Source organism: Cryobacterium sp. CAN_C2 (genome assembly GCF_015751745.1).
GTDB lineage: Bacteria > Actinomycetota > Actinomycetes > Actinomycetales > Microbacteriaceae > Cryobacterium.
In genome coordinates this window covers 1-54,506 of record NZ_JADOUX010000020.1, presented here as the reverse complement: position 1 = coordinate 54,506, position 54,506 = coordinate 1, and the positions used below count along the sequence as shown (strand labels likewise).

At 65.4% G+C, this 54,506-nt stretch carries 49 protein-coding genes; 5 read left to right on the top strand and 44 right to left on the bottom strand.

Translation table 11 applies throughout. The features are described 5' to 3' along the window. Positions 1-515: 515 nt before the first annotated feature. Positions 516-1,052, bottom strand: a complete 537-nt coding sequence (locus IWX77_RS14375) for a GNAT family N-acetyltransferase (protein WP_297413524.1) — start codon at positions 1,050-1,052, stop codon at positions 516-518. Between the two features lie 121 nt (positions 1,053-1,173). Further along, a complete protein-coding gene (gene tyrS, locus IWX77_RS14370; protein WP_196845207.1) occupies positions 1,174-2,475 on the bottom strand; it encodes a tyrosine--tRNA ligase in 1,302 nt (433 codons plus the stop codon). A 145-nt stretch (positions 2,476-2,620) separates the two neighbouring features. On the opposite strand from tyrS, the gene IWX77_RS14365 reads away from it, so the two are divergent. Continuing rightward, the gene (locus IWX77_RS14365) at positions 2,621-3,253 is read left to right on the top strand and encodes a DNA-binding protein (RefSeq protein ID WP_196845206.1); all 633 of its coding nucleotides are present in this window, start codon (positions 2,621-2,623) and stop codon (positions 3,251-3,253) included. After that, on the top strand, positions 3,250-3,849 hold the full coding sequence (locus IWX77_RS14360; protein WP_196845205.1) for a hypothetical protein: 600 nt from the start codon (positions 3,250-3,252) through the stop codon (positions 3,847-3,849). Before IWX77_RS14365 ends, IWX77_RS14360 begins: the two co-directional genes overlap by 4 nt. Before the next feature lie 12 nt (positions 3,850-3,861). On the opposite strand, the gene IWX77_RS14355 is transcribed toward IWX77_RS14360, so the two are convergent. From IWX77_RS14355 to infC, 18 genes are all read right to left on the bottom strand, one after another. Further along, positions 3,862-4,455 carry a DNA-3-methyladenine glycosylase gene (locus IWX77_RS14355; RefSeq protein ID WP_196845204.1) on the bottom strand — a complete coding sequence of 198 codons (594 nt, stop codon included), beginning with the start codon at positions 4,453-4,455 and terminating at the stop codon, positions 3,862-3,864. 3 nt (positions 4,456-4,458) lie between these two features. After that, entirely contained in the window at positions 4,459-5,913 is a 1,455-nt protein-coding gene (gene argH / locus IWX77_RS14350; protein WP_196845203.1) for an argininosuccinate lyase, read from the bottom strand. A 5-nt stretch (positions 5,914-5,918) separates the two neighbouring features. Then, positions 5,919-7,118: an argininosuccinate synthase gene (locus IWX77_RS14345; protein WP_196845202.1), complete on the bottom strand. Its 1,200-nt coding sequence runs from the start codon at positions 7,116-7,118 to the stop codon at positions 5,919-5,921. 122 nt (positions 7,119-7,240) lie between these two features. Beyond that, on the bottom strand, positions 7,241-8,170 hold the full coding sequence (argF, locus tag IWX77_RS14340; RefSeq protein WP_196845201.1) for an ornithine carbamoyltransferase: 930 nt from the start codon (positions 8,168-8,170) through the stop codon (positions 7,241-7,243). A 126-nt stretch (positions 8,171-8,296) separates the two neighbouring features. Continuing rightward, positions 8,297-9,496 (bottom strand): acetylornithine transaminase, encoded by a 1,200-nt coding sequence (locus tag IWX77_RS14335; RefSeq protein WP_196845200.1) that lies wholly within the window; start codon positions 9,494-9,496, stop codon positions 8,297-8,299. Further along, entirely contained in the window at positions 9,493-10,437 is a 945-nt protein-coding gene (argB, locus tag IWX77_RS14330; RefSeq protein ID WP_196845198.1) for an acetylglutamate kinase, read from the bottom strand. The genes IWX77_RS14335 and argB overlap by 4 nt, the downstream gene beginning before the upstream one ends. 2 nt (positions 10,438-10,439) lie before the next feature. After that, complete coding sequence (argJ, locus tag IWX77_RS14325; RefSeq protein WP_196845197.1) at positions 10,440-11,621, bottom strand: bifunctional glutamate N-acetyltransferase/amino-acid acetyltransferase ArgJ; 1,182 nt, start codon at positions 11,619-11,621, stop codon at positions 10,440-10,442. Then, complete coding sequence (gene argC, locus IWX77_RS14320) at positions 11,618-12,676, bottom strand: N-acetyl-gamma-glutamyl-phosphate reductase (protein ID WP_196845195.1); 1,059 nt, start codon at positions 12,674-12,676, stop codon at positions 11,618-11,620. Before argC ends, argJ begins: the two co-directional genes overlap by 4 nt. A 105-nt stretch (positions 12,677-12,781) precedes the next feature. After that, a complete protein-coding gene (gene pheT, locus IWX77_RS14315) occupies positions 12,782-15,439 on the bottom strand; it encodes a phenylalanine--tRNA ligase subunit beta (protein ID WP_196845194.1) in 2,658 nt (885 codons plus the stop codon). Then, positions 15,439-16,464, bottom strand: a complete 1,026-nt coding sequence (pheS, locus tag IWX77_RS14310; protein ID WP_297413536.1) for a phenylalanine--tRNA ligase subunit alpha — start codon at positions 16,462-16,464, stop codon at positions 15,439-15,441. Before pheS ends, pheT begins: the two co-directional genes overlap by 1 nt. 184 nt (positions 16,465-16,648) lie before the next feature. Continuing rightward, complete coding sequence (locus IWX77_RS14305; RefSeq protein ID WP_196845192.1) at positions 16,649-17,500, bottom strand: amino acid ABC transporter permease; 852 nt, start codon at positions 17,498-17,500, stop codon at positions 16,649-16,651. Next, on the bottom strand, positions 17,497-18,144 hold the full coding sequence (locus IWX77_RS14300) for an amino acid ABC transporter permease (RefSeq protein ID WP_196845191.1): 648 nt from the start codon (positions 18,142-18,144) through the stop codon (positions 17,497-17,499). Before IWX77_RS14300 ends, IWX77_RS14305 begins: the two co-directional genes overlap by 4 nt. A 91-nt stretch (positions 18,145-18,235) precedes the next feature. Continuing rightward, a complete protein-coding gene (locus IWX77_RS14295; protein ID WP_196845189.1) occupies positions 18,236-19,129 on the bottom strand; it encodes a glutamate ABC transporter substrate-binding protein in 894 nt (297 codons plus the stop codon). 91 nt (positions 19,130-19,220) lie between these two features. Next, complete coding sequence (locus IWX77_RS14290) at positions 19,221-20,009, bottom strand: amino acid ABC transporter ATP-binding protein (protein WP_196845187.1); 789 nt, start codon at positions 20,007-20,009, stop codon at positions 19,221-19,223. Positions 20,010-20,486: 477 nt separating this feature from the next. Continuing rightward, complete coding sequence (locus IWX77_RS14285) at positions 20,487-21,287, bottom strand: TrmH family RNA methyltransferase (RefSeq protein ID WP_196845186.1); 801 nt, start codon at positions 21,285-21,287, stop codon at positions 20,487-20,489. A 161-nt stretch (positions 21,288-21,448) separates the two neighbouring features. Then, the gene (gene rplT / locus IWX77_RS14280; RefSeq protein ID WP_196845184.1) at positions 21,449-21,841 is read right to left on the bottom strand and encodes a 50S ribosomal protein L20; all 393 of its coding nucleotides are present in this window, start codon (positions 21,839-21,841) and stop codon (positions 21,449-21,451) included. Positions 21,842-21,891: 50 nt separating this feature from the next. Beyond that, entirely contained in the window at positions 21,892-22,086 is a 195-nt protein-coding gene (gene rpmI / locus IWX77_RS14275; protein WP_092111710.1) for a 50S ribosomal protein L35, read from the bottom strand. Then, the gene (infC, locus tag IWX77_RS14270; protein WP_442784481.1) at positions 22,079-22,807 is read right to left on the bottom strand and encodes a translation initiation factor IF-3; all 729 of its coding nucleotides are present in this window, start codon (positions 22,805-22,807) and stop codon (positions 22,079-22,081) included. The genes rpmI and infC overlap by 8 nt, the downstream gene beginning before the upstream one ends. A 187-nt stretch (positions 22,808-22,994) precedes the next feature. Between infC and IWX77_RS14265 the strand changes: the two genes are divergently transcribed. Continuing rightward, positions 22,995-23,342 (top strand): DUF1844 domain-containing protein, encoded by a 348-nt coding sequence (locus tag IWX77_RS14265; RefSeq protein WP_196845183.1) that lies wholly within the window; start codon positions 22,995-22,997, stop codon positions 23,340-23,342. A gap of 40 nt (positions 23,343-23,382) precedes the next feature. Here IWX77_RS14265 and IWX77_RS14260 read toward each other — a convergent pair whose 3' ends face one another. From IWX77_RS14260 to IWX77_RS14225, 8 genes are all read right to left on the bottom strand, one after another. Continuing rightward, positions 23,383-24,171 carry an Fpg/Nei family DNA glycosylase gene (locus IWX77_RS14260; RefSeq protein WP_196845181.1) on the bottom strand — a complete coding sequence of 263 codons (789 nt, stop codon included), beginning with the start codon at positions 24,169-24,171 and terminating at the stop codon, positions 23,383-23,385. After that, a complete protein-coding gene (locus tag IWX77_RS14255) occupies positions 24,164-28,822 on the bottom strand; it encodes an ATP-dependent helicase (protein ID WP_196845180.1) in 4,659 nt (1,552 codons plus the stop codon). The genes IWX77_RS14260 and IWX77_RS14255 overlap by 8 nt, the downstream gene beginning before the upstream one ends. Positions 28,823-28,877: 55 nt before the next feature. Beyond that, positions 28,878-29,729: an SseB family protein gene (locus IWX77_RS14250; RefSeq protein ID WP_196845179.1), complete on the bottom strand. Its 852-nt coding sequence runs from the start codon at positions 29,727-29,729 to the stop codon at positions 28,878-28,880. Further along, the gene (gene priA, locus IWX77_RS14245) at positions 29,729-30,475 is read right to left on the bottom strand and encodes a bifunctional 1-(5-phosphoribosyl)-5-((5-phosphoribosylamino)methylideneamino)imidazole-4-carboxamide isomerase/phosphoribosylanthranilate isomerase PriA (RefSeq protein ID WP_196845177.1); all 747 of its coding nucleotides are present in this window, start codon (positions 30,473-30,475) and stop codon (positions 29,729-29,731) included. The genes IWX77_RS14250 and priA overlap by 1 nt, the downstream gene beginning before the upstream one ends. Positions 30,476-30,557: 82 nt before the next feature. Next, entirely contained in the window at positions 30,558-31,190 is a 633-nt protein-coding gene (gene hisH, locus IWX77_RS14240; RefSeq protein WP_196845175.1) for an imidazole glycerol phosphate synthase subunit HisH, read from the bottom strand. Next, positions 31,187-31,810, bottom strand: coding sequence for an imidazoleglycerol-phosphate dehydratase HisB (hisB, locus tag IWX77_RS14235; RefSeq protein ID WP_196845174.1), 624 nt, complete (start codon positions 31,808-31,810; stop codon positions 31,187-31,189). Before hisB ends, hisH begins: the two co-directional genes overlap by 4 nt. Before the next feature lie 9 nt (positions 31,811-31,819). Then, the gene (locus IWX77_RS14230; protein ID WP_196845172.1) at positions 31,820-32,944 is read right to left on the bottom strand and encodes a histidinol-phosphate transaminase; all 1,125 of its coding nucleotides are present in this window, start codon (positions 32,942-32,944) and stop codon (positions 31,820-31,822) included. A 72-nt stretch (positions 32,945-33,016) separates the two neighbouring features. Then, on the bottom strand, positions 33,017-33,430 hold the full coding sequence (locus IWX77_RS14225; protein WP_196845171.1) for a LysM peptidoglycan-binding domain-containing protein: 414 nt from the start codon (positions 33,428-33,430) through the stop codon (positions 33,017-33,019). A 291-nt stretch (positions 33,431-33,721) separates the two neighbouring features. Between IWX77_RS14225 and lexA the strand changes: the two genes are divergently transcribed. Further along, positions 33,722-34,426 (top strand): transcriptional repressor LexA, encoded by a 705-nt coding sequence (gene lexA, locus IWX77_RS14220; protein ID WP_092341044.1) that lies wholly within the window; start codon positions 33,722-33,724, stop codon positions 34,424-34,426. Positions 34,427-34,519: 93 nt separating this feature from the next. On the opposite strand, the gene metE is transcribed toward lexA, so the two are convergent. The 3 genes from metE to hflX all read right to left on the bottom strand — a co-directional run bounded on the left by metE (position 34,520) and on the right by hflX (position 39,788). Beyond that, entirely contained in the window at positions 34,520-36,880 is a 2,361-nt protein-coding gene (metE, locus tag IWX77_RS14215) for a 5-methyltetrahydropteroyltriglutamate--homocysteine S-methyltransferase (RefSeq protein ID WP_196845169.1), read from the bottom strand. A gap of 76 nt (positions 36,881-36,956) precedes the next feature. Further along, positions 36,957-37,922, bottom strand: a complete 966-nt coding sequence (locus IWX77_RS14210) for a methylenetetrahydrofolate reductase (RefSeq protein WP_196845167.1) — start codon at positions 37,920-37,922, stop codon at positions 36,957-36,959. Positions 37,923-38,207: 285 nt separating this feature from the next. Beyond that, positions 38,208-39,788: a GTPase HflX gene (gene hflX, locus IWX77_RS14205; RefSeq protein ID WP_196845166.1), complete on the bottom strand. Its 1,581-nt coding sequence runs from the start codon at positions 39,786-39,788 to the stop codon at positions 38,208-38,210. 41 nt (positions 39,789-39,829) lie between these two features. On the opposite strand from hflX, the gene IWX77_RS14200 reads away from it, so the two are divergent. Beyond that, entirely contained in the window at positions 39,830-40,438 is a 609-nt protein-coding gene (locus tag IWX77_RS14200) for a class I SAM-dependent methyltransferase (RefSeq protein ID WP_196845165.1), read from the top strand. Here IWX77_RS14200 and dapF read toward each other — a convergent pair. The 13 genes from dapF to IWX77_RS14135 form a co-directional block, all read right to left on the bottom strand. Next, positions 40,435-41,316 (bottom strand): diaminopimelate epimerase, encoded by an 882-nt coding sequence (gene dapF, locus IWX77_RS14195; RefSeq protein WP_196845164.1) that lies wholly within the window; start codon positions 41,314-41,316, stop codon positions 40,435-40,437. The genes IWX77_RS14200 and dapF overlap by 4 nt on opposite strands. A 9-nt stretch (positions 41,317-41,325) precedes the next feature. After that, the gene (gene miaA / locus IWX77_RS14190) at positions 41,326-42,345 is read right to left on the bottom strand and encodes a tRNA (adenosine(37)-N6)-dimethylallyltransferase MiaA (protein ID WP_297412754.1); all 1,020 of its coding nucleotides are present in this window, start codon (positions 42,343-42,345) and stop codon (positions 41,326-41,328) included. A gap of 5 nt (positions 42,346-42,350) precedes the next feature. Further along, a complete protein-coding gene (miaB, locus tag IWX77_RS14185) occupies positions 42,351-43,952 on the bottom strand; it encodes a tRNA (N6-isopentenyl adenosine(37)-C2)-methylthiotransferase MiaB (protein WP_196845163.1) in 1,602 nt (533 codons plus the stop codon). Between the two features lie 53 nt (positions 43,953-44,005). Next, positions 44,006-44,755, bottom strand: a complete 750-nt coding sequence (locus IWX77_RS14180; protein WP_196845162.1) for a regulatory protein RecX — start codon at positions 44,753-44,755, stop codon at positions 44,006-44,008. A 92-nt stretch (positions 44,756-44,847) separates the two neighbouring features. Beyond that, positions 44,848-45,996, bottom strand: a complete 1,149-nt coding sequence (recA, locus tag IWX77_RS14175; protein WP_327012221.1) for a recombinase RecA — start codon at positions 45,994-45,996, stop codon at positions 44,848-44,850. A 312-nt stretch (positions 45,997-46,308) separates the two neighbouring features. Beyond that, positions 46,309-46,533: a DUF3046 domain-containing protein gene (locus tag IWX77_RS14170; RefSeq protein WP_196845161.1), complete on the bottom strand. Its 225-nt coding sequence runs from the start codon at positions 46,531-46,533 to the stop codon at positions 46,309-46,311. 116 nt (positions 46,534-46,649) lie between these two features. Then, a complete protein-coding gene (locus tag IWX77_RS14165; protein WP_196845160.1) occupies positions 46,650-46,958 on the bottom strand; it encodes a helix-turn-helix domain-containing protein in 309 nt (102 codons plus the stop codon). A 157-nt stretch (positions 46,959-47,115) separates the two neighbouring features. Further along, positions 47,116-47,724, bottom strand: a complete 609-nt coding sequence (locus IWX77_RS14160) for a CinA family protein (protein WP_327012222.1) — start codon at positions 47,722-47,724, stop codon at positions 47,116-47,118. After that, positions 47,717-48,310: a CDP-diacylglycerol--glycerol-3-phosphate 3-phosphatidyltransferase gene (gene pgsA / locus IWX77_RS14155; RefSeq protein ID WP_196845159.1), complete on the bottom strand. Its 594-nt coding sequence runs from the start codon at positions 48,308-48,310 to the stop codon at positions 47,717-47,719. Before pgsA ends, IWX77_RS14160 begins: the two co-directional genes overlap by 8 nt. A gap of 3 nt (positions 48,311-48,313) precedes the next feature. Next, positions 48,314-51,214 (bottom strand): FtsK/SpoIIIE family DNA translocase, encoded by a 2,901-nt coding sequence (locus IWX77_RS14150; RefSeq protein ID WP_196845158.1) that lies wholly within the window; start codon positions 51,212-51,214, stop codon positions 48,314-48,316. A 70-nt stretch (positions 51,215-51,284) separates the two neighbouring features. Beyond that, positions 51,285-52,511, bottom strand: coding sequence for an ABC transporter permease (locus IWX77_RS14145; protein ID WP_196845157.1), 1,227 nt, complete (start codon positions 52,509-52,511; stop codon positions 51,285-51,287). After that, a complete protein-coding gene (locus IWX77_RS14140; RefSeq protein WP_196845156.1) occupies positions 52,508-53,203 on the bottom strand; it encodes an ABC transporter ATP-binding protein in 696 nt (231 codons plus the stop codon). Before IWX77_RS14140 ends, IWX77_RS14145 begins: the two co-directional genes overlap by 4 nt. Beyond that, the gene (locus IWX77_RS14135; RefSeq protein WP_196845155.1) at positions 53,200-54,264 is read right to left on the bottom strand and encodes an efflux RND transporter periplasmic adaptor subunit; all 1,065 of its coding nucleotides are present in this window, start codon (positions 54,262-54,264) and stop codon (positions 53,200-53,202) included. Before IWX77_RS14135 ends, IWX77_RS14140 begins: the two co-directional genes overlap by 4 nt. Positions 54,265-54,506 lie beyond the last annotated feature (242 nt).

The following is a 54,506-nucleotide window of genomic DNA, read 5'->3' as shown; positions in this document are numbered from 1 at the left end:
ATCTCATCAGCTGCAGCCGGCTAGAAACCGACCAACAACCACGAGGTTTTTGGCATTTGACATTGTGCACGCTGTTGAGTTCTCAAGGATCGGACACACCCAGCCGCCGGCCATGAAGACCATTGCACTGGAGTACTTCTCTTATATTTTGTCGCCCAGCACGAAACCGCGTAGTTAGAAAGCTGCTACGCCGAATTCATGTGAACTTCATCAAGCCACTGTAACGCGAAATGATCCGGGTTATTGTGACTTGGGATTGGTCCCGCGTGAGGCCGGAAGCACTTGGCTTATTCCGAACCTGTGGGGTGACTTAGATGACATTACGGTGAATCCTGATACCCCGCAACTCCCTGTTGCATCCCGGGCGTGTCGAGAGAGGACATCCACTCGAAACCGATCGGAAACGCCATTCCGGCGGCCATCTGGGGGTCGGGCCCACCTTATCTACATGGGCCCACGATAGAGCAGGAACCCACCCACCGGGCCCGGGCCCGGGCCCGGGCCCGGAAAGTAAATTAGGCGGGGGTCTCGGCGACGAAGAGTTCGCTCACGGAGTTGTAGTACTGGTCGGTTCTGCCCTTGTGCGTCATTCCGATGCGCAGGCAGACCCGCTGCGATGGGCGGTTACTCGAAGTGGTGACGGCCACGACCCGGTCGAGTCCGGTCTTCCAGCCTTCGGCCAAAACAGCGGATGCCGCTTCGGTCGCGTAGCCGTGGTGCCAGGCGCTTGGGTGAAAGTGCCAGCCGATCTCGGTGTCCCCCGACGGCTCCAGCGGCGCCACCGGGCTCGACGCCGGAATGGACTTGAGCAGCAGATTGCCAAAGATCTCGCCCGTGTCGACATCGGTAACCGCCCGGATGGCATGAATGGGGTGCTCCATTCCCTGCCAGCGTTTGATCACGGCGATCGCCTCGGCGCGGTCGATCATGACCCGGGGGTGTAATCCGATGTGTTGTTGCACCGCCCACAAGGAGTACAGCCCGAAAACAAAGTCGGTGTCGTCGAGGGTCCAGGGTCGCAGCAGCAGGCGTTCGGTTCGAAGAGTTTCCACGACGACATCTTGCCACCCGCACCTGCCGACCCCCTGCACCAGAGCCGCCAGGCCGCCACGCCTGCCGGAGCGCGACGCCGCCATACCCCGCGACCGCCCGGCAGAACACCGGCCCGAGCAGTTACTCGACGAAGATACCCGCGAGCGTCTTCTTGCCGCGACGCAGCACGGCAACTCCCCCGGGCAGCACCGATCCTTCGATGGTCAGGTCGACACTCGTGACCTTTTCGTTGTTCAGGTAGACCCCTCCCTGTTGCACCGCACGACGGGCGTCACCGAGGCTCTTTGACAGTTCGGTGTCGACGAGCAGCTGCAGCACGGTCGCGTGCGGCGCTGTCGTGGTGTGCGGAAGTTCGCGCAGTGCGGCTTCGAGGGTGTCGGGGTCGAGTTCGGCGAGGTCGCCCTGGCCGAAGAGGGCCTCGGCGGCGCGGATGGCAGCATCCGTTGCCGAGTGGCCGTGCACGAGGCTGGTCACCTCGAGGGCGAGTCGCCGCTGCGCTTCGCGGCGGAACGGTTCGTTTTCGACCAGCTCGGCGAACCGCTCGATCTCACCGCGCGAGAGAAACGTGAAGACCTTGAGCCGAAAGACCACGTCGGCATCGTCGGTGTTGAGCCAGAACTGGTAAAAGGCATACGGGCTTGTGAGGTTCGGATCGAGCCACACCGCATTGCCCTCGCTTTTGCCGAACTTGGTCCCGTCGCTGTTGGTGATGAGTGGGGTGCCGATGGCGTGCACGGTGCCACCGTCGGCGCGACGGATAAGGTCGATCCCGCTCGTGAGGTTGCCCCACTGATCGCTGCCGCCGGTTTGCAGAACACAGCCGTAGCTGCGGAACAGCTCAAGGTAGTCGAGGCCTTGCAGAATTTGGTAGCTGAACTCGGTGTAGCTGATGCCGGCATCGGAATTCAGGCGCGCGCTGACGGCATCCTTCTTGAGCATGGTGCCCACGCGGTAGTACTTGCCGATTTCGCGCAAGAAGTCGATGGCGGAAAGCGGTGCGGTCCAGTCGAGGTTGTTCACGAGCGTGACGGCGTTGTCCCCCTCGGAGCTGAGGAACCGCGAAACCTGCGCCTGCAGGTAGCCGACCCATTCCGTGACGGTGTCGGTGGGGGTCAGCGTGCGCTCGGCGGTCGGGCGCGGGTCGCCGATGAGTCCGGTGGAGCCGCCGACCAGTCCAAGCGGATGGTGCCCGGCCAGTTGCAGACGCCGCATCAGCAACAGCTGCACCAGATTGCCGAGGTGCAGGCTCGGCGCGGTCGGGTCGAATCCGCAGTAATAGGTGATCGGGCCACCATCAAGCAGCGCTTTGAGCTCGGTCTCGTCGGTGGAGACGTGCACGAGGCCACGCCAGTTGATCTCCTCCCACACGGAATTGAAGGACGGGTCATTGGTCTGCTGGGCAAGGATGGTGGGGTCTGACACGCGTTCAGATTACCAGCCGGGGCCGACGCGTCGAAGTGCCGGCCGCATCCGTTCCACTCGCACGATAATTCAGCCTAGAGGCTATACTGCGCTTGATTTAGCTTGAGGGCTAAATTACAATGAATGCAGGACGGAGCCTCAGACCATGTTTGTCATCACCGCTGACCAGATCGACAGCCGCAACGATCACGATCGGGCGCGCGAGATGATCGCGCAACTCGTGGCGCAGAGCCCGAACGCGTTCAGCCTGCCGCCCGACCAGACCGCCGGCGACGAGATCCAGCTGCTCGTGTCGGCCGCCGATCGCACGCTCGACGCGATACTCGCTCTGCACCGGTCCGGCCACTGGAGCGTCGGGCTCGGCGTGGGCACCGTGCGCACCCCCCTGCCGGCATCGACCCGGCAGGCCACCGGCGGCGCGTTCATCGCGGCGCGTGACGCCGTACTGCGAGCAAAGAGAACCGAGGCGCACTTTGCGCTCGAGGTCAGCCAAACGGATGCCGCCGCCCCCGGCATAGAGGCACTCCTGACCATGCTCCTGCTGCTGCGTCAACGGCGCACCCCCCACGGCTGGCAGGCCGGCGATCTGTTCGAAAGCGGACTGGCCCAGACCGATATCGCCGCGTCGCTCGGCATCACCACCGGGGCCGTGAGCCAGCGGCTGAAGGCGGCACAGTACCGGGTCGAGCAGGCGGCGCGGCCGGCGTTGGTTAGGCTGCTAGAGCAGCTCGATCATGGCCCGAACCATGGCCCGAACGAAACGGACACCACCGCATGACCTTCACCGTTCTCACGTTTCTTTACTGGGTCGCCTTGCTCCTGGTCACACTCGCCGCTCTCACCTGCGCCGCGTTAGCCTTCAAATTGCACCGCCAGTTCTACGCGATCGTCGCCATGGCCGGTCTTGCCGTTGCCCTCGTGCTCGCCGCGGTGCCCGTGGGCCCCGGCCCGAGCACCTTCGGCATCGTGCTCGGCATGCTCGCGCTGGCCCTCGCCGTGATCGGCGGCGGCCCGGTCGCGGTGCTCGCCCTCGATCTCGCCACCAATAGCTCAGTGCCACCCGGCCAGCACGGCGGCATCATGGTGCTCAACGCTGGCAAACCGGCCCCGACCATGGCCGGGGTCAGCGACCCAGAGACCCACGAGGTTCTGCGCGGCGGGGTGACCATCGGGATCCTGGAACGTCTCGCCGTGGCCGGCGCGATTCTGGCCGGTTTTCCGGAGGCCATCGCCGTGGTCATCGCCATCAAGGGTGTCGGCCGTTTCACCGAACTGGCCGCCGCCGAATCGCGCGAGCGGTTCATCATTGGAACCCTGGCGAGCCTCATCTGGGCGTGCGCCTGCGCCGCCCTCGTGCCGATGGCTCTGGTCTGACCCGGCGCGCGATCAGGACCCACGACCGGCGTGCCGTCGATACGGAGAGACGGATGCCTCCCCCGGCACCCAAAACCGCCACGGGTACCGGGCTCCCCCGCCGACCCCGCTCACCCCGGTACGTGGCCCGGTCGCGAAGTCTGAGCTGTGCGTCGGCAGTTCCAAGTCGAACGGTGCGCAGCTCACATCGGCGCCGTCATCGCCGAGCACGATGCCGAGGGCCTTGGTCAGCCGGGCCGGGCCGCGCGCGAGGTCGGCGTCTCTGTGCGAGGTGGGGCGGCGCCATCGGGCCTCGTCGACTCCGGCGATGATCTCGCCGGCCCGCAGCAGCACCGCCGAGGCCTCACCCTCGGGCGAGCAGACAACGTTGGCGCAGACGTGCATGCCGTAGCTGAAATAGGCGTAGAGGTGACCGGACGGGCCGAACATCGTCTCGGTGCGGGGCGTGCGCCCGCGAAAGGCGTGTGAGCCCGGGTCGATCTCGCCGAGGTAGGCCTCGACCTCGGTGATGCGCACCGCGACCGGCCCGCGGGTGAGCACCGCACCGAGCAGCAGTGGGGCGACCTCGAGTGCGGGTCGCGCCAGCAGGCCCGGCGTGAACGGCATGCTCTACCGGCTGAGCGCGGCCGTCAGGGCCCGCACGCGGTTGACGAGGTGCGCGCGCTGCTCGGCGACGCGCACCGGCGCGGTTCCGCCGGCGCCGTCGCGACTCTCGACCGATCCGCGGATGGTGAGCACCTCGCGCACGTCGGGAACGAGGTGCACCGACAGGGTCTGCAGATCTTGGTCGCTGACCTCGTGCAGGTCGAGATTGTGGGTTTCAGCGAACTTCACGAGCGAACCGGTGATTTCATGCGCATCGCGGAACGAGACGTGGCGTTTGACCAGCCACTCCGCGACGTCCGTTGCGAGAGAGAAACCCTGCGGAGCCAGCTCTGCCATGCGCTCGGTGTGGAAGGTGAGGGTGGCGACCATGCCGGTGAACGCGGGCAGCAGCACTTCAAGGGTCGTGATCGAGTCGAAGACCGGCTCTTTGTCTTCTTGCAGGTCACGGTTGTAGGCGAGCGGCAGACCCTTGAGCGTGGTGAGCAGCCCGGTGAGGTTACCGATCAGGCGACCGGATTTGCCGCGTGCGAGCTCGGCGATGTCGGGATTCTTCTTCTGCGGCATGATCGACGAACCGGTGGAATAGGCGTCGTCGAGGGTGACGAACCCGAATTCACGGGTGTTCCAGAGAATGATCTCTTCGGCCAGCCGCGACATGTCGATTCCGATTTGCGCGGTGATATAGGCGAATTCGGCGACCAGGTCGCGGCTCGCGGTTCCGTCGATGGAGTTCTCGACGACGGCGGCGAAGCCCAGGTCGGCGGCGACGAGGTGCGCGTCGAGACCGAGGGTATTGCCGGCGAGGGCGCCGGAACCGTAGGGGGATGCATCCGCTCGCCGACCCCAGTCAGCGAAACGATCGAGGTCGCGCACGAGCGGCCAGCAGTGCGCGAGCAGGTGGTGCGCGAGCAGCACCGGTTGGGCGTGCTGCAGGTGGGTGCGGCCGGGCATGATGGCCCCGGAGTGCGCTTCGGCCTGCGCGGCGAGGGCGTCGATCAGTTCGATGACGAGTGACGCAAGAATGGCGGCGTGGTCACGCAGCCACATGCGCACGAGCGTGGCGACCTGATCATTGCGGCTGCGACCAGCACGGAGCCTGCCGCCCAGCTCGACACCGATGATGCCGATCAGGCCCCGCTCGAGGGCCGAGTGCACGTCTTCGTCGGCCTCAGCCGGCAGAAATTCGCCGGCGGTGACGGCGCGCTCGAGTTCTTCGAGCGCACCGACCATCTGGGTCAATTCAGTGTCGGTGAGATATCCCGCGGCGGCGAGGGCCCGGGCGTGAGCGCGGCTGCCCTGCAGGTCGTATTCGGCCAGCATCCAGTCGAACTGGGTCGACTTGCTCAGCCGCGCCAGTTCCGGCGACGGTCCCCCGGCGAAACGGCCACCCCAGAGGGCGCCCGCCGTGCCGGCACGGTTGCTCGTCGCGCCGTTAGTGGTTCCCTGCTCAACCGACACGTGGGCTACTTCGCGGCGGCGTCGCGGCGTGCGGCGACCTTGCTCGGCAGCGACCACAGCTCGATGAACCCCTTGGCCATGGTCTGGTCGAATGAGTCTCCGGTGTCGTAGGTGGCGAGGTTGAAGTCGTAGAGGCTCGTCGTGCTCGAGCGGCCCGTAACGACGGCGGTACCGGCGCGCATCTTCAAGCGAATGTCGCCCGTCACGTACTTCTGCGTGTCCTCGATGAACACGTCCAGGCTCTTCTTGAGCCCGGAGAACCAGAGTCCGTCGTAGACGAGTTCGGCCCACTTCGACTCGACGCCGCGCTTGTAGCGGGCAACATCGCGTTCAAGGGTCATGTTTTCGAGCTCCTCATGGGCGGCGATGAGCGCCATGCCGGCGGGAGCTTCGTAGATCTCACGGCTCTTGATGCCGACCAGACGGTCCTCAACGATGTCGATACGGCCGACACCCTGGTCACCGGCGAGACGGTTCATGAGCTGGATCATCTGCAGCGGGGTGACCTTCTTGCCGTCGATGGCGACGGGCACACCCTGCTCGAAGCTGATGACGACCTCGGTGGGGGCGCGGGTGACCGACGGGTCCTGCGTGTAGGTGTAGAGGTCTTCGATCGGCGCGTTCCACGGGTCTTCGAGGAATCCGGTTTCGACGGCGCGACCCCAGACGTTCTGGTCGACCGAGTACGGACTCTTCTTGGACTGCGCGATGGGAAGGTCGTGTTTGGCGGCGTACTCGATGGCTTTGTCACGGGTCAGCGCGAAGTCGCGCACCGGGGCGAGCGAGGTCAGGTCGGGGGCGAGGGCTGCGACGGCCGCTTCGAACCGGACCTGGTCGTTACCCTTGCCGGTGCAACCGTGGGCGACGCTGTCGGCGCCCAGTTCCTTGGCGGTGGAGGCGAGGTACTTGGCGATCAACGGACGGCTGATGGCCGAGACCAGCGGGTAGCGTTTCTGGTACAGGGCGTTCGCCTTGAGTGTCGGCACGATGTAGTCGTTCGCGAACTCGTCCTTGGCATCGATGACGAGGGATTCGACGGCGCCGCAGTCGAGAGCGCGCTGACGGATCACGTCCATGTCTTCGCCCTCCTGCCCAACGTCGACGGCGAGGGCTACGACCTCTTTGCCGGTGGCATTCTTGAGCCAGCCGATGCCGACCGAGGTATCCAGTCCACCCGAGTATGCGAGTACAACGCGTTCCGCCATGGTTCTCCTTAAATCTTGATCTGTCTTGAGTTTACGTGCTGGGGCCCGGGCCCCCCGTCGCCCGCCCGAGCGCCTGACCCCCACCACTGTCCGGGCCCGGGCCCGGACACAAAAAAATCAGGTCAGGATTGGTCTTGCGAGAGCAGCCAGACCAGTAGGGCCTTCTGGGCGTGCAGGCGGTTCTCCGCCTCGTCCCAGATGATGCTCTGCGGTCCGTCGATGACCTCGGCGGTCACCTCGTAGCCGCGGTCGGCTGGCAGGCAGTGCATGAAGTGCGCGTCAGGTTTGGCCAGGCTCATCAGCTCAGCGTCGACCCGGTACTGACCGAGGTCGCCGAGCCGCTTGGCCTTCTCTTCTTCCTTGCCCATCGACACCCAGGTGTCGGTGACGACCACATCGACGCCGGTGACGGCTTCGCGCGGGTCGATGAACAGCGCGACCGAGCCGCCGGTGCGGGCGGCGATGGCCGTCGCATCCGCTACCACCTGCTCGGTTGGCGTGTACCCGACCGGCGAGGCGATGCGCACGTGCATGCCGGCGGTCGCGCCGGCGAGCAGGTAGGACTGGCCCATGTTGCAGGCGCCGTCGCCGAGAAAGGCGAGGGTCTGGCCGGCGAGGTCGCCGCGGTTTTCGCGAATGGTGAGCAGGTCGGCGAGCAGCTGGCAGGGATGAAAGTCGTCGCTGAGTGCATTGACGACGGGCACGGTCGTGCCGAGCGCCATTTCTTCGAGTCCGGCCTGGCCGTAGGTGCGCCAGACGATCGCGGCCACCTGCCGTTCGAGTACGCGGGCGGTGTCGGAGGCGGTTTCCTTGCCCCCGAGCTGGCTGTTCGCGGTGCTGATGATGAGCGGGCTACCACCGAGGTCGGCGATGCCGACCGCGAATGACACCCGGGTGCGGGTCGAGGACTTGTCGAAAATGACCGCGACGGTCTGCGGACCGGCGAGCGGGCGTACCGCGAATCGGTCTCGCTTCAGCTCCAGGGCCAGATCGAGAATCTCGGCCTGTTCGGCCGGGGAGATGTCGTCGTCGCGCAGGAAATGGCGGGTCACGGTGTCACTTTCGATTGAGTTGGGACGTTCGGGGCGGTGAGCAGATTCCCTACAGCGGATGCCGCCCACCCGGCCAGACTTCCCGCCGTGCCGGCCGAAGCCCGCGCAAAGTGGGATTCGTCCAGCCTAGAGGCTGGCCAGGGCGTGCCCGAACCGCTCCTGAAAATCAGCGAGTTCGGCGTCGCCAACGATCAGCGGCGGGGCGATGCGAATGCTCGTCTCGTTGGCGGCGTTGACGATGAGGCCGTGGGCGAGCGCGGCCGCAGCCAGTTTCAACGCAACCGGTTCGGCCAGGCCGACACCGAGCAGTAGGCCGCGTCCTCGTACCTCCTCGATCAGCGTTGAGTGGAAGCCGAGAATGATCTCGCGGAGCTGCTGTCCGCGGCGGGCGGCGTTGGCGGCGAGGTTGTCGCGTTCGATCACGCCGAGCACGGCGTTGGCTGTCGCGGTGACGAGCGGGTTGCCGGCGAAGGTCGAGCCGTGCTGTCCGCGCTGGAACAGATCAGAGGCCCAGCCGAACGTAACGAGCGCGCCAATGGGGACACCGCCGCCCATCCCTTTGGCGATCGTGACGGCATCCGGAAGAATCTGAGCATGGTGATAGGCAAACCAGGCGCCGGTGCGGGCGATACCGGTCTGAATTTCGTCGATCACCAGTAGAACGCCGTGCTCGGTGCACAGCTCGCGGGCACGTTTCAGGTAGCCGTCGGGCAGGTCGATGACGCCCGCCTCGCCCTTGACCGGTTCCAGAAACAGGGCGGCGACGGTGTTATCGATGGTCGCTTCGAGCGCCTTGATCGTGCTGTCGATGTGTTCGACGCCGCCCGGCACGGGTTCGAAAGCCTCGCGCATGTGCGGCTTGCCCGAGAGTGCGAGTGCACCCATCGTGCGACCGTGAAAGGAATCGTGAAGCGAAATAATGCGGCTGCGATGCCCACCCTTCACGTTAAGCCGGGCCAGCTTGAACGCGGCCTCGTTGGCCTCGGCACCGGAGTTGCAGAAGTAGACGCGGCCCGCGTCGCCGGCGCCGGTCAGGCGCTTGAGGCGTTCAGCCAATTCGATCTGCGGCGGCGTGGCGAAATAGTTGGAGACGTGACTGATCGTGCCGATCTGCTTCGTGACGGCAGCGACGACCTCGGGATGGGCGTGGCCGAGCGAATTCACTGCGATGCCGGCGAGAAAGTCGAGGTACTTCGTGCCGGTGTCGTCCCAGACGTAGCAGCCCTCACCGCGCACGAGCATGGCCAGCGGCGGGCTGAACGTGCGCATCATCGAATCGGCGAACCGAGTCTGCCAGGGTAATTCACTCGCTCGGGGCGTGCTCATGCCGGTACTACCTCCGTGCCAATGCCGCTTCCAGTGAAAATTTCGAGCAGGATCGAGTGCGGCACTCGCCCGTCAATGATCGCGGCCTTGGCGACACCCCCGTCGACAGCGTCGAGGCAGGCCGTCATCTTGGGAATCATGCCCGATTCCAGCTCGGGCAGCAGCCCGCGCAGCTCAATGACGTCGATGATCGACACGAGCGAATCCCGGTTTGGCCAGTCGCGGTAGAGTCCGGCGACGTCGGTGAGAATCACAAGCTTGGCCGCGCCGAGCGCGATGGCGAGTGCTGCAGCAGCAGCGTCGGCGTTGACGTTGAGGGACTGTCCCGGAACATCGGTGTCGGGGGCGATCGACGAGACCACCGGAATGCGGCCGGCCGCGAGCTGGGCGAGCACCGCTTCGGGGTCGACGCCGATGACGTCGCCGACGAGTCCGAGGTCGACCTCTTCGCCGTCGATGATCACGCCCCGTCGGCGCCCACGGAACAGGCCGGCGTCTTCGCCGGACAGTCCGGCGGCGAGTGGGCCGTGCTGGTTGATGTGGCTGACCAGTTCGCGGTTGATTTGGCCGGTGAGCACCATACGCACCACGTCCATCGCTTCGGGTGTGGTCACCCGGTAGCCGCCACGAAACTCGCTCTCGATTCCGAGGCGTTTCAGCATGGCCGAGATCTGCGGGCCGCCGCCGTGCACGACGACCGGACGGATGCCCGCGTAGCGCAGGTAGACCATGTCCTCAGCGAACGCGCGCTGCAGTTCTTCGCTCACCATGGCGTTGCCGCCGAACTTCACGACGATGATGTGGTCGTGAAAGCGTTTGAGCCAGGGCAGCGCTTCGATCAGCGTCGCCGCTTTAACGGATGCTTCGGCCTGGCTGGTCTCGTCGGCGTTCGTTTTGGTTTTGGTTTTGGTTTTGGTTTTGGGAGTATCGATGTCGGTCATGATCAGCTTGAGTACGCGCTGTTCTCTTCGACGTAGTCGTGGGTGAGGTCGTTGGTCCAGAGGGTGCCCGTTGCGTTGCCCGCGTGCAGGTCGATCAGCACGGTGACGGCCCGTTTGGTCAGATCGACGAGCTCGCGCGGCTGATCGGGCTCACCCGCGGTACACACCTGCACGCCGTTGATGGCGACATCAATGCCGTAGGGGTCGAAGGCGGCGTCTGTGACCGGCACTGTTCCAACGGCCGCGAGCACTCGGCCCCAGTTCGGGTCGTTGCCGAAGATGGCCGACTTAAACAGGTTGCTGCGCGAGACGGCGCGGGCCACGGTGACGGCCTCGTCTTCGGAGACTGCGTTGGTGACCGTGATGGCCACGTCGTGCGCGGAGCCCTCGGCGTCGCCCTGCAGCTGCAGGGTGAGATCGCGGCAGATCTCGACGAGCGCGGCGGTGAATTCGGCCAGGTCGGCGGCGACCCCGCTTGCGCCGGAGCAGAGCAGGCTCACGGTGTCGTTGGTCGACATACAGCCGTCGGAGTCGAGGCGGTCGAAGGTGACCCGGGTCGCCGCGTGCAGGGCCATGTCAAGCTCGGCCGAGTCGAGTACAGCGTCGGTCGTGATGACCACGAGCATCGTGGCGAGGCCGGGTGCGAGCATGCCTGCACCCTTGGCCATGGCGCCGATACTCCAACCGGCGGCGGCCGTGTGCGCGGCCTGCTTCGGGCGGGTATCGGTGGTCATGATGGCCTGCGCGGCCAGAAGGCCGGCGGCGGGCGTGGTGGCGGCATCCGTTTTGATGGCGAGGGTGGCGTCCCAGACACCGGCGGTAACGAGGTCGAGGTTGAGTTGTTCACCGATCAGGCCGGTGGAGCAGACCAAAACGTCGCCGGAGGAGATGTCGAGGCGGGTCGCGACGGCCTCGGCGGTGGCATGCGTGGTCTGAAACCCGATGGTGCCGGTGTAGCAGTTGGCGCCGCCGGAGTTGAGCACGATCGCGCTGACCCGGCCGTCACTCATGACCTGGGTGCTCCAGATGACCGGGTTGGCCTGGCAGCGGTTGCTCGTGAACACGGTTGCGGCGCTCTGCAGCGGGCCGAGGTTCTGCACGAGGGCCAGGTCGAGCCCGCCGGACTTTTTCAGGCCGGCGGTGACGCCGGCAGCGGCAAAACCGGACGGGACGGTGACACTCACGGAGCAACTCCATTCATGGTCAGACCGAGCGTTTCGATCAGGCCGAGGGCAATATTGGCGGATTGGATGGCGGCGCCGGCGGTGCCCTTGACAAGATTGTCGATGGCCGTGATGGTGACAACCCGGCCGGCTGCTTCGTCGACGGCCAGTCCGATCAGCGCGGTGTTGGCGCCGAGTACGTCGGCCGTGCGCGGAAAGTGCCCGTCGGGCAGCAGGTGCACGAATGGTTCGTCGGCGTAGGCGCTCTCCCAGGCGGCGCGCACGGCGGCGGCGCTCGTGCCGGGTACGAGCCGGGCGGTCGCCGTCGAGAGGATGCCGCGCGACATCGGCACGATCACCGGGGTGAACGAGATGGTCGCGTCGGTCGCGCTTCCGGCCCAGCGCAGCGACTGCAGGATCTCCGGAATATGCCGGTGCGTGCCGCCGACCGCATAGGGGTTGGCCGAGCCGAGGATCTCAGCCGCGAGGTTGGGCATTTTGAGACTCTTGCCGGCGCCGCTCGGGCCGACGGCGAGCACGGCGACGAGGTCCTGCGCTTCGATCACACCGGCGTTGATGCCGGGGGCGAGGGCGAGGGCGACCGCGCTGGCATTGCAGCCAGGAGCGGCGATGCGGCGGGCGCCGATGAGTCGGCTGCGCTGCTTGCCGGCACCAGTGCCGGTGCCGATGGGCAGCTCGGGCACGCCGTACGCCCACGCGCCGAAGTAGTCGCCGCCGTAGAACGCGGCCCAGTCGTCGCAACTCTCGAGGCGATGGTCGGCGCCGCAGTCCACCACGAGGGTCTCGGCCGGCAGGTGCGCGGTGAGCTCGCCGGATTTTCCGTGCGGCAGGGCCACGAGCACAACGTCGTGGCCGCTGAGATTCTCCGGCGTCGTATCGACGAGGGTCAGGTGGGCGAGGGACCGCAACTGCGGTTGCACGTCGACGAGACGCTGCCCGGCGTTGCTGTGCGCGGTGACCGTGCGCACATCGAATTCGGGGTGTCCGGCGAGCAGCCGAAGCAGTTCGCCGCCCGCATACCCGCTCGCGCCCGCAACTGCTACCGAAAAAACCATGTGTTAAACCTAGCGCGGCCCCGGCGGCCCCGCTTCCGCAGCCGCCGGGGCCCCACCAGAGCGCAGCGTCACTATTCGCGCAGCAGCACTACTCGCGCAGCACCACTACTCGCGCAGCGCCGCTCCGAAGCGTTCGGCGGCGACCGCAACCCCGGCGAGGCGGGCGGCACTCGCCTCGGCGGCGGTCAGCGTGCGTTCCGTGCCACGAAAGCGCAGCGCCAAGGTGAGCGACTTCTGCCCGGGCTCGACGCCGGCACCGCGGTAGTCGTCGACCAGCTCGATGCTCTCGAGCAGGTCGCCGGCACCCTCGGCGACGGCCGCGCGCAGTGCTGCGGCCGCCACGGAAGCCGAGACGACGAGTGAGACGTCCTGCGTGGCGGCGGGCATCGTGCGAATCGGCGTGACCGTGAGGTCGCCGTCAGCCTGCGCGAAGACGAGCCCGAGGTTGATCTCCGCGACGGCGACGACAGCGGGCAGGTCGTAGTCGTCGGCGACCGCAGGAAGCAGTTCGCCGGCGAATCCGACCGACACCGTTCCAGCGCTGGCGGTCGCGGCGCCCGGTACAGCAACGAACAGCTCGGCGGTGCGGCCCGGGTGCATCGCCGGGTGCACGCCCTGGCGTACCGCGATGCGCGCGCCGGTGGCCAACGCCACCTGCTGCACGGCGGCCAGAGCAGACTGCCAGCCGGCGGCAACGGCAGGCAGTCCCGGCTGGTGCCGCACGTCGTTGCCGACGAGTACCACGCCGACCAGGAGCGGTTGCGGCACAATTCCCGCGTTCAACGCCGCCTCAGCCTCGGCGCTCGGCCGCGCAGCTCCGGCGGGGAGCACGGCCGTGCCGTAGGTCACCCCGACCTCGGGCCGAAAGACCAGTCCCTGCTCGTAAATGGCGACATCCACCAGGCCGCGTGAGCGGTTGCGGTGCGCGATCTGCAACAGGCCTGGCAGCATTGAGGTGCGCAGGAAGGGCGCCTCGCCGTCGAGCGCGTTGGCGACCTTCATCTGCGGCACCGCAACCGGCACAGCAACCGGCACAGCGGATGCCGCCCCCGCGTCGGCGACACTGACGCCAGCATCCGCTGCGCCGGCTGAAACTGCGCCGGCTGAAACTGCGCCGGCCGTTGCAACGGCCACGCCGAACAGATTGTTCGCCTGCTCGGAAACGAACGGGTAGGTCAGCACCTCGGTGTGACCGGTGGCCGCGAGGGTCTGCGCGACCGTGCGACGCAGCGTCTGCGCGCGGGTCAGGCCACGGCCTGGCGGCGCGACGGGCAGCACCGAGGGAATGCGGTCGTACCCGACGATGCGGGCGACCTCCTCGGCGAGCGTCCACTTGTCGGTGAGGTCGGGGCGCCAGCTCGGCGGGGTGACCTGCAGGTCACCATCGACCTCAACGAGCGATGTACCGATCTGAACGAGGGCATCGCGCACCTCGTCGCCGGCGTAGTTGAGGCCGATGAGGCCCGACACGAACCCGGTCGGCAACAGAATCGGCTGCGGGGCCGGAGCCTTGTCGTAGACCGAACCGAGGTCGTCGGCGACTCCCCCGGCGAGGTCGACAAGCAGCTGCACCACGCGCGCGGCGGCAACCGCGGCCACGTGCGGGTCGACGCCGCGTTCGAAACGCTTGCTCGCCTCACTCGGTAGTTTGTGCCGGCGTGCCGAGCGCGCGATCGACACCGGGTCGAAGTTGGCTGCCTCGACGAGCACGTTGACGGTCCCCGAGCTGATCTCGGTGTTCGCCCCGCCCATCACGCCGGCCAGTCCGATCGGCCCGGATTCGTCGGTGATCAGCAGATCCTCAACGTTCAGCGTGCGAGTGACCGCGTCGAGCGTGGTAAATTTCTCGCCCGCGGTCGCGCGCCGCACAATGATACCGCCGACCAGCCTGTCGAGGTCGTAACCGTGCAACGGCTGGCCGAGCTCGAACATCACATAATTGGTCACGTCGACGACGAGCGAGATCGAGCGGATGCCGACCAGCCCCAGGCGCGCGATCATCCAGGCCGGGGTCGGCCGGGTCGGGTCGACCCCGCGTACGACACGCGTCACAAACACGGTCGCGCCGGTACGCTCCCGAATCGGAGCCCGGTCGTCAATCGTCACCGGGAACCGAGTGACCGGGGCCACGACCGTTAGCGCAAGCGCGGGGTCGCGAAACGGTACACCGGTCGCGTGCGAGTATTCACGGGCGACACCGCGAATGGAGAACGCATAGCCACGGTCGGGGGTGACGTTGATCTCGACGGCGCTGTCATCCAGGCCGAGCAGGGCAATCGCATCCGTTCCCACCGGGGCGTCGATTCCGAGGTTCTTCAACAGCAGAATTCCGTCGTGCTCCTCGCCGAGGCCGAGCTCACGGGCTGAGGCGATCATGCCGTCGGAGACGTGGCCGTAGGTTTTGCGGGCCTTGATCGGAAAGGGGCCGGGCAGCGACGCGCCGGGCAGGGTCACAACGACCTTGTCGCCGACGGCGAAGTTGTGCGCGCCGCAGATGATGCCGTGGATGGCCGGGCCGCCGTCAGCGGCGACGTCGTCGCCCGGTGCAACCCGCACCTGGCACCAGTTGATTGTTTTGCCGTTGGTCTGTGCTTCGCCGACGAACTCGAGTACTTCACCGACCACGATCGGCCCGGAGACCTCGAACCGGTGAATGTCTTCCTCTTCGAGGCCGACGCTCACGAGGGCGGCGTGGACGTCTTCCGGCGTGGTGCCGGGCGCGAGGTCGACGAATTCACCGAGCCAGCTCAGTGGAACCCGCATTAGACCGTCATCCCATACTGCTGGCTGAACCGAATATCGCCCTCGACCATGTCGTGCATGTCCTTTACGTCATTTCTAAACATCACTGCTCGTTCCACGCCCACACCGAACGCGAACCCGGAATACACCTCGGGGTCGATTCCGGCGGAACGCAGCACATTGGCGTGCACCATGCCGCAGCCGCCCCACTCGATCCAGCGCGGGCCGTCTTTGAAGGTGGGGTGCCACACATCGAGTTCCGCGCTCGGCTCGGTGAAGGGAAAGTAGTTCGGGCGCAGTCGCACCTTGGCTTCGGGACCGAACAGGGCCTGCACGAAGTGGTCGAGCGTTCCGCGCAGGTGCGCCATGGTGAGGCCCTTGTCGATGGCGATGCCTTCAATCTGGTGGAACACCGGTGTGTGTGTCGCGTCGAGTTCGTCGGTTCGAAAAACTCGCCCGGGTGCCACGACATACACCGGCAGTTCGCGGGAGAGCAACGCACGCAGCTGCACGGGCGAGGTCTGCGTGCGCAAGACGAGGTGGGCATCTGTCGGTTCCACGAAGAAGGTGTCCTGCATGGCGCGGGCGGGATGGTCCTCATCGAAGTTGAGCCCGTCGAAGTTGAACCATTCGCTTTCGAGCTCTGGCCCCTCGGCGATTTCCCAGCCCATCGCCACGAACACGTCGGCGGCCCGTTCGGTGAGCAGCGAAATCGGATGCCGCGCTCCGGGCTTCCACACTGACGCTGCGGCGGTCACGTCGACCGTTTCGGCGAGCAGCCGGGCGGCCGCTTCCGCCGTGCCGATCTCGTCTTCGCGAGCGGTCAACGCCTTGGTGACGGCGCCGCGGGCCTGGCCGACGAGCTTACCGGCGGTGGCCTTTTGGTTTCCGGGCACGCTGCGCATGAGCGCGTTGAGCTTTGACACCGGCGATGACTCCCCCGCGTGCTCGCTGCGCACGAGTTTGAGGGCGGCGGTCGTTTCGGCGGCCGCGATGGCAGCCAGTGCGGCGTCAACCGCGGCGTTGACCGCGGCTTCGGAAATCAACGGCTCGGCAGGAGCCGATGCGACGGCGTCAGTTGCCGCTGGATCGGCTGCAGGCGGGTCGGATGGTGTGATGGGCTCTGGGGGAACGCTGGGAACTGACACAAGGCCCAAGTTTAGTGCGTACCGTGCCCGTGCCCGCCCGAGGAGGCTTCGAAGGCTCAAGCCGGGCGGGACGACCGCCGGCTCAGGCAGCTTCGTTGACCAGTTCCTGCACCCTGGCGGCCTTGGCAGGGACGCGCTTGGTGCGTATCTCGATAAACTTCGCGACCCCGGCCAGCAGCAGGCAGAGGGAGATGTAGATGGCCGCGACGACGATGGTCGAGGGAATAATTGGTGAACCGTAGTTTCCCTGCGTTCCGTAGGACTTCGCAAGGAACAACAACTCCTGGTACGTGACGATGAAGCCCAGTGCGGTGTCCTTGAGCACGACGACGAGCTGCGACACGATCACGGGTGCCATTGCACGAATCGCCTGCGGCACCAGAATCATGCGCATGACCTGGGTCTTGGTCATGCCGATCGCGTAGGCGGCCTCGGCCTGGCCCTTCGGCAGCGATTCGATACCCGCCCGAAAGACCTCGGAGAGCACGGAGCCGTTGTACAGGGTGAGGCTCGTGACCACCGCGATAAAGGGAGTCACAAAGGTAAAGCCGAGCGGCGGGAGACCGTAGTACATGATCATCATGAGGATGAGCAGCGGTATGGCACGGAACAGTTCGACGAACACGTAGGTCGGTGCACTGATCCACTTGTGTCTGGAGACCCGCCCGACCATGAGCAGGAGACCGAGCACGATGCTCAGAGCAGCGGCGACGGCGAAGGCTTGCAACGTCGCCAGCGTGGCTTCGAGGATCTTGCCGTGTACGTAGGGAATCGTGAACAGTTCCCACTTCTGCGCCGTGAACTGGTTCGTTTCAACGAAGCGATACACGATGAAGGCGAAAATTCCCACGACGGCGAGCAGGGTGACGGCACCGATGTAGCGGTGCCGCACGAGGGCGCGCGGACCCGGAGCGTCGAACAGAACGTTACTCATTGCAGCACCTTCAAGCGGTTTTCCAGCTTGCGTTGGACAAAGGAAAGTATCGCGACGAGCAGAACAAAGATCAGCGCTACCCAGAGCAGTACGACGATCGCCGGCTCACCACGCTCCGAGAGCGTGGCGCGAATCGCGCCCGCCTCGGCCACCGCGAAACCGGCGGCGACAGTGGTGTTCTTCAGCAGGGCGATGAACACGCTCATCATGGGGGGAATCACCGCGCGAAATGCCTGCGGCAGAAGGATGTTTGTCATGCTCTGGCCGAAGGTGAGCCCGATGGCGCGGGAAGCCTCGGCCTGACCGATGGGAACCGTGTTGATGCCGGCTCGCAGGGTCTCGGCCACATACGTCGCCGTGTAGAGGCTCAACGCGAAAATAGCCAGTGTTTGAAAGCCAACCTGCGGCAGGTCAAGTTTGGGGTAGCCGAAGGCGAAAAAGAACATGATCAGGGTCAACGGAGTGTTGCGCACGAAGTTGACGTAACCCGTGCCAACCCACCGCATCGGGGCAACCGGTGAAACGCGCATGGCACCGACGACGGTGCCGAGAATCAGAGCGAAGAGGGCGGACCAGAGGAACACCTGCAGCGTGATGACGAATCCGTCGACGAAGACGTCGAGGTTATTGAGCAGTGTGTTCATGGTCCAAACCTCTCCTTTCGTTTTTGATGGTGCAAAGCGGTGGTGAGGGTCGGTGGCGACAGGTATCGCCACCGACCCTTACTCGTGGTACCTAGTACGCGTCGACGGCGGGCTGCTCGACAACGGTGCCCGAGAGACCGAGGGTCTCGTCGTAGATGGCCTGCCAGCTGTCATTGCCGTTCGTGAACATGTCGTTGATGAAGGCGCGGAGGGCGTCGTCACCCTTCGGCAGGCCCACGCCGTAGTTCTCAACCGAGAACGGCTCGCCGACCACCTTGAGGTTGTCGGAATCCTGGGAGGCATAGCCGAGCAGAATGGCCTGGTCGGTCGTGACCGCGTCGGCCTGGCCGTCCTTGAGCGCCTCAACACACTGCGAGTAGGTGTCGAACTCGACGGTCTTGGTGTCGGGGTAGTTGTCCTTGATGTTCTGGATCGGGGTGGAACCGGTCGCGGAGCACACGGTCTTTCCGGCCAGGTCGTTCTCGCTCTTGATGGTGTCGTTATCGGATGCCACGAGGATGCCCTGGCCGGTGATGAAGTACGGTCCGGCGAAGTCGATCTGGTCCTTGCGCTTGTCGTTGATCGAGTAGGTGCCGACGTAGTAATCGATGTCACCGTTCACGATGGCCGATTCGCGGTTTGCGCTCGGAATGGCGATGTATTCGATCTTGTCCTTGGCGAAACCGAGCGACGCGGCAACCCATTGCGCGATTTCGATGTCGAATCCGGAACGCTCTCCGGTAGCGGCATCGAGAAAGCCCAAGCCGGGCTGGTCTTCTTTGACGCCGATGACGACCTTGTCGGCCGCGACCATCGCGTCGTAGGTGGGGCTGCCGGTGAGCGACACATCGGCGGCGACCTCAAAGGCGCCGCCCGCGGCGGGGGCGTCCGATGATCCGGTGTCGGCGGTACCTCCGCCGGAACATCCGGCGAGAAGCAGTGCCGCCGTGGCTGCTGTGGCCAGGAGACTGAGTTTCTTACGCATTGTGATTCCTTTTCTGGTTGGGAAGGGAGGTGTCAGGTGAGTTGTGGTGACCCGATCACCGATGCGGCAGCTGACGAATGAGCCGGAACGGTCAGTGGTCGAGAATCTTGGAGAGAAAGTCCCGCGCACGAGTGCTTTGCGGGTTCGTGAAGAACTCCTCCGGGGAGGTTTCCTCCACGATCTCACCATCGGCCATAAAGATGACACGGTCCGCCGCCTTGCGGGCAAAACCCATCTCGTGGGTGACGACGATCATCGTCATTCCCTCGTTGGCGAGGTCGACCATGACCTCAAGAACCTCGTTGATCATTTCGGGGTCGAGGGCGCTGGTCGGCTCGTCGAGCAGAATCAGTTTCGGTTCCATCGCCAATGCCCGGGCGATGGCCACGCGCTGCTGCTGTCCGCCGGAGAGTTGTGACGGCATCTTGTGTGCCTGGTTGGCAACGCCGACACGTTCGAGAAGGGCAAGTCCCTTCTTCTCAGCGTCGGCCTTCGACATGCCGCGCACCTTGATCGGTCCGAGGGTCACGTTTTGCAGCACGGTCTTGTGCGCAAATAGGTTGAACGCCTGAAAGACCATGCCGACGTCGGCGCGCAGGTGGGCGAGTTCTTTGCCCTCGGCGGGCAGTTTCACGCCATCGATGGTGATGATGCCGTCATCGATTGTTTCAAGGCGGTTGATCGCCCGGCAGAGCGTGGACTTGCCCGATCCACTCGGCCCGATCACCACGACCACCTCGCCGCGGTTGACCACGGCGTTGATGTTCTTGAGAACGTGAAGCTCTCCGTAGTGCTTGTTGATGTCTTTGACGACGACTAGCGGTTCACCCCGGCGAACGGAGATGTTCGACGTAGCCGGGGACGAATCTGTTGGCTCCATACCCCCCAACTTAGGTCAGAATGGCAGTCTGGTCACGCCAAATGTCCGACAGCAACGCATTTGTAACCCTGCGGACGACTGGTGAGTGTGGTGGGAGGCACAACAACCGCCACTCATCGAAAGTGGGATTTTCGCCGTGCGGCCGATTCAGCAGGTTCAGAAAGAGCTCTACCGCGCCGGCCGCGACAAGAGACAGCGTGAACCCTGCCGCGCAGAGTGCGAACAATGTGGCGACCCACTGCAGGGTGTCCACGCCGATGCACACCAAACGTCGTACCGGTACGCAACAGGATTGTGCCAGGCCCGGTCCCGTTCGGCTCATCGTTGGCAGATCGACCATGCCGGCCGTTGTGCTGAATCGTTGGAGCGAAGTTTTAGCTTGGACTACCCTCGGCCACAAACTGATCGGGTCTCATCTGGCCTTCGAGAGTTCGCACAAAAAAAACATGTGCGCGGGCTCCGACAACTGCATAGCGGTCAGGCGCGCTGGGCAAACGCGCTTTCATACAGGCACACGGATGCTGCGGTCGCCAGGTTCATCGACTCGGCTTCGCCGTAGATCGGCACGCTCACGCTGCGGTCGACCCGGGCGAGGTCCTCGTCGGTCAGGCCCCGAGCTTCATTGCCGAACAGCCATACGGTCGGAGCGGCGAGCAGGCCCTCGTTGCGGGCGGTCAGCAGGTCGGAGCCCTTGATGTCGGCCGCGAACAGTTGAAGGCCGGCGGTCCGGGCACGGTCGAGAACGTCTGAGAGGTCAGCCGCGATGGCGACGGGCAGGTGAAAGATGGAGCCGGTCGAGGAACGGATGACCTTGGGGTTGTACAGGTCGACGCTGCGACCGGTGAGGATGACCGCGTCCGCGCCGGCAGCATCCGCTGCTCGAATAATGGTGCCGGCGTTTCCGGGGTCGCGCACCTCTTCGAGAATGGCAACGAGCTTGGGCTCGGCGTTGAAGATCTTCTTTACCGACGTGGGGAACTGGTGGCAGACGGCCACGAAGCCCTGCGGGGTGACCGTGTTGGCCATTGCCTCGAGGACCTCTTCGGAGACGAACTCCACTTCGACCTGGGCTTCGATCGCCTTCTGGGCCAGGTCGGTGTAGCGGTCGAGCGCGGTGGGCGTGGCAAACAGCTCCACGACCAGCTCTGGACGAAAGGTGAGGGCTTCGGAAACGGCCTGTGGGCCTTCGAGCAGAAAGAGACCGGACTCGAGGCGCGCATCGCGCTTGGCAAGTTTTGCGACGGCACGGACGCGCGGTGAACGTGGATTATCAAGCATGTAGTTAGTTTAGGTGTACGAACTTTGGATGCAGAAAAGGAGCGGGCGACCAGGTCGCCCGCTCCTTTGCAACTCAAAACTGCGTGCTACGTAAAACTACCGTTCAGTCACCACGTTCACGCCCAGGAGTCAGACGGCGGTGAACCGATCGGGATGAAGCCTTACGCCGTGACGACGACCTTCGGTGCCGAGGTGTCGGCGGGAAGTGCTGCCTTGGCGCTCTCGACGAGGGCGGCGAACGTCGCTGCCTCATTGACGGCGAGGTCGGCGAGGATACGACGGTCAACCTCGATGCCGGCCAGGCCGAGGCCCTGGATCAGACGGTTGTAGGTAAGACCGTTCGCGCGCGATGCAGCATTGATGCGCTGGATCCACAGGCGACGGAAGTCTCCCTTGCGTGCACGACGGTCACGGTAGCTATAGGTGAAGGAGTGAGTGAGCTGCTCCTTGGCCTTGGTGACCAGGCGTGAACGCTGACCGCGGTAGCCCTTGGCGCGTTCGAGAATAACGCGGCGACTCTTGTGGGCGTTTACGGCCCTCTTTACTCTTGCCATTATTTACAAATCCTTATTCGTGTACGAGACCTGGATTACAGACCTAAAAATTACAGACCGAGAAGCTTCTTGATGGTCTTCTGATCCGACTTGGCCAGCACCTGGTCCTGGTTCAAACGGGACTTGCGCTGCGTGCTCTTGACCTCGAGATTGTGACGAAGTCCGGCCTGCTGCTTCATGATCTTTCCGCTTCCGGTGACCTTGAAACGCTTCTTGGTTCCGGAGTGGGTCTTCATCTTAGGCATGTGGTTCCTCCTGTTTTGCTGCCTTATCGGCAACCTTGTCTGCCTTATCGGCTACCTTGTCTGCCTTCTCGGCAGCCTTGTGGGCGTTGATCTCAGCCTTGGCTTCTGACTTGTTTTTCAACGGGCCAATCACCATGACCATGTTTCGACCGTCGATCATCGGAGTAGATTCCACGGAACCGTACTCGGCGACATCCTCGGCAAATTTTTGGAGCAGACGTACGCCCTGGTCGGGTCGGGACTGTTCGCGGCCGCGAAAAAGAATCATGGCCTTGACCTTGTCACCGGACTTCAGGAAGCCTTCGGCGCGTTTGCGCTTGGTCTCGTAGTCGTGCGTATCAATCTTGAGACGAAAACGAACCTCCTTGAGAATCGTGTTCGCCTGGTTGCGCCGGGCCTCCTTGGCCTTCTGCGCAGCCTCGTACTTGAACTTGCCGTAGTCCATGATCTTGGCCACGGGCGGCTTGGCTTCGGGTGCGACTTCGACGAGGTCGAGGTCGGCATCCTGTGCCAGGCGCAGGGCAACATCAATGGCCACGACCCCGACCTGCTCGCCGTTGGGACCAACGAGACGAACTTCGGGGACGCGTATACGGTCATTTGTACGGGGATCGCTGATGCGTCTCTCCTCTTGGTTAACGTCGTGATCACAACCAGACAGCGGATGCCGACTGGGGACGAAGAGAGGAAAATCACGAGTCTTCCACGCCAACTTTTTCATTGACCTGCAGTACACGGCACCCTGTCGACCCTCGCTCTGCCACCTTCCCGTAGGAGGTGATAACGCGACGGCGGAGTGCGATCTACCCGGTAACCTTGATGAAGCGGTATGCGCGGGTGGGAGATTCTCCACTTTCGTACCGAGACTACTGTCCCGGAACCAAACGATAGCCTAGCAGAGGAATGCAGTGAGCAATAGTTTTGAGCAGAATGCAGCACGAGCAACACGCGATATCGCCAATGTGGCCGCTGTGGAGATCATCACCACGGCCGCCGTGCACCTGATGAGCGCGGCCGCCGTGAAGTGCGGACTCGCCGAAGATCCCGACGCCCAGATCGACCTGGACGAAGCCCGCAAGCTCATCACGGCTCTCGCCGGGCTCGTGACCGCTGCGGCTCCCGACATCTCCGACATGCATGCACGCAGCCTCCGCGATGGTCTGCGTTCTCTGCAGCTCGCGTTCCGCGAGGCGTCCTTCGTGCAAGACCCGATCGGTGAGGGCCCCGGCGAGAAGTACACCGGCCCCGTCAACTGACCGGCGCCTTCAAACAACTCCTAGGTCTGGCAAACAACTCCTAGGTCTGGCAGCGGGGGCACCAGTAGGTGTCGCGCAGTTCCAGGTCGGTGCGGCCGAGGCGGTCCCGCACAATACGGCCGCCACACCGACGACATGGCTGGCCGGCCCGCCCGTAGACCCACAGTTGGGCTCCGCGGCGCAGGTTACCGGTCGTCGTGCGCTCCTCCCGGTCCTTGTTGGCCAGAAGCAGGCGCCGGGCGAGATTCACGAGCCCGGCGAGGTCGGTGACCTCGGCCACGGGCCGGGTCGGCACGAGACCGCGCAGAAAACAGAGCTCATTGACGTAGACGTTTCCGAGCCCGGCCAGGTTGCGCTGGTCGGCGACGGCAACGATCACCGGGCGCTCCGGCATCGCTGCGAGACGAGCCGTGGCCTCGGCGCTGTCAGCCGCGCTCCACTCGGCGGCGAGCAGATCGGGTCCGAGGTAGCCGACGATCTGCGACTCGGTTCGGGTTGGCACCAGCTCCAGCAGACCGAGCTCGAATCCGACGGCGATCCAGTCCGGTGTCTGCAGCACGATGCGCGCCTGAAACTCCGGCCGCTGCCACCGGGTGCCCGGCCTGTACAGGTGCCAGGCGCCTTCCATCTTGAGATGCGAGTGGATGCTCGTGGTCCCGACCCGATGCAGCACGTGCTTGCCGCGGCTCACGACCTCGTGCACGGTCTGCCCGGTGAGGTCGACAGTCGCAAAAGCCGGCACCCGAATGTCGCAGCCGGTGAGAATACTCCCGTGCAGGGCCTGGTCCAGGGTGCGGGCCGTGCGGTAGACGGTATCGCCCTCAGGCACGCAGCCTCAACCCTTTCGGAGTCTCGGTGAATCCGGCGGATCGGAGGGCGGAGCCGAGCTCGGTTCCGATCACGAAAACACCGTTGACCGTTTCGACCGCGATCTTCTGGATGCGGCCGGTTTTCACGAGTGTGGTCAGACTCAGCGTGGCGGCCGCGAGCCTGGCCGCATCCGTCTCGAAGGCGACCACGGTTTTGCCACCGCGCTCGACGTACAGCACGAGGGCGCCATCGACCAGTACGACGAGTGCGCCCGCCTTGCGCCCTGGGCGGTGGGTGGTATCGCCGGGCAGTGACGGCCACCGCAGTGCAGCACCGTAGGGGTTCGCCGGGTCGGTCGCGGCCAAGGTCACCGCAGCAGCAGGCGTGCTGTTTCTCTGCGGAGCAGACGGGTCGGATGCTCCCGCAGCGAAGGTGCGCAGCCGGTCGATAGTGCCGCCCGTCGCAAACTGGGCAGCGCCAAGCCCCTCGATGAAATAGCCGCGTCGACAGCGCGCCATCTCCTCGAATCCGGTCAGAGTTCGGTAGACGAGTGAGAATCCGCCGATGACGCTCTCCGCCATCACCGCCCCGCGCGTCACCACGCCATAGCGTTCGAGCAGGGTCTCCCCCAGGGCGTGCGCACGACGGGTCGGTGAGTCGTCGGCCACCGGCAGAATCGACCAGCGACCCGATACCGTTGGCGGGCCGCTGCGGCTCGGAAGGCTCGGCCGCGGCATCGACCGCCCGCGATGCAGGCGGGCCCGTGGCAGAGCGCGGCTCTGACGGTGCGCCGTATGCCCACCGGCCAGAAGCGACCGTACCGGCGCGAAGGTGTCATTATTGATCAGACCGGCCCAGACCAACTCCCACAGCGCCTGCACCAATTCGCGGTCATCCTGACTGCCGACGGCATCAGAGAGCTGCCGAAAGAAGTAGGCACCGCCACTGCCCAGGGTTTGGAGGATCTCCTGTTGCAGGGGCGTCGTCTCGACATCGATGGGCAGCGGCAGGGTGAGCTGGGCGGTTTCGGCGAGGTGCAGGCTGACCCATCCGTCGTTGCCGGCGAGGGTTCCGGCGCCCGCCCAGAGCACCTCTCCCGCGTTTGTGAGCTCGTCGAGCATGCCGGGCTGGTAGTCGCTGACCCGGGCTGGAAGAATGAGCGTCTCCCAGGCGGAGGCAGGAATGCGCGCCCCTTCCAGCTGTTCCACAACGGATGCGACACCGTCGATTCCGCGCAGCGTGCCGCCCACGTGCTGCCAGGCCGGCAGAAACCGGCCGATGGTCCGCTGCTCGACCGGTTCAACCTCGTGCCGGAGCGCCGCGAGGGAACGGCGGCGGAGGCGCCGCAGCACCTCGGCGTCGCACCATTCCAGGCCGGTGCCGTTCGGTCGAAATTCGCCGGCCACGATGCGTCGGGCGTCGGCGAGGCGGCCGAGGGCGATCTGCACGACGGCCGTGCCAAGACCAAACCGCTCGGCGACGGCGAGCGTGGTGAACGGACCGTGCGAGCGTGCGTAGCGGCTGACCAGATCACCAACCGGATCGCCCACGGATTCGGTGAACGCGGCGGCCACGCCGAGCGGCAGGGGAACACCGAGGGCGTCGCGCAACCGGCTGGCGTCTTCGACCGCCGCCCAGCGATCCTGGCCACCGAAGCTGACGCGGATGGCGCGGCGGGCGTCGACGAGCGCGAGCACGGCCTGCTCGGCGCCGACCACGCCGGTCGCGTCGGCCTCGCTGGTCGTGGGCTTTGATTCTGCCTCGGGTTCGAGCATCCGCTCGCCGATCTCCACCGTGCTGAGTGGGCCGAGAGTGCGCAGTAGATCGGCGACACCTTCGACGTCCCTGGCCCGGTAGTCAGGGGCGAGCCGCTGCAGTTCCCGGTCGGTCTGGTCGATAACGGTCGGATCGAGGAGTTCACGCAGTTCGACCCGACCCAGAAGTTCGGCGAGCAGGCTCGAGTCGATCGCGAGGGCGGTGGCACGCCGCTCGGCGATCGGGGTATCGCCCTCATACATGAAGGCGGCAACGTAGCCGAACAGCAGCGTACTCGCGAACGGGCTGGCGGTGTCGGTCACGCTCTCGACCAGGCGCAGTTCACGGGAGGCGATCTGCCGGGCCAGACCGGTGAGGGCTGGCAGGTCGTAGACGTCCTGCAGGCATTCCCGCAGGGTCTCGAGAATGATCGGAAAGGTGGGAAAGGTGCGGGCCACGGCGAGCAGCTGCGCGGCCTTTTGCCGTTGCTGCCAGAGCGGCGAGCGGACTCCGGGCTTGTAGCGGGGCAAAAGCAGCGCCCGGGCGGCGCACTCGCGAAACCGGGAGGCGAACAGGGCCGAGCCGCCGACCTCGTCGGTGACGAGCTGCTCGAGCTCGTCAGGGTCGAACACGAACAGTTCGCTGCCGGGCGGTTCGGTTTCGGTGTCGGGGATGCGCACAACGATGCCGTCGTCGCTCGCGACGCAGGAGCCATCGATTCCGTAGCGTTCCCGCACGCGGGCGCCGACCGCGAGCGCCCACGGTGCATGCACCGGGGTGCCAAACGGGGAGTGCAGCACGACCCGCCAGTCCCCCAGCTCATCACGGAACCGTTCGACCACGAGGGTGCGGTCGGTCGGCAGCTTCCCGGTGGCGGCGCGCTGCTCGCCGAGGAAAGCCAGCAGGTTGCTGATTGCTCTCTGGTCCAGGCCGCCCACCGCACAGCGGGCCTGCGCCTGGGCCTCCGGCAGGCTGCCGACCTCGCGCACGAATGCGCCGATGGCCTGGCCGAGTTCGGCCGGGCGGCCGATGCCGTCACCCTTCCAGAACGGCAGCCGTCCGGGCTGCCCGAAGGCGGGCACGACGAGAACCCGGTCGTGGGTGATCTCCTGAATACGCCAGCTCGTGGTGCCGAGCGCGAAGACATCGCCCACGCGCGACTCGTAGACCATCTCCTCGTCGAGCTCACCGACCCTTTTACCGGTGACCTGTTCGCCACCGACCATGAAGACGCCGAACAGACCGCGGTCGGGAATGGTGCCGCCGCTCGTGACGGCCAGCCGTTGCGCTCCGGGGCGACCGGTGAGGGTGCCGGCATCGCGATCCCAGATGATGCGCGGACGCAACTCGGCGAACTGGTCCGACGGATAGCGGCCGGCGAGCAGGTCGAGGGTGGCCTCATAGGCAGAGCGGGGCAGGGTCGCAAAGGGCGCGCTGCGCCGAACAGCATCAAACCAGGCTTCCACGTCGATCGGCTCGAGCGCGCAGGCCGCGACGGTCTGCTGGGCCAGAATATCGAGCGGGTTGGTGGGCACACGCAGCGATTCGATGGCGCCAGCCAGCATGCGCTCGGCGGCGACCGCGGCGTGGATGAGATCGGCCCGATGCTTGGGATAGATCACCCCGCGGCTGATCTCACCGACCTGGTGCCCGGCCCGACCGAGCCGCTGCAGCCCGCTCGACACCGACGGCGGTGACTCCACCTGCACGACCAGGTCAACGGCGCCCATGTCGATACCGAGTTCAAGGCTCGACGTGGCCACGACACAGCGCAGCCGCCCCGATTTCAGGTCGTCTTCAATCAGCGCGCGCTGTTCCTTGCTGACCGAACCGTGATGCGCACGCGCGAGCAGCGGTGCGGTGCCGGCGCTCTGGCCGCTCGCGCCCATGAGCTCGGCCGGCGGGCGAACCGCTGCACTGGTACCCACCATGCCGAGCGCACCCGGCGTTACCGGCACCGGCACCGCAGCGGATGCCTCATCCCAGCCCATACGTTCCGCATAGATTTCGTTGAACCGGGCGGTGAGCCGTTCCGTGAGCCGCCGCGAATTCGCGAACACGATACTCGAGGAGTGCGCCAGCACCTCGTCGACGATGGCCTCCTCGACGTGGGGCCAGATGGATCCGGTCTGCGGCGCCGCGGCGGAGGTGACGCCCTCGCGCTGCGGCACCGGGCCGAGGTCGCTCATATCGTCGACCGGAACGACCACGCGCAGGTCGAACCGTTTCAGCGCGGGCGGGGCCACGATCTGCACCGGGGCGGCTCCGCCCAGAAACCGAGCCACTTCGCTCTGCGGGCGCACGGTGGCCGACAGCCCGATCCGTTGGGCCGGTTGACTCAGCAGTGCGTCGAGTCGTTCGAGGGACACGGCGAGGTGGGCACCACGCTTGCTCGCCGCGACCGCGTGCACCTCGTCGATGATGACCGTCTGCACACCGCGCAGGGATTCTCGGGCCGCCGAGGTCAGCATGAGAAACAGTGACTCCGGGGTGGTGATGAGAATGTCTGGCGGCGTCGTGACCAATTTGCGACGGTCGGCGGCCGGAGTATCGCCCGATCGCACCCCGACAGTGACCCGCGGAGGCTCGAGGCCGAGCCGCTGGGCCGCGCGGCTGATTCCCACGAGCGGAGCAGTGAGGTTGCGTTCCACGTCGACGCCCAATGCCTTGAGGGGCGAGATGTAGAGCACGCGGGTGCTCGGCGCGACCAGGGCCGCCGTTTCCGTGGCGAGCCGGTCAACGGCCCACAGAAACGCGGCCAGGGTCTTGCCCGATCCGGTGGGGGCCACGACGAGGGCATGGGAGCCCAGGGAGATGGCGTTCCACGCGCCCAGCTGCGCCGCCGTCGGCGCGGCAAACGCCTCGGTGAACCAGGCCCGAGCAGCCGGAGAGAATCGATCGAGAACGTCGCTCATACCGTCATTCTCGCCCGAACCACCGACAACACGGTTGACACTACGGATACCGGCGCTAACCCGACGCGACGAGCTTGACACGCAGCGAATCAACGCCGGTCGTAATGATCTCGCTCTCGGACCATCGGGTGCCGAGCCGGCTCAGAATGGCGTCGAGGTCCGGCTGGGTGAGGCCGTCGACCAATTCCAGTTGAACCACGAGTTCGGGCCCCTCGAGCCGCGCCAGGGGGTCACCGGCGGAGAGCTGAATAGAAAGCACCGAGAGTTCCGTCGCGATCGACGCGGTGAAGGCGTCGGCGACGTGATGACTGGCATAACTCGGTGTCCAGGGCAGGGATTGCGCAATCGCCCAGAGCGCCGGCCGCCGAATGACAAATTCACCGGGCGAGGTCGGGTCGATGACGACAAGATCGGTGTTCTCCTGGGCGGCGGCCAGGGCGACGCGAACGGCATCCGCTGGAATGGGCCGGGCGAGGGGGTTCCACGCCGTCATCGCGGAAGTCGACGAGAAGGCAGGCAACACCGTGCGTCCATCGGGGCTGGCCACGGTAATGATCGACAGTTCCTGGGTTTTGTCGATCGTGTGGCCGCGAGCGTTCACGGCGGCATCGCCGAGCTTGGTCACCAGTGGGATGAGCAGACGGGACCCACGGATGGCATCGATGACGCTTTCTTCGCCCGACTCGCGAGCCTGAAAGTGGGCGAGCGCCTCGGCGAGGGCGGCGGGAACAGCCCCGTCGTCGCCGGCGTCGAGGTTGGCCTCGAATTCCCGGCCGACCCAGGGCTGGCCGGCCGAGTCGGCCGTGTTAGCCAGCTCATCCGGCTCGCCGGGCTGACCTGACGGCTTATCGCCCCCCGGCCGACCGGAGGGATCACCCGTGGAACCGAGGTTTCGCGCCTTAGCCATTAGTCTCCCGAGACATCCAGGGCCTCGGCCAGCGTGAACGCGCCCGCATAGAGGGCTTTGCCCACGATGGCGCCTTCGAGCCCGAGCGGCACGAGCTTGCGCAGCGCTTCGATGTCATCGAGGCTGGAGATGCCGCCGGAAGCGATGACCGGCTTTTTGGTGCGGTCGAGTACCTGGCGCAGCAGCTCGATGTTCGGACCCTGCAAGGTTCCGTCCTTGGTGACGTCGGTGACCACGTAGCGGGCGCAGCCGGCAGCTTCAAGGCGTTCGAGCACCTGCCAGAGATCCCCGCCGTCCTTCGTCCAGCCCCGCGCGGAGAGGGTCGTGCCGCGCACATCGAGGCCCACGGCAACGGCTTCGCCGTAGTGCGCGATCACGCCGGCCGCCCATTCCGGGTTCTCGAGTGCCGCGGTACCGAGGTTGATACGTTTGACGCCCGTGCTCAATGCCGCTTCGAGTGATTCGTCATCGCGGATACCGCCGGAGAGTTCAATGTTGACGCCCGTGACCTGGCGGATGACCTTTTTGATGACGCCGGTGTTGGTGCCCCGGCCGAATGCCGCGTCGAGGTCGACGAGGTGAATCCACTCGGCGCCCTGCCTGGCCCAGTCGGCCGCGGCATCGACCGGGTCACCATAGTTCGTTTCCGTACCGGCCTCGCCCTGCGTCAGGCGCACAGCCTTGCCGCCGGCCACGTCGACGGCGGGCAGGAGGACGAGCCTCGGTGTCTTGTTGAACTCGCTCATTGGTGTCCTTGATTGGTGCGGTCGCACGGTGCGGCCAATTTCATGGAAGGTTGGGATTGGGGTGCTGAAGTCTGGGCGCGGCCTAGTGGTGCAGCGTGCCGATCCAGTTCTTCAACAAGCGGATGCCCGCCTCACCCGATTTTTCCGGGTGGAACTGGGTGGCGCACAGCGGACCGTTCTCGATCGCAGCCAGGAACGGCGCCCCATGTTCGGCCCAGGTCAGCCGGGGTTCCGGGAACGGCGGCATGACCTCGAGCGTCCACGACTGGGCAGCGTAGGAGTGCACGAAATAAAACCGTTCCTCTTCGATTCCTCGAAAGAGTTCGGAGTGGGGCGCGCTCGTGACGGTGTTCCAGCCCATGTGCGGCAGGATCGCTGCGGGAAGTTCGGTGACCGTTCCGGGCCATTCGCCGAGACCCTCGGTGTCGATGCCGCGTTCGACACCGTGTTCAAACATGACCTGCATGCCCACGCAGATGCCGAGCACCGGGCGCCCTCCGGCCAGGCGCCGATCCACGATCTCGTCGCCGCGCACCCCCTTGAGGGCGTCCATCACGGCACTGAACGCGCCGACACCGGGAACGACGAGTCCGTCGGCTTCCAGGGCAACCGTGCGATCACTCGTCAACGTGACGTCAGCTCCGGCCAGTTCAAGCGCCTTGACCGCGGAGTGCACATTGCCGGTGCCGTAGTCGAGGACAACGACCTGAGTCACAGGGCCCCCTTGGTCGACGGAATGCCCTGCACGAGCGGGTCGAAAGCCTTGGCGAGCCGGAACGCACGGGCGAAGGCCTTGAACTCGGCCTCAGCGATGTGGTGCGGGTCGCGGCCGCCCAGCACGGTGAGGTGCACGGTCAGGCCGGCATGGAAGGTGATCGCTTCGAAGACGTGACGCACCATGGAGCCGGTGAAGTGTCCGCCGATGAGATGAAATTCAAAGCCGGCCGGCTCGCCGGTGTGCACGAGGTACGGGCGGCCGGAGATATCGACGACAGCCTGGGCGAGCGCCTCATCGAGCGGTACCAGGGCGTCACCGTAGCGGGAAATACCCGACTTGTCGCCGAGGGCCTGGCGAATGGCCTGGCCGAGCACGATTCCCACATCTTCGACGGTGTGGTGCACGTCGATTTCAATGTCGCCGGAGGCCCGCACGGTGAGGTCGGTCAGGGAGTGCTTGGCGAACGCTGTCAGCAGGTGGTCGTAGAACGGCACCGAGGTCTGGATGTCGCTGGTGCCGGTGCCATCAAGGTTCAGGGAGAGATCAATGCTGGATTCACTCGTCTCCCGTTGCAGGTGTGCGACGCGGGGCGCGGAAATGCCAGCAGATGAACTCATAGCCCTAGTTTATTCGGCTTGGGGCGATACGGCTTGACCGGGCCGATCCGTTCGTCCCAGGCGGGCCAGGGCGTCCAAGAACAGGGAGGTCTCTTTCTCGGTGCCGGCCGTCACCCGCAAGTGTCCGGGAATGCCGACGTCGCGAATGAGAATTCCCTCCGCGAGCAGCGCCTCGAAGGTTGCCTGCGGGTCGGCCACTCCCCCGAACAAGACGAAGTTGCTCCAACTGCGGTGCGGGGCATAGCCCAGGCGTGCCAGCTCCACTACGAGCCGGTCGCGCTGCGCCCGAATGTCGTCGACCATCGCGAGCATCTCGGCGCTGTGCGCCAGGGCCGCGTTCGCGGCGGCCTGGGTCAAGGCGGAGAGGTGGTAGGGCAGGCGAACCAGGCGTAGGGCATCCGTGACCGCCGGATCGGCGGCCAGGTAGCCCACCCGGGCACCGGCGAAGGCGAAGGCCTTGCTCATCGTGCGCGAGACGAGGAGGCGTTCCCGGCCGGGCAGCAGGGTGACCGCGCTCGGCGTACCACGCGGAGCGAACTCGGCATAGGCCTCGTCAACCACGACGATGCCGTCGGTCGCGTCGTAGGCGGCGGCGATGGTGTCAAGCGAGAGCGGCGTGCCAGTGGGGTTGTTCGGGGAGCAGAGAAAGACGATGTCGGGGTTGGTGCGGGCGATCTCGCTCACGGCGGTGGCCGAGAAGAGTTCGTAGTCGGCGTCGCGGGTGCCGGGAATCCACCTGGTGTCGGTGCCCGAGGCGAGGATCGAGTACATCGAGTAGGTCGGGGCGAAGCCGAGCAGGCTGCGTCCCGGTCCGCCGAAAGCCTGGAGCACCTGCTGGAGTACTTCGTTGGAACCGTTGGCGGCCCAGATGTTGGCGGCGGTCAGTCCCTCGCCGAGGTATGTCGCCAAGGACTCGCGCAGGGTGGTGAATTCGCGGTCGGGATACCGATTAACGGAACGGATGGCCTCAGCCAGGCCGGCAAGGATGTCGCGGGCGACCCCCTCGGGAATCGGGTGCGTGTTCTCGTTGACGTTCAGTGCCACCGGAACGTGCAATTGCGGCGCACCGTACGGTGTCAGGCCTTGCAGGTTGGCGCGGAGCGGAAGATCTTCGAGACTGGTCACACTCTCCATGCTACGACCTGTGCTCCTACCGTGCGCTTCGGCCCGGTGGTGCGGCCCGCTCGCCTCGCCCAAGTTGGCGCGCTAGGAGTTTGCGGGGATTTCCAGGCGCTGGCCGGGCTGCAGCGTTTCGACGGTCAGAGTGTTCAAGCGTTTAATGTCGGCGACAACATCGCGCGGGTCGGTGGACGGCGAGATCTCCTCGGCGAGGTCCCAGAGAGTCTGGCCTGGTTCGACCGTGATGAACTGAGCGGAACCGACGTCGGTGGGCGAGTAGGCCAACGTCGCGACAACGCCGGATTCGGTCGTGTACGACATGAGGTCGATGCCCGCGGCGGAATCCGACGCGCCGGCCGCACCCCCGTTGAGGGCAAAGGCGACGGAACCGATCACGAGCGGCACGGCCGCGAGGGTCGTGAGAACCACTCGACCGCGGCGGGTGAGGCGAAGACGGGTGACGGGGGCGAAAGGTACTGCGGGTGCACATGCTGTGGTCATGTCAAACCTCCAAGGTCGGCGGGCTGCAAGTCTCGTATTCGGCCCTCGGCCGGGAAGACCAAATACGAAACTATGTTCCGAATATAACTTCGAACAATCAAACATGCAAGCTTTTTCTGGTCTCGGCCCGGCTTTCTGCGCAACACACTCGAATAAGTGTTTGTTTCAGGGCGGAGAACTGGATAAACTTTCGATAGGTCAATTGCTTGATTCACACTCAACCAGACACCACCGACATTCCCGTGAAACACAGTTTCAGGACACAAGAGACCGACTCCAGGAGGGCACATCGTGACACAGGACACCAGCGGTACCCGAGACAAGGGCGGCACTCGGCGCCGCAAGAGTTTGAGCCAACGCCAGCTCGCTATTCTCGACGTGATTCAACGTTCGGTGAGCTCGCGCGGCTACCCGCCGAGCATGCGAGAGATCGGTGACGCCGTCGGTCTCGCCTCGCTGTCGAGCGTGACCCACCAGCTCAACCAGCTTGAACTCAGCGGATATTTGCGCCGCGACCCGAATCGCCCCCGGGCGCTCGAAGTACTCATTGAGATTCAGCGTGCCCCCGAAGACGTCGGCACCGGCGACCAGGACAGCTTTCACCCGGGCGTGCAGGTCGGCGACGCCGCGATGGTTCCGCTCGTCGGTCGCATAGCCGCCGGCATCCCGATCACGGCCGACCAGCAGATCGACGAGATTTTCCCGCTCCCCCGGCAGCTCGTGGGCCAGGGCGAGCTGTTCATGCTCAAGGTCGTCGGTGAGTCGATGATCGATGCCGCGATCTGCGACGGCGACTGGGTCGTCGTTCGCCAGCAGAAGACCGCGGAGAACGGCGAGATCGTCGCGGCCATGCTCGACAACGAGGCCACCGTGAAGGTATTGCGCAAGCGCGACGGTCACACCTGGCTGCTGCCGCGCAACAGTAACTTCGAACCGATCGTCGGTGACTTTGCCGACATCCTCGGCAAGGTCGTCGCGGTGCTGCGCTCGGTCTAAACGCCCAAGCGGCACCGTGGGTCGAGGCGATACCCGTGGGTTGAGCCTGTCGAGACCATCACACGATGTGGTCTCGACAGGCTCGACCTCCGCTTAGGTGCGAACCGCTGCGCCGCGGCGTTCGCGCACCACCCGGGTCGCGGCGAGCATGTTGTGCAGAGACTGCACGGTCTCGTCGTAGCCGCGCGTCTTCAGCCCGCAGTCCGGGTTCACCCAGACCTGGCGTTCGGGAATCGATTTCAGGGCGGTTTCGAGCAGGGTGGTCAGCTCGTCAACGCTCGGTACTCGCGGCGAATGAATGTCATAGATGCCGGCTCCGATACCATGGTCGAACCCTCCGGCCTCGATCTCCTGCACCACCTCCATGCGCGACCGGGCCGCTTCAATGCTCGTCACGTCGGCGTCGAGGTTGCGGATGGCCTCGATAACGACGCCGAACTCCGAGTAACACAGGTGCGTATGAATCTGGGTTGCATCCGCCACCCCGGCCGTGGCCAGCCGAAAGGAGCCGACCGACCAGTCGAGGTAGTCGACGTGGTCCTTCGTCTTCAGCGGCAGCAATTCCCGCAGGGCCGGTTCGTCGACCTGAACGATCTTAATTCCCGCGGCCTCGAGGTCGCCGATTTCATCGCGCAGGGACAGGGCTACCTGGCGGGCGGTCTCGCCGAGCGGCTGGTCATCGCGCACGAACGACCAGGCCAGAATCGTCACCGGCCCCGTGAGCATGCCCTTGACCGGCTTTGCGGTGAGGCTCTGCGTGTACACCGACCAGTCCACCGTGATCGGTGCCGGGCGCGACACGTCGCCCCACAGAATAGACGGCCGGGTGCAGCGGCTGCCGTAGGACTGCACCCAGCCGTTCTCGGTCACGGCAAACCCGTCGAGGTTCTCAGCGAAGTATTGCACCATGTCGTTGCGTTCGGGTTCGCCGTGCACGAGCACGTCGAGTCCGATCTCTTCCTGCAGCGCGACGACCCGCCCAATCTCCTCGCGCATCAGGTCGCGGTAGTCATCCGCCGCAAGAGTTCCCTTGAGAAACTGGGCACGCGCCCGGCGAATATCGGCGGTCTGCGGGAACGATCCAATCGTGGTCGTCGGCAGCGGCGGCAGCTGCAGCGCCGCATCCTGGGCGCTCAGGCGTACGGCGTAGTCGCCACGGGTGAAGTCGGCGTCGGTCAGTGCGGCGACACGGGTGCGCACGGACCCGTCGCGCACGCCGGGAGCGCTCCGCCTTGCCACCAGTGCCTCAGCGGCTTCGGCGAGGGGCACCGCGATGGCGGCCCGTCCGGCGGTGAGGCCGAGCGCGAGGGTGGAGACCTGGCCGACTTTTTGGTCTGCGAAGGCCAGCCAGCTGGTCAGCGAGCCCGGCAACGACGCTTCATCCCGCACGTCATGCGGCACGTGCAACAGCGAGGTCGAGGTTGAGACAGAGACGGAGTCGGATAGCCCGCGCACGCTCTCTGCGGTTTCGAAGGCGCCGGCCAGGTCGCCGCGCCAGATGTTGTGCCCGTCGATCACCCCGGCAACGATGGTTTTTCCAGACAGCCCGGGCACCGCCTGCGGCAGGGTTCCCCGCACCAGGTCAACGCCGATCGCTTCAACGGCAGTGGCGGCGAGCACCGGCAGGGCGTCATCGAGGCTGCCGTAGGGTGCCGCGACGAACAGGGCGGGTCGCCCGGTCAGCCGGCCGAGCACCCCATAAACGGATGCGACGGCCGCCAGCGTCTTTGCCCGCGGCACGTCGATGGTTTCGCTGACCAGGCCCGGCTCGTCGAGCTGCACCCACTCGACGCCGGCATCCGCTAGCCGGCCCAGGAGCGCCGCGTAGACGGGAAGGAGATCGTCGAGGCGCGACAGCGGGGAGAAAGCGGCCGGGGCCTCGTCGCTGGCCTTACTGAGCAGGAGAAAGGTGACCGGTCCGACGAGCACTGGGCGGGTGAGAAACCCGGCCGCCTTGGCCTCGATAAATTCGCGCACGATGCGGTCGCTGGCCAGGGAGAAAACGGTCTCCGGGCCGATCTCGGGCACGAGGTAGTGGTAGTTGGAGTCGAACCACTTGGTCATTTCGAGCGGCAGGTTCTCGCCCTCGCCCCGAGCGAGGGTGAAGTACCCGGCCAGGTCGATTTTTCCGTCCGTGCCGACGAGGGAGGCGAACCGGGCGGGAATCGCGCCGACGGCAACGATGGTGTCAAGCACCTGGTCGTAGTACGAGAACGACTCGGGGATCGACGAGTCGGTACGGCCGAGTCCAAGATCAAGAAGCCGGTCGCGGGTGGTCTGGCGCAGCCCGGCGGCCACATTCTCGAGGGCGGTGGCGTCGATCGTTCCCGCCCAGAACGCTTCGACGGCTTTTTTCAGCTCCCGCCGTCGTCCGATGCGCGGGTAGCCGAGGACGGTGCCGGTGGGGAAGGCGGGAGATGCGGGAGATGCGGGAAATGCGGGCGAAATGGTCATGAGAATTCCTTCACTGGAGCATTGGTCGCTAAACGGTCAGAGGCAACGAACGTGATGGGTGGGCCTACGCGCAGGCCTAGGGCATAGCAGCGGGCACCGGTAGTGCCCCACACCCCTCAAGCACGTGTAGCACGGTGTCATGCTGGTTGAACGCGTAGAGGTGGAGTCCGGGGGCACCGCCCGCGAGAACGTCCTGGCCGAGGCGCACGGCGTAGTCGATGCCGATCTGGCGCTGACCTTGCTCGCTCGGTTCGATCTCAAGCTGGATGGATAGTTCGGCTGGCAGCTTTTCGCCGGAGAGCTGCAGGATGCGGCGCAACCGGTTCGGGCTGGTCACCGGCATGATGCCGGGAAGAATGGGAAAGAGCACCCCGGCGGAGCGAGCCCGTTGGATGAAGCTCAGGTAGACATCGGCGTGGAAAAACAGCTGGGTGATCGCGAGGTTCGCTCCGGCGGCCTGCTTGGCCAGCAGTGTGTCAATATCCTGGCTGACCGACCGGGAGTTGGGGTGTCCGTTCGGAAAGGCCGCGACTCCGATGCGCACCTTGCTACGTTCGGTCTTCACCCCGCGGGCGCCGGGCAGACCGGGAATCACGGTCTCGATGTACGGCACCCGTTCGGTCTGCACCCGGTGGATGAGCTGTACCAGCTCTCCCGCGCTGTGCAGGTCGCCGAGAAACGTGGTGTCCCCCTCGAGCGCGCCCCTCGGTGCGTCGCCGCGAATGGCCAGAAAGCTGCGAATGCCGGCGTCGAGAAATTCGCGAATGAGCCGGCTGGCCTCTGCGTGCGAGGAGTCGACGCAGGTGAGGTGGGCCATCGCATCCACTGCTGTGTGGTCCTTGATGTAGCGCAGAACGTCAAGGGAGGAGGTGCGCGAGGAGCCGTTGGCACCATAGGTGACCGAGATGAACTCGGGGCCAGCAGCGGCCAGATGATCGATGGTGCGCGTGAGAGCGGATGCTGCGGCCGCCGATTTCGGCGGGTACACCTCGAAGGAGAACGCCGGGCGGGCGTAACACGCGGAATTCCTGGTCTCGGTCATGGTTCCTCCTTCGGCAGAAGCGGCACAGCGTGTAGTGGCCGGGCGGCCGCGGACACGCCAAGACCGGCGGTTCTTCGCGGGCGGATGCCGGGCTCGGCTGTCGCTCCATGCCGGGGATTGAATTCCGTCGGCAACGATTGACTAGACACTAACAACACGGACGCCGACGTGGGCAAATATGACAGTTCGTGTCATCAGGCGGGTACTGTTGCGGCGCAGCGCTGCTGCGGCCAACACAAAACGGCCGCACGCCGCCGCGGTTCTTACGCCGACGACGGCGAAAAGCTAAGCAGAGAGCGAGGGAAGAATGACGAACGGGGCGAACTGCGGCTCGATCTCGGGGGTGACGAACGCCGTGACGTGGGTCCCGGTCTCCAGGTATTCGGTCGTCTCGATGCGACCCAGGTCGTGCAGAACTGCGATGAGGTCGCCGCGGTCGTAGGGAATGAGCAGGTCGAGTTCGATCTGCGGCGTCGGCAGCAGCAACGCCACCGCGGCGAGCACGGTGTCGATGCCCTCACCGGTGCGGGCCGATACGAACGTCGCCTTCGGTTCCAGGCCGCGCAGCACGAGCCGGTCATCGTCGGTGATCAGATCGCTCTTGTTGAAGACGACCAGTTCGGGAATGTCGCGGGCGCCGACCTCAGAAATGACGTCGCGCACGGTGGCGAGTTGGGCGACCGGGTCGGGGTGTGATCCGTCGACGACGTGCACGATCACGTCGGCGTCGGCGACCTCTTCCAGGGTGGAGCGGAAGGCTTCGACCAGTTGGTGCGGCAGGTTGCGAACGAAGCCGACCGTGTCGGTGAGGGTGTACAAGCGTCCGTCGGCGGTCGTCGACTTACGCACGGTCGCGTCGAGGGTCGCGAACAGGGAGTTCTCGACGAGCACGCCGGCCTTGGTGATGCGGTTGAGCAGGCTCGACTTACCGGCGTTGGTGTACCCGACGATGGCCACCGACGGAACGGCGTTGCGCTTGCGGTTAGCGCGTTTCGCCTCGCGGGCCGGTTTCATCTCGACCATCTGCTTGCGCAGCTTGGACATCCGGGTGTGAATACGGCGACGGTCGAGTTCAATCTTGGTTTCACCGGGGCCACGGGAGCCCATTCCGGCTCCGGTTCCACCGACCTGGCCACCGGCCTGACGGGACATCGAGTCGCCCCAGCCGCGCAGGCGGGGCAGCATGTAGGCCATTTGGGCGAGTTCGACCTGCGCCTTGCCCTCGCGGCTCTTGGCGTGCTGGCTGAAAATGTCGAGGATTACGGCCGTGCGGTCGATGACCTTGACCTTGACCACGTCTTCGAGGGCGCGCCGCTGGCTGGGCGCCAGTTCGGTATCGGCGATGACGGTGTCGGCGCCGAGCGCCTTGACGATGTCGGCGACTTCTTGGGCCTTGCCCTTGCCGAGGTACGTGCTCGGGTCGGGGGTCGCCCGACGCTGCAGCAGACCGTCGAGCACGGTCGCGCCGGCGGTTTCGGCCAGGGCCGCCAATTCGCGCATGGAGTTTTCGGCGTCGTCGACCGTGCCGTGGGTGTACACACCGACGAGAACGACGTTTTCGAGGCGCAGTTGGCGGTACTCCACCTCCGTGACGTCTTCGAGCTCGGTAGAGAGCCCATTAACCCGGCGCAGGGCGTTGCGGTCGGCTCGTTCGGACTGGTCACCGTCGTGGCCGCCGCCGTCATACTCGCCGGAGTCCTGATTCTGCAAGGCCTGGGCGACCCCACTGCGGAACAGGGAGTAGCCGGCAGCCTTGCTGTCGGCGCTAGCCAACACACGCGCGACGACATCGTCTGCGTCACGGGCCGGTTCTGCGGCCTCGTTTTCTTCTGCGTCGTTGCCGCGGGGCGCCGTTGGATCATTCATCCCGTTAACCTTAGTTCAACGAAGTTGAAAGGTTCCCTGCTATGTCGTCCGACCACTATTTTTCTCCGGCGCCCGGCACCGTGCTGAAAACCCGCCAGATCACGGTGCAGCTGCACGGGCAGGATCGTGAACTGACGACCGCCAACTCGGTGTTCAGTCCCGCGCACATTGACACCGGCACCGAGGTTCTGCTCAAGTACGCCCCCGAGCCGCCCCTCGAAGGCCATTTTCTTGATCTCGGCTGCGGTTGGGGTCCGATCGCGCTGCACCTCGCGCTGGCATCTCCGGACGCCACCGTCTGGGCCGTCGACGTCAACGAGCGGGCCCTCGACCTCGTGCGCACCAATGCCGCGTCCCTCGGCCTGACCAACATCAACGCGGTGCTCGCCACTGACGTGCCCGCCGATATCATCTTTCGCACCATCTGGTCGAACCCGCCCATTCGCGTCGGCAAAGACGAGCTCCACGGCCTTCTGCAGACCTGGCTGCCCCGCCTCGAATCAGAAGCGGATGCCTGGCTCGTCGTGCAACGCAACCTCGGCTCGGACTCGCTCCAGCGTTGGCTTGCCGCCGAACTCCCCGCCACCTTCGAGACCACGCGCGAAGCCATCAGCAAGGGCTTCCGAGTGCTTCAGGTGCACCGCGACTAGCCGAGGTTCAGAACCCCGTCAAAAACCAGCTCCGCCGGCCCGGACAGCGACACGTGTTCACCGTCCTCGGCCGGAAACATGCGCACGCCGAGCACTCCACCGGGCAGCTCGACCCGCCACTGGTGCGGCGCTGACTTTCCGGCCCAGTGCCGGGTGGCCAAGGCGGCGGCGGCGGCACCGGTGCCGCACGACAGGGTTTCCCCGCTGCCGCGTTCGTGCACGCGCATGCGGAACCGTCCGACGCCGTTGACGACGAGCGGGTCGTTCGGTACGACGAATTCGATGTTGACGCCGCCAGCCGGTGCCGGATCGAGTTGCGGAATAAAGGTGAGGTCGGCAGCGTCGAGTTCGTCGTCGTCGGCGAGGGCGACGACCGTGTGCGGATTGCCAACGTTGATGCCGAGGCCCGGACGGGCGACCGCCAGGTTCTTGGTGCGCACGAGCGGTTCGGTGCCGTCGAGCTTCCACCGACCGAGATCGACCTGAAAACCCGAGGCAGTGCGCTGCACGTCACGCACGCCGCCGCGGGTACCGATCGTGAGGGTGGCGCCGGGCTGCAGCTCGGCGAGGTCGTTTTCAATCAAGAATTTGGCATAAACACGGATACCGTTGCCGCACATCTCCGAGACCGTGCCGTCGGCGTTCCAGTAGTCCATGAACCACTGTGCCGCGTCGTCTTCGGCGAGGGCGGCCGCGCCGTCGGGCAGGTTCGTGCTGCGCACGGCACGGATGATGCCGTCGGCGCCGACTCCATACTTGCGGTCGCACACGGCGCGAATCTGCGCCGGGGTGAGCTCCATCGTGCCGTCGGGATCAGCGAACAGCACGAAGTCGTTGCCCGTGCCGTGGCCCTTGGTGAAGTTCAAAGTGATGCCCATGCTGTCAGTTTACGGGGCGGCCGCTGGGGGCATCCCCGGGCTGGCTCGAACCGTCGGTGCCGTGAGCGAACGGGGCGCACTGCCCGAGTCGACGTGCGCGAGGGCGTCGTCGACTCGGTCTACCGCACCAGAAGCGATCGAGTGCGTGTGGGCGTACCGTTTGAACCAGCTGACCTGACGGCGAGCATACCGGCGGGTGAGCTGCTGCGTGGCTTGGATAGCCTCGGCCTGGCTGAGGGTACCGTGCACCTGGCCGAGAGCCTGCGCGTAGCCGATCGCGCGGCTCGCGGTGACACCGTTCTCGATGCCGGCGGCAAGCAGACCGCGCGCTTCGTCGACGATTCCACTCGCCCACATCTGCTCCACCCGGGCATCGAGCCGGGTGGTGAGCTGCTCACGCGGGGTCCGCAGGCCGAGCAGTACGCTGGGACGCCAATACACCGGCTCCTCCGGTAGGGCGGCCAGGTGTGGGGCTCCGGTCAGCTCGACGATCTCCAGCGCACGCACCAGGCGTCGACCGTTGCGCGGGCCGATGCGCAGTGCAGCTTGCGGGTCAACGCCGTGCAGCCGGGTGTACATCAGGCCCGGTCCGTTCACGGCGAGTTCGGCTTCGAGCCGGGCACGCAGCACCGGATCGGTGCCGGGAAAACGAAAGTCGAACACGACCGCGGAGACGTAGAGACCCGAGCCGCCGACCAGGATCGGCGTGGCCCCGCGCGCGCGTATCTCCGTGACGACCGCGCGAGCATGCGCTTGGTAGTTGCTGACGGTGGCCTCGTCGGTCACGTCGAGCACGTCGAGCAGGTGGTGCGGAATGCCGCGGCGTTCGGCCAGGGACAGTTTCGCCGTGCCGATGTCCATGCCGCGGTAGAGCTGCATGGCGTCGGCGTTCACAATTTCGGCTGGCTGCCCACGCTGAATCAGCCGTTCGGCGAGGTCGAGCGCCAGCTCAGACTTGCCGGTACCGGTCGACCCAACGATCGCGATCAGTGCCGCCGGTTCAACGGGCCCCGCTGGTTCAGACGACACCGTTCCTAACGCTCGTCGTCGTTCACGTTGTAGATGGGAATGGTGGTGGAGCCGCCTTCGAGTCGCAGGCCGATCGTGGGCAAGCCCAGCGAGACCGGACCCGCGCTGCTCGTCCCACCGTGGGTGGGAACTCCGCAGGATTCGGCTTCTAGGCGGTCCCAGGCCTCTCCGGCCCGGGTCGAGCGGATGCGCAGGGGTGCGCCGTCGGTCGAGTCCGCGATGAGGTGGAACGGCGCCGCCTGGGTGACGAGCACGGTGACCATGTCGCCGGGCCGGGGGCGGGCCGAACCGGCCGGTACATCAAAGTGCACGAGGCGGCTATCGGGGGCGCGCCCGCTCAGGCGGTGCGTGTCACTGTCTTTGCGGCCGCCGTTGGCGACGAGCAGCTCGACTTCACGACCGATGAGCGCCTGGTTCTCTTCGAGGGAGATGCGCTCCTGCACGGCCGCAAGTCGCTCGTAGCGGTCTTGCACGATGCCCTTGGGTACCTGGTCGGGCATGGTCGCGGCGGGGGTGCCCGGACGAATGGAGTACTGAAAAGTGAACGCGGTCGCGAATCGGGCCTGTTCGACGACCCGCAGCGTCTCCTGAAAGTCTTCCTCGGTTTCGCCGGGAAAGCCGACGATGATGTCGGTGCTGATCGCGGCGTTCGGCATCTGTGCACGCACCCGGTCGAGAATGCCCAGGAACTTCGCCCCACGGTAGGAGCGGCGCATCGATTTGAGGATACGGTCGGACCCGGACTGTAGCGGCATGTGCAGCTGTGGCATAACGGCGGGCGTTTCAGCCATGGCATCAATGACGTCGTCGGTGAACGCGGCGGGGTGCGGGCTGGTGAAGCGGATGCGCTCCAGCCCCTCGATCTTTCCGGCCGCGCGCAACAGCTTGCCGAAGGCGAATTTGTCGCCGAACTCGACCCCGTAGGAGTTGACGTTCTGGCCGAGCAGGGTGACCTCGATGGCGCCGTCGTCGACGAGTGCCTGGATCTCGGCGAGGATTTCGCCCGGGCGGCGGTCTTTCTCCTTGCCACGCAGGGCCGGCACAATGCAGAAAGTGCAGGTGTTGTTGCAGCCGACCGAGATGGAGACCCAGCCGCTGTAGCTGGAATCCCGCTTGGTGGGCAGGGTCGACGGGAAGGTTTCGAGGGATTCTAGAATCTCGAGTTGAGCTTCGCCGTTGTGCCGGGCACGTTCGAGCAGGCTTGGCAGGGAGCCCATGTTGTGGGTACCGAAGACGACATCGACCCACGGTGCTTTCTCGAGGATGGTGGCCTTGTCTTTCTGGGCAAGGCAACCGCCGACGGCAATCTGCATCCCTGCGTGCTTGCGCTTGACCGAGGCGAGGTAACCGAGATTGCCGTAGAGCTTGTTATCGGCGTTTTCCCGCACCGCGCAGGTGTTGATCACAACGATGTCGGCCTCGCCGCCGTTGGCCGAGACGTAGCCGGCCGCTTCGAGCGAGCCGCTGAGCCGTTCGGAGTCGTGCACGTTCATCTGACAGCCGAAGGTGCGCACCTCGTAGGTGCGCGCGCACCCCGATTCGTCGATCGCGGCTGCCGAGGGGGTGATCACGGTTCGGCTTGCTAGTTCGGGGGCGACGATACTCATAGTGGTAACAGTTTACGCGAGCAATTCGGTGTGCGGGCCGTGTGGTTCGCGCATCAGCGGAATCGTACGCGGGAGGCACCACCGCCGCCGCGGTTGTCCATGGCGGCCTTCACCGCGAGTCGAACCGCGGTCGAGCTGTAGCCCTTGCGCATCAAAAAGCCGGTGAGACGGCGGTCGATGGTCTGGTCGTCGAAACGCTCCATCTGCGCAATACGCTTAGTAGCCAGGTCGATGGCACGTTCAGCTTCGTCATCGGGAAGTTCTTCGAGTTTGTCCAGCATGACGCTCGGGTCGAGCTTGCGCCGTCTCATTTCGGCTTCAACACCGGTGCGACCGAGGCCCTTGCGCACGTTGTGGCTGTGGATGATCTGATCGGCGAGCTTGACCTCGTCGAGGTAGTTCAGCTCGATGAACTTCTCGATGATCTCACTCGCCTCACCGGAGTCGACTCCGGTGGTGTTGAGCACCAGCAGCGCCTCGACCGTGGAGAGGGAGCGGCCACGCAACCGGTGCAGCAAAACCTTTTCGGCCCGCTCACGCTTCTCGAGTGCATCGGCGACGAAATCGGCTGCGGCGTTGGCCTCATCGTCGAGGTGATCGCTGACCCTGTGCGCACTAGCGGCTTCATTGGCCGCAGCCGCAGCAGTGCCTTCGATCTCGAAATCAGGGAAGCCGTCTTCGAGTCGCGGATGCAGCGGCGAGCGACGTTTCATTCCGGGTGCCGCACCGGGCAGGTAGGTCACGGGAGCCAAACCGGCGTCTGCGCGTTCTGCTGCGTCGTCCTGGGGTTCGAAATGAACCATTCCCGTGACCTGCCTCTCGGTGCCTGTAGTCGTGCAGTGTGTAGTCGTGCAGTGTGTAGTCGTGCAGTGTGCTGGAGTGCGTTCTTGTCTGGTTAGGCGCTCTTGCGGGCGGCCGAGGCCGTCTTGGCGACGATCGGGCCGCCGGCAAGCAGAGCCGTGGCATCCGCTTCAGCCTTGGCCTTGGTTTCAGACTCCAACACGAGAGCCGCGGCAGCCTTCTCGGCGGCCTTGGCGGCGATACCTTCGGGGCCAATGCCGAGCTTGATCAGAATCTTGCGCTCGATCTCGTTGGCCATGTCCGGGTTCTTGAGCAGAAAATTGCGCGAGTTTTCTTTACCCTGACCGAGCTGGTCGCCGTCGTAGGTGTACCAGGCACCGGACTTCTTGACGATGCCCTGGTCGACGCCGAAGTCGATCAGGCTGCCCTCGCGGGAGATGCCGATGCCGTAGATGATGTCGAACTCGGCCTGCTTGAAGGGCGGTGCCATCTTGTTCTTGACGACCTTGACGCGGGTGCGGTTACCGATCGCCTCGGTGCCGTCTTTCAGGGTTTCAATACGGCGAATGTCGAGACGCACCGAGGCGTAGAACTTGAGCGCCTTACCGCCCGAGGTGGTCTCAGGGCTGCCGAAGAACACGCCGATCTTCTCGCGCAGCTGGTTAATGAAGATCATCGTGGTGTTGGTCTGGCTGAGTCCACCGGTGAGCTTGCGAAGGGCCTGCGACATGAGGCGGGCCTGCAGGCCGACGTGGGAGTCACCCATCTCGCCTTCGATCTCAGCGCGCGGTACGAGAGCGGCCACGGAGTCAACGACGATGAGGTCGATGGACCCGCTGCGCACGAGCATGTCAGCGATTTCGAGGGCCTGCTCACCGGTATCGGGCTGCGAGACGAGGAGGGCGTCGATGTCGACGCCGAGCTTTTTGGCGTATTCCGGGTCGAGGGCATGCTCGGCGTCGATGAAGGCGGCGATGCCACCGTTCTTCTGCGCGTTCGCGATGGCGTGCAGGGTGAGGGTGGTCTTTCCCGAGGATTCCGGGCCGTAGATTTCCACGATGCGACCACGCGGCAGTCCGCCAACACCGAGCGCGACGTCCAGGGCTATCGACCCGGTCGAAATGGTTTCGACGGGGGCGCGTTCGTCGCTGCCGAGGCGCATGACCGATCCCTTGCCGAACTGACGGTCGATTTGCGCGAGGGCGGTTTCGAGGGCTTTCTCGCGGTTCGCTTGTGATGCCATGGTCGTGATCTCCTAGGTTCTGCACGGTCGCTACTACGAGTGTGCATGGTGGCGCCTGTAGGCTGTCGGCCCGCGCATCGGGAGGACCCCGATGCGCGTTTCGACAAGGCAATTGCTGACTTTCTCTGACAAATGCGACTGTACGCTGCACCTCCGACATTGGCCGGGAGCACGATCGAACGGTGCGCAATCTGTGAGATTGTCTGCTGTGGAGGAGCCTATCAAGACCGAACAGGTATTCGAGCATTACCGAGATTATTCTGCGGCGTGTCGAAATACCGGCCTGGCATGGACGGGCCAGAACGCGCTAATCTACCGGCGGGGAGCGGGGATGCCAGCCCCGTACCAGCGGCTGCGCGGCACGTCGACCTCGGCGCAGAGTGCCAGCCAGACGTCGCGGGCAGGAACACCGGCCGCGAGAGCTTGGTCCGCGGTTAGTCCGCCGAGTGGGGTGAGCACGAGATCGCGGGTGAGTACGCGCCCGTAGGCGTCGCCGAACTCGTCTCTCATTGCGGTGCGGAATTCACTCAGTCGCACAACGCTCCTTCAACCTCGGTCGGGCACACAGTCGTGCTTGAAATGACACCACCGCCGACACGAAGTGTCGGCGGTGGTGTACTGATATGAATCCTGGGGATGCGACCGGCTGGTGGCTAGCGCACCATGAGGTCGGCATCAAAGGTGGTAACGAACTCGTCCGGTACCGTGTAGGGGAACTGATCGATTCCCTCGATGACGGCGAGACGGTCACCAACTTCACGCATGATGACCGAAATCGGGGTTTCCAGAGCGTCGGCGACAGAAGCGAGAATCTCCGAGGAGGCCTCTTTCTGCCCCCGTTCTACCTCGCTGAGGTAGCCGAGTGCGACGCTGGCTTTGCTTGCGACCTGACGCAGGGTACGCCCCTTTTGCAGGCGGAAGTCCCTGAGCACATCGCCGATTTGCTGACGAACAAGAATCATCGGAACCTCCTTCTTATGCCTAATAACTCAAGCCAATCACTACCGGATTGTGGTGCTGGATGCTCACCATACTGCATTCATCCAACACATTGACACTACTGAGAATCACTGGGCTTTGCTTGTGAATGTCTTCGATGTAACCCGCCCGCAACAGGAACTATTCCGCGTCACCCTGCGCTATCAGCGCACGCACAGCATCAATGGCCTGCCGCACGGTTTCGGCGCGAATCTCGGCCCGATCGCCGTCGAGCTGCAGCGGCACAGCCCAGGAACCTGTGCCCTTGGACAGGCCGATGAACACCGTTCCGGCCGGGTGTCCACCATCCGGGCCGGGCCCGGCCACACCCGTGGTCGACACACCGACATCGGCGCGCACGTCGTTCACGGCGAGCAGGGTACGCACGCCGCCCGCCATCTGCTTGGCGACATCGGCGTGTACGGGGCCGTGCACGTTCAGCACGCTGCTGTCAACGTGAAGCAGGCTGCGCTTGAGTGCCGTGTCATAGGCAACCACTCCCCCGCGCACCACGACGGATGCTCCGGGGATGCGCACGAGTTCCGCCACGAGCAGGCCACCGGTCAGTGATTCGGCGACGGCAATGCTGAGGTGGCGGGTGGTGAGCTCCGCGATCAGCTTGGCCGTCGCATCCGCTGGCCCAGTTACTGGCCCAGTTTCTGGCCCAATTGCTGGCCCAGTTGCTGGCCCAGTTGGTTCAGCCGAGTGAGTAACGGGGAGGGAACCCGTGATCGGAGCCGGGTCAGGCAACGTCGTGCTTTCGCAGGCGCCAGGCCGAGACCAGATAGTCCAGGCCGGAAACCACGGTGAGCACGAGGGCGATGGTCATGGTCGCCGTGTTGAGCCAGTGCACCCACTCACCAAAGACCAGCCAGAACGGCAGCAGGGCGAGCGAGATCGACACGGACTGGGCGATGGTCTTGAGCTTGCCGCCACGGCTGGCCGGAATGACCCGGTCGCGCAGCATGACAAACCGGAACACGGTGATGCCGATTTCGCGCACCAGGATGACGATGGTCACCCACCAGGGCAGCTCGTCGAGGATGGACAGGCAGACCAGGGCGCCACCGGTGAGAATCTTGTCGGCGATCGGGTCGAGAATTTTGCCGAGGTCGGTGACGAGGTTGTGGCGGCGGGCGATCATGCCGTCGATGCCGTCGGTGGCGATGGCGATGATGAACAGAACGGCGGCGGCCCAGCGCAGGGCGCCGTTGTCGCCGTTGTCGGCCAGCAGCATCCAGATGAAGACGGGGGCGAGCAGAATGCGCACAACCGTGATGAGGTTGGGCACATTCCAATTGCTGGGGCGGGTGACGGATTGGTGCGGTGATGCCATGGTTCAGTCCCTGCCGGTTAGTTTCCAGGCATCCTCGTCGTCTTCGGTGCCGTCCACCTCAGAATACCCCTGTGACATTTTCTCGACCGGGTCGTCGGCGTAGCGCGGGTCGGGTGCCGACCCGGCGCGCGCGTCATCGGACTGAGCCTTCAGGGCGTGCTGTTCGTCGTCGGAACCGCGCAGGCGGGCGAGCACGCTCGGCAGCTGCTCGGCCGTCACGAGCACGTCGCGTGCTTTGGACCCTTCGGACGGGCCGACGATTTCGCGGGATTCGAGCAGGTCCATCAGGCGGCCGGCCTTGGCGAAACCGACCCGCAGCTTACGCTGCAGCATCGACGTCGAACCGAACTGGGTCGAGACGACGAGTTCCGCCGCGGCGAGCAGCACCTCGAGGTCGTCGCCGATGTCGGAGTCGATTTCCTTGCGCGGCGCGACCATGGAGACGTCGGGCCGATAGTCGGGCCGGGCCTGCATGGTGACGTGCTTGACGACTTTCTCGATCTCGTCTTCGGTGACCCAGGCGCCCTGCACGCGCACGGCTTTGGAGGCGCCCATCGGCAGGAACAGCGCGTCGCCCTGGCCGATGAGCTTGTCGGCGCCGGGCTGGTCGAGGATGACCCGGGAGTCGGTGACGCTCGTGACGGCGAACGCCAGCCGCGAGGGCACGTTGGCCTTGATCAGCCCGGTGACAACGTCGACGCTGGGTCGTTGGGTGGCCAGCACGAGGTGGATGCCGGAGGCGCGGGCGAGCTGGGTGATGCGCACGATGGAGTCTTCAACGTCGCGCGGGGCGACCATCATGAGGTCGGCCAGCTCATCGACGACGACCAGCAGGTACGGGTACGGCTTGAGTTTGCGTTCGCTTCCAACCGGCAGCACGATCTCGCCATTGACTACAGCCCTGTTGAAGTCATCGATGTGGCGAAAGCCGAAGCTCGCAAGGTCGTCGTAGCGCATGTCCATCTCTTTCACGACCCACTGCAGCGCTTCGGCCGCTTTCTTCGGGTTCGTGATGATGGGAGTGATGAGGTGCGGCACGCCAGCGTACGCGGCGAGCTCGACCCGCTTCGGGTCGATGAGCACCATGCGTACGTCGCTCGGCTTGGCGCGCATCAGCAGGCTCGTGATCATGGAGTTCACGAAGCTCGATTTGCCCGAGCCGGTCGAACCGGCCACGAGCAGGTGGGGCATTTTCGCGAGGTTGGCGATGACGAAGCCGCCGCCGACGTCTTTGCCGACGCCGATGGTCATCGGGTGCGTGGCATTGGTGGCGGTGCTCGAACGCAGCACGTCGCCGAGGGTGACGATTTCGCGGTCGGTGTTGGGAATTTCGATGCCGATGGCGCTCTTGCCGGGAATGGGCGAGAGGATGCGCACCTCGTTCGAGGCGACCGCGTAGGAGAGGTTCTTGCTGAGCGCCGTGACGCGCTCGACCTTGACGCCCGGGCCGAGTTCGATCTCGTATTGCGTGACAGTTGGACCACGGGAGAATCCGGTGACCTTCGCATCGACCTGGAACTGGCGCAGAACCTCGGTGATCGACTTGACGACGTCATCATTGGCGGCCGAACGGGCCTTGGCCGGCGGGCCGGCTGTGAGAGTGGATGCCGCGGGCACGAGATACGGAATGGCCGGGTGGGGGTCGGTGGAGGCGAGGGGCGGCAGGGCCGCGCCGGAGGCATCCACTGCCTGGCTCAGTTCGGGAAAGACGTCGTCGAAGCCGGGGAGCACCTCGGTGTGCCCGGCCGGGTCGTCGGAGTGCAATCCGGTGGACGGCGCCCCGCCGAGGTCGACCTCGCCGGTGAATCGTTTGACGGCGAGCTCGGCCTTGCGCAGGTCTTCGAGCACGTCGGTGCCGTAGTGATCCCGTTCGGGCGGCGCGGTGTGATCGGTGACTTCGGACTCGATGGCGCTGTCGAAACCGCCCCTTGACTGGCTGCCGCCGAGCAGCACACTGAGCGGGTCGGCGGCATCGGGGGTGGAGGGTCCAACCTTAGCTTCAGTCGATAGTGCACTACCGAAGTCGGGGTCTTCCTCCCGCTTGCTGTTGTTGCGGCGCCACCACGGCAGTGCGCCCTCGGACTCATCGTCGACGCCGTCCAGCTCAACCTGCGCGGTCTTGCCCAGCTTGGCGCCCTTGGCCTCTTGTGCGGCCGCTCGTTCTTCGTCCTCGGTCAGCTGGGCGCCGAACAGCCAGTCGTAGAGCTCACGGGAGCGCTGACCGACCCGGTTCGGCGGGGTCTTGGTGATGATGAACAGGCTCAGCAGCAACAACACGATGACGACGATCGTGGCACCGATCGACGTGGTCAGCATGATCAGCGGGGCGGCGATCATCCACCCGATGACCCCGCCGGCCAGCGCGAGGGCTGGCATGCCGTCTTGCGGCTGCGGCTGCACGCCGAAAATGTGGCAGAGTCCCGAGATGGTTACGAGCAGCAGGCTGAGCCCGATGCCGATGCGGCCGTTGTCGTGCACGGAACTGGGTTTGCGAAACAGCCAGACAGAGAACAGCAGCAAAATGACCGGGAGGGCGAAGGCGACCCGGCCGAACAGCCCACCGAAGGTGTACGCGTCGAGCTGCTGGGCGACGACGTTGTTGATCAGGAACCATTCAACGATGGCTCCCGAGATGGCGAGCAGCACGAGAAAGAATGGCAGGCCGTCGCGGCGTTCGTCTTTGGAGAGTTTTTCGGGGCCGAGCGCACGGGCGGCGCCGCCGGTCAGGTGGGCCAGGCCCATCCAGGCGCGGGTGCCGAGGCTCGGTTTTACGTCGACGGCGGTGAACTTGACGGTTTTCTGCGCGGCGGTGCGACCGGCTCCGCGGGTTGCCGGTTTGCGCGCCGGAGCGCCCTTCGCTGCCGGGGTGCGGGCACGCCCGGTCGACTTAGTGCTCGTAGCCATGAAATAACGCTACCAAGCACCGGCGACATTCCCCCGGCCCCACGCCCACGGCCGGCGGCATCCGTCTGTGTCAATAGCGGATGGCGTCAATCACCTTCACCCGCACCGCGACCAGTGCCGGGATCAGCCCGGCCAGAGCGCCGACGACGCTCGCGCAGACCAGGCCGAGGATGGCCGCTTCGACCGGGAACGGCGGAAAGTCGGTGACCTGGCCCTGGCTGATGAAATCCTCAACCAACGGACTCTTCACGATGAGCACAGCGGCGATCACGCCGACGATGCCGGCGACGACGGTCGCGACGACGCTTTCCATCATGACGGCGAAGAACACCCGGCCGGCGGTCGCCCCGAAGCTACGCCGAATGCCGATCTCTCGAATGCGCTGCTTGAGCGTGACCAGGGCAATGTTGACCAGGCCGAGAGCGCCGAGCAGCAGCACGAGACCGGCGATGGCACCGACCGTGAGCTTGAGCGAGAGGTACGGGTCGCCGTCCTGGAACGCCGCATAGTCCTGGCGGTTCACCTGAACGACTGCATCACTTCCCAGCGCCCCCTGCACATCACGCTGCAGAGCGCCCACCAGCTGTTCGGACACGTCGACGGGCACCCACAGCTCGTAGGACGGCGGTCCGAATTGCAGGTTCGGGCCGCTGACGACCGGGGTGATGGCGGTGAGGGCGTCGGCGAGTATGTACATAGCCGGTTCGGTTTCGTAGGAGAGCGCCGGATAGACACCGGTGACGACGGCCGTCGTGGTGCGTTCGCCGACCAGGGTGGCCGTCGGGTGTGTGCGCAGGTCGGGTCGGCCGAGGCGGTCCCAGAAGATTGAGTTGATCAACACGGCTGGCGCGAGCCGGGCCCGGTCGTCATCGGTGAACCAGGTTCCCTCATCGAGAGTGATGCGGTGCATGGTGCCGTAGGGCGGGTCGACCCCGAAGGTTTGCACCGGCACGGCGCCGTCAGCGAATTGCACCGTCTGGCTGGTGTTGACGACCCGGCTGGCATAGTCGATTTTGTACCGTTCGAGGGCGGTACGCCAGATTTCGGGCATCTTGGTTGGGGTGGAGCCGTCGTTCATTGACGCAGACAGGTACAGGCTGGCCGCGCGCCCACCCGATCGCTCGCTCGATTCGACGGTCGCCTGCTGGGCGACTCCGCCGAGCCCGACGACGGTCGTGATGGCACAGACGGCGACCGCCACGCCGATCAGTGACAGCATGACGCGGGTCTTGTGGATGCGTACTTCCTGCCAGGCCTCGATGACCGAGCCGACCAGGTTGCTCGCGACGCGCTTCATGCGGGCACCGCGCTCGAAACCTGCAACACGCCATGATCGAGCCGCAGGTGACGGGTGGCCCGGGCGGCGATGGCCGGATCGTGCGTGATGGTGACCAGAGCGGCCCCGGATTCGGTGGCGACCTCATCGATGAGGTCCATCACCGTTTCCCCGGTTTCGAGGTCAAGGGCGCCGGTGGGTTCGTCGGCGAGAATCAGTCGCGGACCGCGCACCAGTGAACGGGCGATCGCCACCCGCTGCTGCTCACCGCCGCTCAATCGGTCGGGCAGCGAGCCGAGCCGGTCGCCGAGACCGACCCGTTCGAGCATCTCGGTGGCAATGCGGGCGCGCTGCCAGAATTGGCGACCGTCGGCGTAGAGCAGTGGGGTCATCACGTTTTCGAGGGCGGTGCGGCCCTGCAGCAGGTTGAACTGTTGAAAGATGAAGCCGACCTCACGGCCGCGCAGCCGGTCCCGGGCGCCGGTAGGCAGCGACTGCACCGGGCGGTCCTCGAACAGCATGGTGCCGCTCGTGGGGTTGTCGAGCAGTCCGAGCAGGTTGAGCAGGGTGGTTTTACCCGAACCGGAGCGACCGACGATCGAGACACGGTCACCCACGTTCACCTCGAGGTCAACGCCGGAGAGGATGGTGAGCGGGGGTGCGTCGATGAGTTGCACCGTCCGGGTGACGCCCTCGAGGTGCAGCAGGGTCATTTGGAGATCCCGCTGCTGGAAATGCCGCCGTCGAAGCAGACCGTGCTGCCATCGGGCTGCAGATCACAGCCGCCGGTGCCGGGAGCGACCGCGGTGGCGCCCGGCACGAACTGGTTGATCAGGTCGCCTTCGATGAGTCCGTCGATGATCTGCACGTTGATTCCGTCGGTCATGCCGAGCATCACCGGGCGCTCTTCGGTACCACCGTCGGGCACGACGAACCAGACGACGCCGGTCTCGGCGGAGCCCTTGACCGCGGTGGTCGGAACGACGAGCACGTTTTCGGCCAGACCGGCGGCGATCGTGATCTGGGCGGCCAGACCGGAGAAGACGGTCACCTCGGCCGGAATCGCGCAGGTGACGGTGGTGCCGCTCGTGCCGGTCTGGCCGCCGGCCCCGCCGTCACCGCCGGTCGTGGCACCGGCCAGCGGGGTGGTGATGGTCAGTCCCGTGCAGGTGAACGGGGCGGGCCCATTGGTAATCGCTACGGATGCATCGTTGGGCTTGGTCAGCAGGCGATACTGCTGCTCGGGGCTGAGCGCGCCGCTCACCGAGAAGCTCGGCGGTGCAACCTGGCCGGTGGCATCCCCGACGGCCACGCTCTGGCCGTGGATCACGCCGAGCGAGCTGAGGATGCCGGCGATCGGGGCGAGCACCTTGGCGAAGGTGATCACCGGTTTCGGCTGGGTGATGGTGACGTTGCCGTCGGCATCCGTTGTTTCGACGGGATCTTTGATCGTCTCGACCCGGATGTCGTAGATCTTGTCGTCCTTGTTCACGGCCAAGCCGGCCGCCACGAAGATCTCGTCGACCGTGCCGATTGCGGTCGCTTTGACGGCGACGGCCGGATCGGCGCTGACCGTGCCCGGCAGCGTCACGTCGTTGCTGATGGTGCCGAGAGCCACCGGAATCTGGGGTTCGACGATGACGCCGGTCGGTTCGGCCGGGTTACTGTCGACCGCATTGTCGGGGTAGAACGCAATCTTGACGAGGGCCACGGCGATGGCCGCGATGCAGATCAGTCGAAGGATGGGAAAGACCCATTTGCGTGCAATGTTCACGACACTCCCCACCCGGCTGACCCAACGTAGGTCATGTTCGATGGGCTGATCATAACGGTGTGCGTGCGGATGTGCCACAGTCGGTTGCGCCGCCACGAGGTGGAAATGAAACTAATAGTGACGTTGAGGGTGGAAATACCGAGATGACGACCAACAACCTGTGATCGGGGCGCCGCCTCGTTTAGAACGGTTGGGGGTGGGGGTCGTCGAAGTGGCAGGGAGAGTTCCACGGGTCGCGCACG

Bases quoted from the DNA above. Each gene is read 5' to 3' on its own strand.
- IWX77_RS14285 (WP_196845186.1), bottom strand. From the start codon at position 21,287: ATGCTTGATAATCCACGTTCACCGCGCGTCCGTGCCGTCGCAAAACTT.
- IWX77_RS14140 (WP_196845156.1), bottom strand. From the start codon at position 53,203: ATGACCCTGCTGCACCTCGAGGGCGTCACCCGGACGGTGCAACTCATC.
- hflX (WP_196845166.1), bottom strand. From the start codon at position 39,788: ATGAATGATCCAACGGCGCCCCGCGGCAACGACGCAGAAGAAAACGAG.
- IWX77_RS14295 (WP_196845189.1), bottom strand. From the start codon at position 19,129: ATGCGTAAGAAACTCAGTCTCCTGGCCACAGCAGCCACGGCGGCACTG.
- IWX77_RS14150 (WP_196845158.1), bottom strand. From the start codon at position 51,214: ATGGCTACGAGCACTAAGTCGACCGGGCGTGCCCGCACCCCGGCAGCG.
- dapF (WP_196845164.1), bottom strand. From the start codon at position 41,316: ATGGGCATCACTTTGAACTTCACCAAGGGCCACGGCACGGGCAACGAC.
- IWX77_RS14180 (WP_196845162.1), bottom strand. From the start codon at position 44,755: ATGGTTCATTTCGAACCCCAGGACGACGCAGCAGAACGCGCAGACGCC.
- IWX77_RS14290 (WP_196845187.1), bottom strand. From the start codon at position 20,009: ATGGAGCCAACAGATTCGTCCCCGGCTACGTCGAACATCTCCGTTCGC.
- IWX77_RS14345 (WP_196845202.1), bottom strand. From the start codon at position 7,118: ATGGCGGAACGCGTTGTACTCGCATACTCGGGTGGACTGGATACCTCG.
- pheT (WP_196845194.1), bottom strand. From the start codon at position 15,439: ATGCGGGTTCCACTGAGCTGGCTCGGTGAATTCGTCGACCTCGCGCCC.
- infC (WP_442784481.1), bottom strand. From the start codon at position 22,807: ATGAAAAAGTTGGCGTGGAAGACTCGTGATTTTCCTCTCTTCGTCCCC.
- IWX77_RS14165 (WP_196845160.1), bottom strand. From the start codon at position 46,958: ATGATTCTTGTTCGTCAGCAAATCGGCGATGTGCTCAGGGACTTCCGC.
- recA (WP_327012221.1), bottom strand. From the start codon at position 45,996: ATGGCATCACAAGCGAACCGCGAGAAAGCCCTCGAAACCGCCCTCGCG.
- argB (WP_196845198.1), bottom strand. From the start codon at position 10,437: ATGACCGACATCGATACTCCCAAAACCAAAACCAAAACCAAAACCAAA.
- rplT (WP_196845184.1), bottom strand. From the start codon at position 21,841: ATGGCAAGAGTAAAGAGGGCCGTAAACGCCCACAAGAGTCGCCGCGTT.
- IWX77_RS14230 (WP_196845172.1), bottom strand. From the start codon at position 32,944: ATGGAGAGTGTGACCAGTCTCGAAGATCTTCCGCTCCGCGCCAACCTG.
- rpmI (WP_092111710.1), bottom strand. From the start codon at position 22,086: ATGCCTAAGATGAAGACCCACTCCGGAACCAAGAAGCGTTTCAAGGTC.
- IWX77_RS14335 (WP_196845200.1), bottom strand. From the start codon at position 9,496: ATGAGCACGCCCCGAGCGAGTGAATTACCCTGGCAGACTCGGTTCGCC.
- IWX77_RS14200 (WP_196845165.1), top strand. From the start codon at position 39,830: ATGTCGTCCGACCACTATTTTTCTCCGGCGCCCGGCACCGTGCTGAAA.
- IWX77_RS14255 (WP_196845180.1), bottom strand. From the start codon at position 28,822: ATGAGCGACGTTCTCGATCGATTCTCTCCGGCTGCTCGGGCCTGGTTC.
- IWX77_RS14210 (WP_196845167.1), bottom strand. From the start codon at position 37,922: ATGACCGAGACCAGGAATTCCGCGTGTTACGCCCGCCCGGCGTTCTCC.
- IWX77_RS14225 (WP_196845171.1), bottom strand. From the start codon at position 33,430: ATGACCACAGCATGTGCACCCGCAGTACCTTTCGCCCCCGTCACCCGT.
- metE (WP_196845169.1), bottom strand. From the start codon at position 36,880: ATGACCATTTCGCCCGCATTTCCCGCATCTCCCGCATCTCCCGCCTTC.
- IWX77_RS14365 (WP_196845206.1), top strand. From the start codon at position 2,621: ATGTTTGTCATCACCGCTGACCAGATCGACAGCCGCAACGATCACGAT.
- pgsA (WP_196845159.1), bottom strand. From the start codon at position 48,310: ATGGCATCACCGCACCAATCCGTCACCCGCCCCAGCAATTGGAATGTG.
- miaB (WP_196845163.1), bottom strand. From the start codon at position 43,952: ATGAGTATCGTCGCCCCCGAACTAGCAAGCCGAACCGTGATCACCCCC.
- IWX77_RS14300 (WP_196845191.1), bottom strand. From the start codon at position 18,144: ATGAACACACTGCTCAATAACCTCGACGTCTTCGTCGACGGATTCGTC.
- priA (WP_196845177.1), bottom strand. From the start codon at position 30,475: ATGAGCGAGTTCAACAAGACACCGAGGCTCGTCCTCCTGCCCGCCGTC.
- IWX77_RS14355 (WP_196845204.1), bottom strand. From the start codon at position 4,455: ATGCCGTTCACGCCGGGCCTGCTGGCGCGACCCGCACTCGAGGTCGCC.
- hisB (WP_196845174.1), bottom strand. From the start codon at position 31,810: ATGAGTTCATCTGCTGGCATTTCCGCGCCCCGCGTCGCACACCTGCAA.
- argC (WP_196845195.1), bottom strand. From the start codon at position 12,676: ATGGTTTTTTCGGTAGCAGTTGCGGGCGCGAGCGGGTATGCGGGCGGC.
- IWX77_RS14305 (WP_196845192.1), bottom strand. From the start codon at position 17,500: ATGAGTAACGTTCTGTTCGACGCTCCGGGTCCGCGCGCCCTCGTGCGG.
- IWX77_RS14145 (WP_196845157.1), bottom strand. From the start codon at position 52,511: ATGAAGCGCGTCGCGAGCAACCTGGTCGGCTCGGTCATCGAGGCCTGG.
- IWX77_RS14250 (WP_196845179.1), bottom strand. From the start codon at position 29,729: ATGGCTAAGGCGCGAAACCTCGGTTCCACGGGTGATCCCTCCGGTCGG.
- IWX77_RS14360 (WP_196845205.1), top strand. From the start codon at position 3,250: ATGACCTTCACCGTTCTCACGTTTCTTTACTGGGTCGCCTTGCTCCTG.